At 68.5% G+C, this 56,031-nt stretch carries 57 protein-coding genes (2 of these 57 running past the window's edge); 31 read left to right on the top strand and 26 right to left on the bottom strand.

The window, feature by feature from the left end; genetic code table 11:
- Positions 1–746: the beginning of a DUF6049 family protein gene (locus tag AKG07_RS12550; protein WP_053098226.1), read on the bottom strand. Its footprint begins 1,438 nt before the window's first position; the window shows 746 of its 2,184 coding nt (coding positions 1–746); its start codon is at positions 744–746; the stop codon falls past the left edge of the window.
- 74 nt (positions 747–820) lie between these two features.
- Between AKG07_RS12550 and AKG07_RS12545 the strand changes: the two genes are divergently transcribed.
- Genes AKG07_RS12545 through AKG07_RS12535 form a run of 3 tightly spaced genes read left to right on the top strand, consistent with a single transcriptional unit; the run spans position 821 to position 4,103 of the window.
- Positions 821–2,377: a DUF7059 domain-containing protein gene (locus tag AKG07_RS12545; protein ID WP_082297930.1), complete on the top strand. Its 1,557-nt coding sequence runs from the start codon at positions 821–823 to the stop codon at positions 2,375–2,377.
- Positions 2,378–2,417: 40 nt separating this feature from the next.
- Positions 2,418–3,473, top strand: coding sequence for an LLM class flavin-dependent oxidoreductase (locus AKG07_RS12540; protein ID WP_053098225.1), 1,056 nt, complete (start codon positions 2,418–2,420; stop codon positions 3,471–3,473).
- Between the two features lie 42 nt (positions 3,474–3,515).
- A complete protein-coding gene (locus AKG07_RS12535; protein WP_445928304.1) occupies positions 3,516–4,103 on the top strand; it encodes a carboxypeptidase-like regulatory domain-containing protein in 588 nt (195 codons plus the stop codon).
- A gap of 38 nt (positions 4,104–4,141) precedes the next feature.
- On the opposite strand, the gene AKG07_RS12530 is transcribed toward AKG07_RS12535, so the two are convergent.
- A complete protein-coding gene (locus tag AKG07_RS12530) occupies positions 4,142–5,902 on the bottom strand; it encodes an alkaline phosphatase family protein (RefSeq protein ID WP_053098223.1) in 1,761 nt (586 codons plus the stop codon).
- An 81-nt stretch (positions 5,903–5,983) separates the two neighbouring features.
- On the opposite strand from AKG07_RS12530, the gene AKG07_RS12525 reads away from it, so the two are divergent.
- The 6 genes from AKG07_RS12525 to AKG07_RS12500 all read left to right on the top strand — a co-directional run bounded on the left by AKG07_RS12525 (position 5,984) and on the right by AKG07_RS12500 (position 12,288).
- Positions 5,984–6,277 (top strand): hypothetical protein, encoded by a 294-nt coding sequence (locus tag AKG07_RS12525; protein ID WP_053098222.1) that lies wholly within the window; start codon positions 5,984–5,986, stop codon positions 6,275–6,277.
- 61 nt (positions 6,278–6,338) lie between these two features.
- The gene (locus AKG07_RS12520) at positions 6,339–7,766 is read left to right on the top strand and encodes a CCA tRNA nucleotidyltransferase (protein ID WP_053098221.1); all 1,428 of its coding nucleotides are present in this window, start codon (positions 6,339–6,341) and stop codon (positions 7,764–7,766) included.
- A 216-nt stretch (positions 7,767–7,982) separates the two neighbouring features.
- On the top strand, positions 7,983–9,308 hold the full coding sequence (locus AKG07_RS12515; RefSeq protein ID WP_053098220.1) for a transcriptional regulator: 1,326 nt from the start codon (positions 7,983–7,985) through the stop codon (positions 9,306–9,308).
- 137 nt (positions 9,309–9,445) lie between these two features.
- Positions 9,446–10,996 carry an acetaldehyde dehydrogenase ExaC gene (gene exaC / locus AKG07_RS12510; RefSeq protein WP_053098219.1) on the top strand — a complete coding sequence of 517 codons (1,551 nt, stop codon included), beginning with the start codon at positions 9,446–9,448 and terminating at the stop codon, positions 10,994–10,996.
- 68 nt (positions 10,997–11,064) lie between these two features.
- Positions 11,065–11,466, top strand: coding sequence for a DUF779 domain-containing protein (locus tag AKG07_RS12505; RefSeq protein ID WP_053098218.1), 402 nt, complete (start codon positions 11,065–11,067; stop codon positions 11,464–11,466).
- 357 nt (positions 11,467–11,823) lie between these two features.
- Positions 11,824–12,288, top strand: a complete 465-nt coding sequence (locus tag AKG07_RS12500) for an HIT family protein (protein WP_053098217.1) — start codon at positions 11,824–11,826, stop codon at positions 12,286–12,288.
- Between the two features lie 118 nt (positions 12,289–12,406).
- On the opposite strand, the gene AKG07_RS12495 is transcribed toward AKG07_RS12500, so the two are convergent.
- From AKG07_RS12495 to AKG07_RS12460, 8 genes are all read right to left on the bottom strand, one after another.
- Complete coding sequence (locus AKG07_RS12495) at positions 12,407–13,162, bottom strand: ABC transporter ATP-binding protein (protein ID WP_053098216.1); 756 nt, start codon at positions 13,160–13,162, stop codon at positions 12,407–12,409.
- A complete protein-coding gene (locus tag AKG07_RS12490; protein ID WP_053098215.1) occupies positions 13,159–13,956 on the bottom strand; it encodes an ABC transporter ATP-binding protein in 798 nt (265 codons plus the stop codon). The genes AKG07_RS12495 and AKG07_RS12490 overlap by 4 nt, the downstream gene beginning before the upstream one ends.
- Positions 13,953–14,813, bottom strand: coding sequence for an ABC transporter permease (locus AKG07_RS12485; protein ID WP_053098214.1), 861 nt, complete (start codon positions 14,811–14,813; stop codon positions 13,953–13,955). Before AKG07_RS12485 ends, AKG07_RS12490 begins: the two co-directional genes overlap by 4 nt.
- A complete protein-coding gene (locus AKG07_RS12480; RefSeq protein WP_053098213.1) occupies positions 14,810–15,772 on the bottom strand; it encodes an ABC transporter permease in 963 nt (320 codons plus the stop codon). The genes AKG07_RS12485 and AKG07_RS12480 overlap by 4 nt, the downstream gene beginning before the upstream one ends.
- A 53-nt stretch (positions 15,773–15,825) precedes the next feature.
- On the bottom strand, positions 15,826–17,319 hold the full coding sequence (locus AKG07_RS12475) for an ABC transporter substrate-binding protein (protein WP_053098212.1): 1,494 nt from the start codon (positions 17,317–17,319) through the stop codon (positions 15,826–15,828).
- Positions 17,320–17,347: 28 nt separating this feature from the next.
- Positions 17,348–18,043 (bottom strand): DUF1684 domain-containing protein, encoded by a 696-nt coding sequence (locus AKG07_RS12470; protein ID WP_053098211.1) that lies wholly within the window; start codon positions 18,041–18,043, stop codon positions 17,348–17,350.
- A 372-nt stretch (positions 18,044–18,415) separates the two neighbouring features.
- Positions 18,416–19,531, bottom strand: coding sequence for a hypothetical protein (locus AKG07_RS12465; RefSeq protein ID WP_053098210.1), 1,116 nt, complete (start codon positions 19,529–19,531; stop codon positions 18,416–18,418).
- Positions 19,528–20,490: a hypothetical protein gene (locus tag AKG07_RS12460; protein ID WP_233277264.1), complete on the bottom strand. Its 963-nt coding sequence runs from the start codon at positions 20,488–20,490 to the stop codon at positions 19,528–19,530. The genes AKG07_RS12465 and AKG07_RS12460 overlap by 4 nt, the downstream gene beginning before the upstream one ends.
- Before the next feature lie 216 nt (positions 20,491–20,706).
- On the opposite strand from AKG07_RS12460, the gene AKG07_RS12455 reads away from it, so the two are divergent.
- On the top strand, positions 20,707–21,066 hold the full coding sequence (locus AKG07_RS12455; protein ID WP_230101268.1) for a hypothetical protein: 360 nt from the start codon (positions 20,707–20,709) through the stop codon (positions 21,064–21,066).
- 19 nt (positions 21,067–21,085) lie between these two features.
- Here AKG07_RS12455 and AKG07_RS12450 read toward each other — a convergent pair whose 3' ends face one another.
- Positions 21,086–21,673, bottom strand: coding sequence for an Lrp/AsnC family transcriptional regulator (locus AKG07_RS12450; RefSeq protein WP_230101269.1), 588 nt, complete (start codon positions 21,671–21,673; stop codon positions 21,086–21,088).
- A 149-nt stretch (positions 21,674–21,822) separates the two neighbouring features.
- Here AKG07_RS12450 and AKG07_RS12445 point away from each other — a divergent pair, with 149 nt between their 5' ends.
- Genes AKG07_RS12445 through AKG07_RS12425 form a run of 5 tightly spaced genes read left to right on the top strand, consistent with a single transcriptional unit; the run spans position 21,823 to position 27,096 of the window.
- Positions 21,823–23,409: an ABC transporter substrate-binding protein gene (locus AKG07_RS12445; RefSeq protein WP_053098209.1), complete on the top strand. Its 1,587-nt coding sequence runs from the start codon at positions 21,823–21,825 to the stop codon at positions 23,407–23,409.
- Between the two features lie 13 nt (positions 23,410–23,422).
- On the top strand, positions 23,423–24,484 hold the full coding sequence (locus AKG07_RS12440; RefSeq protein ID WP_053098208.1) for an ABC transporter permease: 1,062 nt from the start codon (positions 23,423–23,425) through the stop codon (positions 24,482–24,484).
- Positions 24,481–25,392, top strand: a complete 912-nt coding sequence (locus AKG07_RS12435) for an ABC transporter permease (RefSeq protein ID WP_053098207.1) — start codon at positions 24,481–24,483, stop codon at positions 25,390–25,392. Before AKG07_RS12440 ends, AKG07_RS12435 begins: the two co-directional genes overlap by 4 nt.
- Complete coding sequence (locus tag AKG07_RS12430) at positions 25,389–26,264, top strand: ABC transporter ATP-binding protein (protein ID WP_082297929.1); 876 nt, start codon at positions 25,389–25,391, stop codon at positions 26,262–26,264. The genes AKG07_RS12435 and AKG07_RS12430 overlap by 4 nt, the downstream gene beginning before the upstream one ends.
- Positions 26,257–27,096: an ABC transporter ATP-binding protein gene (locus AKG07_RS12425; protein ID WP_053098206.1), complete on the top strand. Its 840-nt coding sequence runs from the start codon at positions 26,257–26,259 to the stop codon at positions 27,094–27,096. The genes AKG07_RS12430 and AKG07_RS12425 overlap by 8 nt, the downstream gene beginning before the upstream one ends.
- Positions 27,097–27,275: 179 nt before the next feature.
- Here the strand turns inward: AKG07_RS12425 and AKG07_RS12420 are convergent, their stop codons facing one another.
- Complete coding sequence (locus tag AKG07_RS12420; RefSeq protein WP_233277263.1) at positions 27,276–27,989, bottom strand: hypothetical protein; 714 nt, start codon at positions 27,987–27,989, stop codon at positions 27,276–27,278.
- A 226-nt stretch (positions 27,990–28,215) separates the two neighbouring features.
- On the opposite strand from AKG07_RS12420, the gene rpsF reads away from it, so the two are divergent.
- Genes rpsF through rplI form a run of 4 tightly spaced genes read left to right on the top strand, consistent with a single transcriptional unit; the run spans position 28,216 to position 29,868 of the window.
- The gene (rpsF, locus tag AKG07_RS12415; RefSeq protein WP_029264265.1) at positions 28,216–28,584 is read left to right on the top strand and encodes a 30S ribosomal protein S6; all 369 of its coding nucleotides are present in this window, start codon (positions 28,216–28,218) and stop codon (positions 28,582–28,584) included.
- A gap of 5 nt (positions 28,585–28,589) precedes the next feature.
- Positions 28,590–29,099, top strand: a complete 510-nt coding sequence (locus tag AKG07_RS12410; protein ID WP_053098204.1) for a single-stranded DNA-binding protein — start codon at positions 28,590–28,592, stop codon at positions 29,097–29,099.
- Positions 29,100–29,149: 50 nt separating this feature from the next.
- Complete coding sequence (gene rpsR, locus AKG07_RS12405; RefSeq protein ID WP_042541518.1) at positions 29,150–29,404, top strand: 30S ribosomal protein S18; 255 nt, start codon at positions 29,150–29,152, stop codon at positions 29,402–29,404.
- Positions 29,405–29,415: 11 nt separating this feature from the next.
- On the top strand, positions 29,416–29,868 hold the full coding sequence (gene rplI / locus AKG07_RS12400) for a 50S ribosomal protein L9 (protein ID WP_053098203.1): 453 nt from the start codon (positions 29,416–29,418) through the stop codon (positions 29,866–29,868).
- Between the two features lie 257 nt (positions 29,869–30,125).
- Here the strand turns inward: rplI and AKG07_RS12395 are convergent, their stop codons facing one another.
- A complete protein-coding gene (locus AKG07_RS12395; protein WP_082298060.1) occupies positions 30,126–31,949 on the bottom strand; it encodes a beta strand repeat-containing protein in 1,824 nt (607 codons plus the stop codon).
- A gap of 109 nt (positions 31,950–32,058) precedes the next feature.
- Positions 32,059–33,144, bottom strand: coding sequence for a hypothetical protein (locus AKG07_RS17895; RefSeq protein ID WP_171821962.1), 1,086 nt, complete (start codon positions 33,142–33,144; stop codon positions 32,059–32,061).
- 555 nt (positions 33,145–33,699) lie between these two features.
- Here AKG07_RS17895 and dnaB point away from each other — a divergent pair.
- Positions 33,700–35,073, top strand: a complete 1,374-nt coding sequence (dnaB, locus tag AKG07_RS12385; protein ID WP_053098201.1) for a replicative DNA helicase — start codon at positions 33,700–33,702, stop codon at positions 35,071–35,073.
- Between the two features lie 193 nt (positions 35,074–35,266).
- On the opposite strand, the gene AKG07_RS12380 is transcribed toward dnaB, so the two are convergent.
- Positions 35,267–36,022 carry an SDR family oxidoreductase gene (locus tag AKG07_RS12380; protein WP_053098200.1) on the bottom strand — a complete coding sequence of 252 codons (756 nt, stop codon included), beginning with the start codon at positions 36,020–36,022 and terminating at the stop codon, positions 35,267–35,269.
- A 192-nt stretch (positions 36,023–36,214) separates the two neighbouring features.
- A complete protein-coding gene (locus AKG07_RS12375) occupies positions 36,215–36,871 on the bottom strand; it encodes an SDR family oxidoreductase (protein WP_201778461.1) in 657 nt (218 codons plus the stop codon).
- Between the two features lie 191 nt (positions 36,872–37,062).
- Between AKG07_RS12375 and AKG07_RS12370 the strand changes: the two genes are divergently transcribed.
- Entirely contained in the window at positions 37,063–37,971 is a 909-nt protein-coding gene (locus AKG07_RS12370; protein ID WP_232224499.1) for an RNA polymerase sigma-70 factor, read from the top strand.
- Between the two features lie 62 nt (positions 37,972–38,033).
- Entirely contained in the window at positions 38,034–38,378 is a 345-nt protein-coding gene (locus AKG07_RS12365) for a hypothetical protein (protein WP_053098199.1), read from the top strand.
- Here the strand turns inward: AKG07_RS12365 and AKG07_RS12360 are convergent.
- Both AKG07_RS12360 and AKG07_RS12355 read right to left on the bottom strand, forming a co-directional pair.
- Positions 38,375–39,160, bottom strand: coding sequence for a DNA/RNA non-specific endonuclease (locus tag AKG07_RS12360; RefSeq protein ID WP_053098198.1), 786 nt, complete (start codon positions 39,158–39,160; stop codon positions 38,375–38,377). The two genes, AKG07_RS12365 and AKG07_RS12360, sit on opposite strands and share 4 nt — an antisense overlap.
- A gap of 102 nt (positions 39,161–39,262) precedes the next feature.
- Positions 39,263–40,159 carry an SDR family oxidoreductase gene (locus tag AKG07_RS12355; protein WP_053098197.1) on the bottom strand — a complete coding sequence of 299 codons (897 nt, stop codon included), beginning with the start codon at positions 40,157–40,159 and terminating at the stop codon, positions 39,263–39,265.
- 153 nt (positions 40,160–40,312) lie between these two features.
- On the opposite strand from AKG07_RS12355, the gene AKG07_RS12350 reads away from it, so the two are divergent.
- Positions 40,313–40,870, top strand: coding sequence for a dihydrofolate reductase family protein (locus AKG07_RS12350; protein ID WP_053098196.1), 558 nt, complete (start codon positions 40,313–40,315; stop codon positions 40,868–40,870).
- Between the two features lie 19 nt (positions 40,871–40,889).
- Here the strand turns inward: AKG07_RS12350 and AKG07_RS12345 are convergent, their stop codons facing one another.
- Positions 40,890–41,117: an RNA-binding S4 domain-containing protein gene (locus tag AKG07_RS12345; RefSeq protein ID WP_053098195.1), complete on the bottom strand. Its 228-nt coding sequence runs from the start codon at positions 41,115–41,117 to the stop codon at positions 40,890–40,892.
- A gap of 24 nt (positions 41,118–41,141) precedes the next feature.
- The gene (locus tag AKG07_RS12340) at positions 41,142–42,293 is read right to left on the bottom strand and encodes an ROK family protein (RefSeq protein WP_053098194.1); all 1,152 of its coding nucleotides are present in this window, start codon (positions 42,291–42,293) and stop codon (positions 41,142–41,144) included.
- A gap of 124 nt (positions 42,294–42,417) precedes the next feature.
- Between AKG07_RS12340 and AKG07_RS12335 the strand changes: the two genes are divergently transcribed.
- Genes AKG07_RS12335 through AKG07_RS12305 form a run of 7 tightly spaced genes read left to right on the top strand, consistent with a single transcriptional unit; the run spans position 42,418 to position 50,933 of the window.
- Entirely contained in the window at positions 42,418–43,806 is a 1,389-nt protein-coding gene (locus AKG07_RS12335) for an ABC transporter substrate-binding protein (RefSeq protein ID WP_150115132.1), read from the top strand.
- Positions 43,803–44,831 carry a carbohydrate ABC transporter permease gene (locus AKG07_RS12330; protein WP_053098192.1) on the top strand — a complete coding sequence of 343 codons (1,029 nt, stop codon included), beginning with the start codon at positions 43,803–43,805 and terminating at the stop codon, positions 44,829–44,831. Before AKG07_RS12335 ends, AKG07_RS12330 begins: the two co-directional genes overlap by 4 nt.
- Positions 44,828–45,745, top strand: a complete 918-nt coding sequence (locus tag AKG07_RS12325; RefSeq protein ID WP_082297926.1) for a carbohydrate ABC transporter permease — start codon at positions 44,828–44,830, stop codon at positions 45,743–45,745. The genes AKG07_RS12330 and AKG07_RS12325 overlap by 4 nt, the downstream gene beginning before the upstream one ends.
- A gap of 25 nt (positions 45,746–45,770) precedes the next feature.
- Complete coding sequence (locus AKG07_RS12320) at positions 45,771–46,829, top strand: zinc-dependent alcohol dehydrogenase (protein ID WP_053098191.1); 1,059 nt, start codon at positions 45,771–45,773, stop codon at positions 46,827–46,829.
- A complete protein-coding gene (locus AKG07_RS12315) occupies positions 46,826–47,923 on the top strand; it encodes a Gfo/Idh/MocA family protein (protein WP_053098190.1) in 1,098 nt (365 codons plus the stop codon). The genes AKG07_RS12320 and AKG07_RS12315 overlap by 4 nt, the downstream gene beginning before the upstream one ends.
- The gene (locus AKG07_RS12310) at positions 47,920–49,221 is read left to right on the top strand and encodes a glycoside hydrolase family 36 protein (RefSeq protein WP_082297925.1); all 1,302 of its coding nucleotides are present in this window, start codon (positions 47,920–47,922) and stop codon (positions 49,219–49,221) included. Before AKG07_RS12315 ends, AKG07_RS12310 begins: the two co-directional genes overlap by 4 nt.
- On the top strand, positions 49,218–50,933 hold the full coding sequence (locus AKG07_RS12305) for a sugar phosphorylase (protein ID WP_053098189.1): 1,716 nt from the start codon (positions 49,218–49,220) through the stop codon (positions 50,931–50,933). Before AKG07_RS12310 ends, AKG07_RS12305 begins: the two co-directional genes overlap by 4 nt.
- Here AKG07_RS12305 and AKG07_RS12300 read toward each other — a convergent pair.
- From AKG07_RS12300 to AKG07_RS12285, 4 genes are all read right to left on the bottom strand, one after another.
- Complete coding sequence (locus AKG07_RS12300; RefSeq protein WP_053098188.1) at positions 50,902–51,219, bottom strand: hypothetical protein; 318 nt, start codon at positions 51,217–51,219, stop codon at positions 50,902–50,904. The two genes, AKG07_RS12305 and AKG07_RS12300, sit on opposite strands and share 32 nt — an antisense overlap.
- 196 nt (positions 51,220–51,415) lie before the next feature.
- Positions 51,416–52,258: a PepSY domain-containing protein gene (locus tag AKG07_RS12295; RefSeq protein WP_233277262.1), complete on the bottom strand. Its 843-nt coding sequence runs from the start codon at positions 52,256–52,258 to the stop codon at positions 51,416–51,418.
- A 356-nt stretch (positions 52,259–52,614) separates the two neighbouring features.
- Positions 52,615–53,946, bottom strand: coding sequence for a sensor histidine kinase (locus AKG07_RS12290; protein WP_053098187.1), 1,332 nt, complete (start codon positions 53,944–53,946; stop codon positions 52,615–52,617).
- On the bottom strand, positions 53,939–54,616 hold the full coding sequence (locus tag AKG07_RS12285) for a response regulator transcription factor (RefSeq protein ID WP_053098186.1): 678 nt from the start codon (positions 54,614–54,616) through the stop codon (positions 53,939–53,941). Before AKG07_RS12285 ends, AKG07_RS12290 begins: the two co-directional genes overlap by 8 nt.
- 158 nt (positions 54,617–54,774) lie before the next feature.
- On the opposite strand from AKG07_RS12285, the gene AKG07_RS12280 reads away from it, so the two are divergent.
- The gene (locus AKG07_RS12280) at positions 54,775–55,311 is read left to right on the top strand and encodes a hypothetical protein (RefSeq protein WP_053098185.1); all 537 of its coding nucleotides are present in this window, start codon (positions 54,775–54,777) and stop codon (positions 55,309–55,311) included.
- A 14-nt stretch (positions 55,312–55,325) separates the two neighbouring features.
- Here the strand turns inward: AKG07_RS12280 and AKG07_RS12275 are convergent, their stop codons facing one another.
- Positions 55,326–55,532 (bottom strand): CDGSH iron-sulfur domain-containing protein, encoded by a 207-nt coding sequence (locus tag AKG07_RS12275; protein ID WP_053098184.1) that lies wholly within the window; start codon positions 55,530–55,532, stop codon positions 55,326–55,328.
- Positions 55,529–56,031, bottom strand: the end of a protein-coding gene (locus AKG07_RS12270) for an iron-containing redox enzyme family protein (RefSeq protein ID WP_053098183.1). The gene runs 538 nt beyond the window's last position; only the last 503 of its 1,041 coding nucleotides appear in the window; the start codon falls outside the window, past its right edge; it ends in the stop codon at positions 55,529–55,531. Before AKG07_RS12270 ends, AKG07_RS12275 begins: the two co-directional genes overlap by 4 nt.

Raw genomic sequence — 56,031 nt, 5'->3', positions numbered from 1 at the left:
GAAGAGCCGAGCACGCGGATGGCGGCGGGGATCGCCGGGTCGATCGCCAGGGTCGCGGACGTCCCTCGGACACCCTCGATCGTCGCGGTGAGTGCGCCGTCGGGCGCGGTGAGAGCGCTGAGCTCGTCCGCGGTGAGAAGGGCGCCGTCGGAGGGCGTCGCCGTGATCGGCACCATCACGGCGACGGGCGGATTCGCAGCAGCGGTCACCACGAGCACGGATGTCGACGTTACCGTTCGCGCGGCATCCTGACCCTCGTTCTGCGCCCCGCTGAGCGTCGCGCGCAGCGGGTACACACCCGGTGCGAGGTCACCGAGAACTTCGGGAGGCAGGAAGAGGCTCGTGGTCGCGGAGGTCTCGGCGTCGACCGGTGCGACGGTGTCGGTTCCGAGCTGGTCGAAACCCCCTGTGGCGTCGGAGTCATTCAGCCACGTCGTGACCGAGGCTTCGTCCGCGAGCGGAGTGCGGTTGATCTCCAGAGTGACTCGTCCGGCGGAGAGTTCGGACTTCGCGTCGTTCTGCACGGTGATCGAGGCCGTCGTCGCGGTGCCAGGGGCGACCGTTCCGCGCACCCCCGCCGACAACAGGAGCTCGACGGAGGACGCCTCGGACTCGTCATCGGCGGCTGCGACCGCGCTGCCTGCGCCCGTGCTGACCAGGCCGAGTACGATCGCCGAGATGACGGACCCGCGCGCCAGGCGCTGCAGGCGCGTGCGGAGGCCGTTCTCGAAGATGGTCGCGGTCATGAAGGTCTTCCTCGAACGCCGGGATCCCAGGCTGCTCGTGAGTGGTGACCTTGTGATTCTAGGCCGCTGGCTGAATGAGAACCCTGAAGACGCGTAGAGTGACGGCCGTGTCCGACACCCTCGCCCCCACGCCCGATCCGCTCCGCAGCACCGCGCTCGCCGCAGATCTCGACGCCGCGGATCTCCGCTCGGAGCCGCTCCGTCGCCTGTGGGGCGAGGAGGAGGACGACGCGCTGGCCAGAGGCATGCGCGAGCCGATCCTGCGCGCGATCGCCGGTGACGAGGGTGTGCTCGCGACTCTCGGCAGGCTGTTGGTGCTCGGGATGCCGCAGCCGATCGCCGCGGTGACGACGGCTCTCCCGAGACTCGGAGCGGACGGCCTCGTGGCCCTCGGCCTCGCGAGGATCGAGGGCGACGAGGTGATCCCCACTGCGCTGCTGCGTCCCCAGTCGTTCGTCGACGCCGACGGGATCGGCGAATGGTGGATCGCCAGCGACCTCGATGAGGTGGCGCTCGACGGCGCGCTGCCCGCGGATCACGTGCTCGGAGTCGGCGGCGCCTCCCGCACGCTCGCCGAGGTCATCATGCCGATCGAGGTCGACCGTGCCCTCGATCTCGGCACCGGATGCGGCATCCAGGCACTGCTCGTCGCTCGTCACGCAGGATCCGTCGTCGCCACGGACATCTCGGCGCGAGCGCTCGCCTATGCCGAGTTGAACGCCCAGCTGAACGGCGTCTCGAACATCGAGTTCCGATTGGGCAGCATGTTCGAGCCCGTCGGGGGAGAGGTGTTCGACCTGATCGTGTCGAACCCGCCTTTCGTGATCACCCCGCGTGCGGAAGGGGTCCCCGAGTACGAGTATCGCGACGGGGGACTCGTCGGTGACGCGCTCGTCGAGCAGTTCCTGCGTGCGGTTCCGTCTTTCCTGACCCCGGGAGGCGTGGCGCAGCTGCTCGGCAACTGGGAGTCGCGCGGTGGCCAGGCATCGCTGAGTGGACGCGCGGGTCTCGATCGCCTCTCGTCGTGGGTTCCTGGCGACCTCGATCTGTGGGTCATCCAGCGCGAAGAGCTGTCGCCGCTGGGCTACGCAGAGCTGTGGATCCGCGACGGAGGCACGACGCCCCGCGATGCCGCGTTCACCCCGCTGCTCACCGCATGGCTCGATGACTTCGCCGCGCGTGGCGTCACCGCCGTCGGATTCGGCTACATCCTGGTGCGGCGGCCGGCAGGCGGCGGAGCGCCCCTGCGTCGTCTCGAGCGCGTCGCACAGCCCGTCTCGAACGTGGGCGGGGCGCTGCGTTCGGGTCTCGCGGCGCACGACGTGCTCGCAGAAGGACTGCCTACGACGCTGATCGTCGCTCCGGATGTCACCGAGGCACGACATCTGCTTCCGGGCAACGACGATCCGAGCATCATCGAACTGCGTCAGGGCGGTGGCTTCGCACGGACCATCGCGGTCGACCCGGCGCTCGCCGCTCTCGTCGGGGCCTGCGACGGCGAGCTCACGGTGATGCAGATCGTCGCAGCTCTGGCCGACCTGTTCGAGGTGCCGCTCGTCGACCTGTGGGCCGACCTCGAGCCCCGCATCCGCCAGCTCGTGCTCGACGGTCTGCTGATCCCGGGGGAGTGATGCAGGAATACCTGCTCGCATATATGCGTTCGAATACACCATGAAGGCTTTCGGATTCCTCTCCTTCGGGCACTATGCAGACGTGCCCGGTTCGGCGACCCGCACCGCGGGGGACATGCTGAAGCAGACCATCGAGATCGCGGAGGGTGCCGACGAGATCGGCGTGAACGGCGCCTCTGTGCGCGTGCACCACTGGGCTCGCCAGGCGGCGTCGCCCATGCCGCTGCTGTCAGCCATGGCTGCGCGTACGAAGCGCATCGAGGTCGGCACCGGCGTGATCGACATGAGGTACGAGAACCCGTTCCAGTTCGCTGAGGAGGCGGCGGCACTCGACCTGATCGCCGACGGTCGCATCGCGCTCGGCGTGAGCCGCGGGTCACCCGAGACGGCTCTGCGCGGATACGAGACCTTCGGCTTCCACGACGAGGAGGACCCCGAGCGCGGCAGTGTCATCGCTCGCGAGAAGTTCGACCTCTTCCTCCGTGCGATCGACGGCGAGGGTCTCGCCCCCGGCGACCCCCGCATGGTGGGAGCCGGCCGATACCTCGCGATCGAGCCCCAGTCGCCCACCCTGCGCGACCACATCTGGTGGGGCTCGGGTTCCCGCGCCACCGCGGAGGAGACCGGCCGCAAGGGTCTCAACATGATGAGTTCGACCCTGCTCACCGAGGCGACCGGTGTGCCGTTCCATCAGCTGCAGCGCGAGCAGATCGACCTGTTTCGTTCCGCCTACAAGGAGGCAGGACACACCGGAGCACCTCGCGTCTCGGTGAGCCGCAGCGTGTTCCCACTCGTCTCGGACATGGACAGGGCGTACTTCGGTCTGCGCAGCGAGGAGAACGCCGACCAGATCGGCATCATCGACGGCTTCCGCTCGACGTTCGGCAAGACGTATGCGGCCGAGCCCGACGTGCTGATCCAGCAGCTCTTGGCTGACGAGGCCGTCATGTCGGCAGACACTCTGTTGCTGACGATCCCTAACCAGCTGGGCCCGGCATACAACCTCCACGTGCTCGAGGCGTTCGCGACCCATGTCGCCCCGGCGCTCGGCTGGAAGCCGAACACCGAGGGTCCCGTGCAGGGAGATCCGGTCTGACGATCGACCGCAACGGCGGATGAAGGGGCGGATGCGAACTGCATCCGCCCGGCGGGAGAGTACGAGATCACGATCACGCCCCCCGACGGGTACATCGCAACCGGACCGACGACTCGCACCGAAGAACTCACCACGGACGACCTCGCGGGCATCGACTTCGAGCTCGCCCGCCCGGGATCGATCTCGGGCGCGGTGCTCACGGACGAGGGCGACCCTCTGGCCGGCGTGGTCCTCACGGTGGAATCGGATGACATCTCGCAGGAGGTGACCACCGACGCCGACGGCGCCTACGAGATCGTCGACCTGCCGCCGGACACGTACGACCTGACGATCATCGCTCCGGAGGGACGCACGATCATCGGCCCGGCCACGGCGACCTTCGTCGTGACGGCTGCGGGAGAGGCGCTCGTCGGCCCGACCTTCACGGTCTCCGCCGCGGTCGTCACGCCCACGGACCCGCCCACGCAGCCACCGACGCAGCCGACGACGCCGCCCGACACCGGGGCGGGCCAGCTGCCTGCGACAGGGCTCGGCTCCGAGACCTTCGTCTGGGCCGCCGCAGGCGCCGCGGTGCTCGTGGTCGGAGTTGTGCTCTTCCTGATCTCTCGTCGCCGCTCGAACCGCGACTGAGACACCGGGGCTGGATGCTGGCATCCAGCCCCGGGGGGTCAGGAGCCCTTCGCGGGCCCGAACAGCTCGTCGCCGTGCTCGTGCAGCAGGCGATAGGCGTCGGCGAACGTCTCGGGCTCCGGCTCACCCGGCTTGCCGTACTTGGCGAGGAGCAGCCCGAGCAGGCCGCGGGCGGGTGGGGTGAGCGGCTTCATCTGGTCGGCCTCACCGGGCTTCGGCTCGCGCTGCTCGGGATTCGGCGGCGTGTAGGCGGGCGTGGTCACGGGCCAGTCGGCCGGATGCCGGGGTGCGTCGAGGTTCACAGCGGTGAACAGTGTGTTCGCCGACTGGTCGCGGTCGTTGAGCGGCTTCAATCCGTGCAGCCGCGAGAGGGTGGCCGTGACGGATCCGTGGTGCATCTCGTCGTGGACGATCGTGCCGCGCTTCGTATAGGCCGACACGGCGATGGCGGGCACTCGGCATCCGAGTCGATCGAACGTGAAGCCCATCTCACCCGCCGCGGTGTCTTTCGTGGGCTTCGTCGCCGCGGGCGGAGGCATGTGGTCGTAGCATCCGCCGTGCTCGTCGAACGTGATGAGCAGCAGGGTGTTGACGGCGTTCGACCCCTGCGGCGACGCACTCGTGCGCACCGCCTCGTAGATGTCGTGGATCAGCCGATCGCCGGCCCGGACGTCGGAGATGGCGCTGTCGTAGACCGCTTCGCCGTCGACCTCGCTCTCACGGGGCGACCCGAACGGCGGGTGGAAGTCGTTGTGGTCGTAGACCATGCGCGGCTCGATGAACGCATACGCCGGAAGGGTGCCGTTCTTCGCGTCGGCGTAGAAGTCCTCCATCGTGCCGAAGTGCTCGGTGCGCCAGTACTTCTCCAGCACGGCAGCGTGCAGCATCCCGGTGAACGACACCAGCTGGAGCTTGTCGATGTAGATCTTCCAGCTGACCTTCTCGTCTTCCAGACGGTTGAACACCGTCGGGGCCGCGGGCGCATCGAGCCATTTGCGGTACCCGCCGCCGGCCTGGTTCGTGACGAAGCCGTGCGACGTCGACGCGTGGAAGAACGACCGGTTGCAGAACGTCTGCGACGGCACCCCGGCGTACCAGTGGTCGAACACCGCGAACTCCGATGCGAGGGTCGAGAGCACGGGGAGCATCTCGGGCGAGAAGGACCCCATGATGTGCGCGGCCTCGTCGGGGGTGGGCTCGACGCCCTTGCGCAGACGGCGGAAGTTGATGATGTAGTCCTCGAGGAACCCCGACATCGTCGCCTTCTCGCCGTGGGTGGGTGCGTTGAAGGGGGCCGTCATCTGGTCGACGAACAGGTCGGCGTTGTCCTTCGGGTCGACGGTGCCGAAGATCTGCGTGTTGACGTGGGGGTATTCCTCGCCCGGATCGGGATCGGGCAGGCTCATGATCCGGTCGGTGTCGCCGGTGTAGATGTGCGCCTCGACGACCGTGCCGTCGGATGCCGTGTTGCTGTGCGTCCCGAACGCGAGACCCTCGAACTTCTCGCCCGTCGGAAGCGACTCCTTCGAGTAGAGGTACCCGAGCAGGTTGTCGAACGAGCGGTTCTCACCCATCACCACGACGAGATGGTCGAATCCGGGTTCGCTGCGCGGAGTCAGTGCGGCGAACGGATCAGGTTCAGTGGCGAAACCCTTGCGCTGGTTCGCGACGTTCGCGCCGATCGCAGCGCCCGCCGCGCCGCCGACCACGACGCCGGCCAGTGCGGCGCCGCCCATCTTGAGGAACCCGCGCCGGGACGTGTCAGGCGCTGAGGGGGACTCGTTCGCTTCTGCGGCCACGTGCCGATCCTAGGACTCGGGCGATGCCGAGCACGAGAGTGGGGACTGTGAGGCAAAATGCGACGCCGGTAGCGTGGGGGCATGAGCTACGCAGGTGAGTCGTCGATCGAGGCGCGCGTCCGTGCCGTGAACGCCGATTTCGGCCGCCGTCAGACGCGGCTGTTCGTGACATTCGCGCTGATCGAGGGGCCGGTGCTGCTTCTGCTCGTTGTCGCGATCTACGGCTTCGAGCTGATCGATCCCGAGATCGGGATCTGGTTCATCGTCGCTGTCGCCGTCGTCGGCGGGTTCCTGTTGAGCACGCTCCTCGTGCGGCTCGTGCAGGCGCGAGTTCGCGCGGTCGCGCAGGCCAAGGGTGAGAACCCGCTGTTCTGACGTCCGCTCGACGGGGACTGCGGCCCGCGGGTGACACCCGTACCCCGGTACGCTGGAACCCATGCTCAACATGGCTGACGGCCTCGCCCGTCTCGGCGCGCTCGCCGAGAATCCGGTCGTCCGCACCCTCGCGGAGGCTTTCGAGAAGGCGGGCTTCGACCTCGCTGTCGTCGGGGGGCCCGTGCGCGATGCGCTGCTCGGCAGGCCGACCCACGACCTCGACTTCACGACGAATGCGATGCCGGACGACATCCTGCGCATCGTCAAGCCGATCTCGACGGCCCAGTGGGACATCGGACGGGCGTTCGGCACGATCGGCGCGCGTGTGCAGGGTGAGCAGGTCGAGGTCACGACCTATCGCGCAGACAGCTACGACGGTGTGACCCGCAAGCCCACCGTCGAGTTCGGCGACACGATCGACGCGGATCTGCACCGACGCGACTTCACCGTCAACGCCATGGCTCTGCTGGTGCCGGCCATCACGCTCGTCGACCCGACCGGGGGAGTCGAAGACCTCATCGCCGGGGTACTGCGCACCCCGGCCGACCCTCAGGTCTCGTTCGGCGATGACCCGCTGCGCATGCTCCGCGCCGCGCGCTTCAGCGCCCAGCTCGGCTTCCGGATCGACGATGACACCGCCGACGCGATCACGCAGCTGCGCGCCACCCTCGAGATCGTGAGTCCCGAGCGCATCCAGTCGGAGCTCGTGCGGCTGATGCAGACGGATGACCCGGTGCGCGGCATCCGCGTGCTGGTCGACACCGGTCTGATGGAGGAGTTCCTGCCAGAGGTGAGTGCGCTGCGACTCGAGGTCGACGAGCATCATCATCACAAGGACGTCTACGAGCACTCCCTCACGGTCCTCCGCCAGGCGATCTCGCTCGAGCACTCGCGTCACCCCGGTGCCGAGCCCGATGTCGCCCTGCGGATCGCGGCGCTGCTGCACGACATCGGCAAGCCCCGCACCCGCAAGCTGGAGGACGGCGGAGTCGTCACCTTCCACCATCACGACGTCGTCGGAGCGCGCATGGCACGCAAGCGCCTGCAGTCGTTGCGCTTCGACACCGACACGACCGAGTCGGTATCGACGCTGATCGAGCTGCATCTGCGGTTCTTCGGATACGCCGAGGGCGCGTGGACGGATGCCGCGGTGCGGCGCTACGTGCGCGACGCCGGCGACCTGCTCGAGCGGCTGCACATCCTCACCCGCGCCGACGTCACGACGCGCAACAAGCGCAAGGCCGGACGACTGGCGTCTGCCTATGACGACATCGAATCGCGCATCGCGGCGTTGCGCGAGCAGGAGGAGCTCGACTCCATCCGGCCCGAGCTCGACGGCAACCAGATCCAGAAGATCCTCGGCATCTCGCCCGGTCGTGAGGTCGGCGAGGCCTACAAGTTCCTGCTCGAGCTGCGCCTCGACGAAGGCGTCATCGGAGCGGATGCCGCCGAGCAGCGGCTCCGTGAATGGTGGGCAGCCCGGGTCTGAGCCGATCGAGCCGCATCGACAGCGATGCGGCGGTCGGGCGCGGGCATCCCCATGGGGATCCCCCAGGACGACTCGTCACTCTTCCGGTTCGTCGACCTCGGCGGCCTGTGCGAAAGCCTGCACCCGGAACGCCTGACCGGAATATCGCGGGTACCGCCGACGGCATCCGGCTCCTACACTGAGGTAACGCTCCACCATCGACGATCGGAGACGCCCGTGGTCGCGTCGTGGCAGGTGTCACGTGAAGGGCCGCCTGAGGCCTCTCGTCTTCTGATCGAGCGTGCACACGAAGAGCTCATCGCCGGCAATCTCGATGACAAGCGCCTGCAGGAGGTGCGACCTCTCGTCCGCGAATCGTGGGTGCGATCCTGGCGAGGGCGCGTCGGCCCCGAAGGGGCCCCGCAGATCGAACTCGTGAGCGAAGAGCTCGAGGCCTATCGACTCGCGCATCCGCTCGCGTCCGCGATGGACATGATCCGAGCCCTGCTGCTGCCGGGAACCGAGGGGGACTCCGGTGTCGTCGTCGCCGTCGGAGATCAGGCCGGACGGCTGCTGTGGATCGAAGGCGATCGCAAGCTGCAATCGCTCACCGAGGGCATGGGCTTCGTGGCCGGCGCGAACTGGGCCGAGGACGCCGTCGGCACGACAGCTCCCGGCACAGCGCTGGCGCTCGGACAGTCGGTGCAGATACGCGGTGCTGAGCACTACAACAGGCTGGTGCATCCGTGGTCGTGCACGGCGGCTCCGGTGCGAGACCCCGAGACGCGGCGTGTCCTCGGGGTCATCGACATCACCGGAGGAGACGAGGTCGTCTCGATGCAGGCCAGGCTGCTGGTCGATGCGACAGCGCGCGCGGTCGAGTCGGAGTTGCTCGTCTCGAGACTGCGGGCCCGCAGCGAGTCGCATCGTCCGATCACCATCTCCTCGCGAGCCAAGCCCACGACCCGGGCGACGCTGCACGTCCTGGGGCGCGATCGCGCGCGCCTCGAGACCGAGACAGAACTCGAGGAATCCGTGATCGAGCTCAGCGCTCGTCATGCCGCGATCCTCCTGATGCTCGCCGTGCATCGCCAGGGGCTGTCGGCCGAGAGACTCAGCGAACTCGTCTACGGACCGGACGCGTCGGCCGACACGCTGCGGCCGGAGATGGTGCGTCTGCGCAAGGTGCTCGAGAAGCACGCCCCCAGCCTCGTCCCCGAGTCGCGGCCGTATCGACTGCCGGTGGTGCTCGAGACGGACGCGCACGACGTCCTCTCGCTGCTCGACCGAGGTGCCCATCGGGTCGCCCTCACCGCCTACCGAGGTCCGGTCCTCCCCGAATCCACATCGCCGGGAGTTGAGGAGTTCCGCGAGTCCGTCAGAGCGGCGCTGCGCGAGACGATGCTGTCGGAGGCGAGCCTCGACGTCCTCCTGGAGTACGCCGAGATCCCGGAGGGACAGGGCGATGCCGCGGCCCTGCGCCTCGCTCTGGAGATGCTTCCGGCGCGCTCGCCGAAGCGCGCCGGGCTCGTCGCCCGCATCGAACGGATAGAGGAGAGCTGAACCGTCCGGTCTGTCTCGGACATCTGCCGACGGCGTGCAACCATCCGCAACGTTGCGCATCGGGGCGCAACCTCTGCCGACCTACCTTCGAGACACAGCCCGCAGCACCGACGCCGCGGCCCGTCGAAGGAGTCCCGATGACCATCGTCGAAGAAGACGTGTCCACCGCCTACGCCGCTCCCGGTCAGCCGGGCGCCCTCGCTACCTACCGTCCGCGGTACGGCCATTACATCGGCGGAGAGTTCGTGGATCCCGTCAAGGGCCAGTTCTTCGACAACGTGAGCCCCGTCAACGGCAAGCCCTTCACCGAGGTGGGCCGCGGCACCGTCGAGGACATCGACCGCGCGGTCGACGTCGCCTGGAAGGCCTTCGCCAGCTGGGGCAAGACCAGCCCGGCGGAGCGCTCCGTGATCCTCAACAGGATCGCCGACCGCATCGAACAGCATCTCGAGGAGATCGCCGTCGCCGAGACCTGGGAGAACGGGAAGCCCGTGCGCGAGACGCTCGCCGCCGACATCCCACTCGCCGTCGATCACTTCCGCTATTTCGCCGGAGTGCTCCGGGCGCAGGAGGGCGGCATCAGCCAGCTCGACGAGAACACCGTCGCGTATCACTTCCACGAGCCGCTCGGCGTGGTCGGACAGATCATCCCGTGGAACTTCCCGATCCTCATGGCCGTGTGGAAGCTCGCGCCGGCGCTCGCCGCAGGCAACTGCGTCGTCATCAAGCCGGCCGAGCAGACGCCGGCATCCCTGCTGTTCCTCTTCGACATCATCGGCGATCTGCTGCCCGCGGGGGTCGTGAACATCGTGAACGGCTTCGGCATCGAGGCGGGTGCACCGCTCGCGCAGCACAAGCGCATCCGCAAGGTCGCGTTCACGGGCGAGACCACGACGGGGCGTCTGATCATGCAGTACGCGTCGCAGAACCTCATTCCGGTCACCCTGGAGCTGGGAGGCAAGAGCCCGAACGTGTTCTTCGAGGACGTCGCCCGCGACACCGCCGACCCGTTCTACGACAAGGCGCTCGAGGGCTTCACGATGTTCGCTCTCAACCAGGGAGAGGTCTGCACCTGCCCGTCGCGGGCGCTCATCCAGCGCTCGATCTACGACGGCTTCCTCGCTGACGGCCTCGAACGCGTCGGCAGGGTCGTGCAGGGCAACCCGCTGGATCCGGCCACGATGATCGGAGCGCAGGCATCGAACGATCAGCTGGAGAAGATCCTCAGCTACATCGACATCGGCAAGCAGGGAGGCGCGCGACTGCTCACGGGTGGCGACCGCGTCGATCTCGGCGGCGACCTCAGCGAAGGCTTCTACGTTGCGCCGACCGTGTTCGAGGGCACGAACGACATGCGCATCTTCCAGGAGGAGATCTTCGGCCCGGTGCTCTCGGTCACCTCGTTCGATGACTTCGACGATGCGATCTCGATCGCGAACGACACCCTCTACGGACTGGGTGCGGGAGTGTGGAGCCGCAGCGGCGACACGGCCTATCGCGCGGGACGGGCGATCGAGGCTGGTCGTGTCTGGACGAACACCTACCACCAGTACCCGGCGCATGCGGCGTTCGGCGGGTACAAGCAGTCGGGCGTCGGTCGCGAGAACCACAAGATGATGCTCGACCACTACCAGCAGACCAAGAACCTCCTGGTCTCGTACGCAGAAGGCCCGATGGGCTTCTTCTGAGCTCGACCTCCGGGCGGGCGCTGCACCGGCAGCGCCCGCCCGGAACCACCTGCAGGAAGGCTCGGACCATGGTCAGCATCGGCACCTATCAGCGGGTCGACGTGACGGATGCCGCGGCATCCCTCATCCGCGATCTCACCGTGCAGCACGGACCCCTGATGTTCCATCAGTCGGACGGATGCTGCGACGGCTCGTCACCCATGTGCTACCCGGTCGGCATGTTCATCACCGGGCCGAGCGATGTGCTGCTCGGCGCCCTCGGTGTGGGGCTCGACTCCCCGGTCGAGGTCTTCATGTCGGAATCGCAGTTCGAGTACTGGAAGTACACCCACCTCACGATCGACGTCGTGCCGGGCCGCGGTGCCGGCTTCTCGGTCGAGGGTCCCACTGGAATGCGGTTCCTGATCCGCTCGCGGATGCTGAACGACGCGGAGCTGCAGTACTTCGGCCTCGCGCCTTCGGGGAGCTGAGGGAAATGTGGCCAGAAGTATGCCTCTGTTGGCAGCGCATCGGACTAGAAAGGCGAGATGCAGCGCGTATACAGGAGTGAGTTGAAGGACTGCGTATCGCCTCTCGTCGACTTTTGGTTGTCGCAGCCAGGCATCGGTCAGGATATTGAAGACGCACGAAGGCAGTCAGCGGCCGGTGAGTTGCGCACGACTGAGGAGACAATGAAGCGATACGGATTTCAGCCCCGGTGAGTGGAGTCGATTTCGCGGATCCATCCGGGCGAAACCGCGACAGGCTGCCGGAGCAACCAGCCAAAGCATGGCCGGGATGCCGTGAGTTCTACCGTGGCCGCCCTCGCGCCTGGTTACCATGGGCCGATGTGGTGGACGGATGAGGAGTGGGCCGAACTCGTGGACCCGGAGGTCTGCGGTATGTGTGCCGACGCACATCTGCCGGAGAACGAGCACAGCATCCTGGTGGCCTCGACCGAGATGACTCACGTCCGATTGGTACGAAACCAGGCGCATCCCGGCTACACCGTCGTGATCCTCCGTGAGCATCTCACTGACCTCGGTCAGCTGGATGCCGGCCAGCTCAGCGCGTTCTGGCGCGATGTGCAGCGCGCAGGCCGGGCCGTCGACAGGGCATTCGACCCGCGGAAGATCAACTACCTGGTGATGGGACATCGGGCCCCGCACCTCCACTGCCATGTGTTCCCGCAGCATCTCGCGGATGACCCGCTTCAGAACGTGGACATCTCCGATGGCCCTGTGCATCTCCCTGACTCGGACATGACCCATTCTGTGGTCGCGCTACGAGAGGCCTGGCACGCGTCAGCCTGACACCACGGAGTCGTCTGCGGCCACCCTGCTAGACGATGTCGGCTGGCTGTAGACACCCCGACGGTCGGGCAGCCATCCGTGAAACGGCCAGCCATCCATGACGAGCGACTGCCGCGACTCAGCGGGGGAGTCGCGGAACCGCGTCGACCAGCGCCCGGGTGTACGGGTCCTGCGGTGCGTGCAGCACGGATGCGGTGGCGCCCTGTTCGACGACGCGGCCGTTCTGCAGCACCACGGTGCGGTCGCAGGCTGACGCGATCGCGGTGAGATCGTGCGACACCATCACGAGCGACAGGCCGTTCTCTCGACGCAGGCGGTCGAGCAGCTCGAGCACCTGCACGCGCGTCGTCACGTCGAGGGCGCTCACCGGCTCATCGGCGAGCAGCACGCGCGGGCGCGAGACCACGGCTCGGGCGATCGCGATGCGCTGACGCTGGCCGCCCGAGAACTCGTGCGGGTATCGGCGGGCGGTGTCGGCGGGAAGCCCGACCGACTCGAGGGCCTCGGCGATGCGGCGCTGCGCGTCGTCGCCGGAGGCGAGGCCGAGTGAACGCAGGGGCTCGCCGATGATGCGGTCGATGCGCTGACGGGGGTCGAGCGACGAGTACGGATCCTGGAACACCGGCTGCACGCTCGCGCGGAAGCGGCGCATCTGCGCACGGTCGCGCAGCGACAGGGGAGCACCGTCGAAGAGCACCTGTCCATCGCGTGGTGCCGAGAGCCCGAGCATCAGCCGCAGGATCGTCGACTTGCCCGCACCCGACTCGCCCACGAGGCCGAGCGAGTCTCCCTCGTCGAGGCTCAGCGAGACGTCGTCGAGCACCCGGCGCGATCCGTAGGCGAAGCCGGCACCGCGCAGTTCGAGGAGGCTCATGCGTCAGCCTCCTTCGCATCGAGGAACGCATCGAGCGCGCGAGCGCTGTCGACCAGCATCCGCGTGTACGGCTCCGCGGGGCGCCGCAGCACCTCGGCGACCGCCCCCTCCTCGACCACCAGACCGTCGCGCAGCACGACGATGCGGTCGACCATGCGCGACACGACGGCGAGGTCGTGGCTGATGAACAGCAACGCCATGCCGCGTTCGGCGACGAGTCGCTCGAGCAGCGTGAGCACGGCATCCTGCACGGTCACGTCGAGCGCGGTGGTGGGTTCGTCTGCGATGAGCAGCTGTGGCCGGGCGGCCAAGGCGATGGCGATCGCCACACGCTGGCGCTGACCGCCGGACAGCTCGTGCGGGTAGGCGCGCGCGAATCGCGGGTCCGACAGCGACACCTCATCGAGCGCCGCCGTGACGGCCGACCGCAGTTCCGCGCCGCGCAGGCCGAGATGACGACGCAGCGGCTCGGCGATCTGGCGACCGACCCTCATCAGAGGGTCGAGCGCCGTGAGCGGCTCCTGGAACACGATCTGGGCGACCGGTCCGCGCAACGGCCTCAGGTCGGCATCCCGCGCACCGACGACCTGGTGCCCGTCGAGCAGCACCGACCCGGACGAGACGAGAGAATCCGGCAGCAGGCCGGTGACCGCGAGCGAGGTGAGCGACTTGCCCGACCCGGACTCGCCGATCAGCCCCAGGCGTTCGCCGGGCTGAAGCGAGAACGAGACATCGCGCACGAGAGCCCCGGATCCGGAGCGGACGGTGAGCCCTGCGACCTCGAGAATGCTCATCGGCTCCTCCTGCGGGTCGGGTCGGCGAGATCGCGCAGGCCGTCGGCGAGGAAGTTGACCCCGAGCACGAGGGCGATGATCGCGATGCCGGGGGCGATCGCGCCGACGGGCGCGGTGAGCACGGTGCCCTGCGCCTCCTGCAGCATCCGACCCCATGAGGCGTTGGGCGGCGGGGCACCGAGCCCGAGGTACGACAGGCTCGCCTCCGCGAGCACCGCGGCACCGAACTGCAGCGCCAGGCTGACCGCGAGGGTCGGTGCGATGTTGGGCAGCACGTGCTGGAACACGATGCCGAGCACACCCGTGCCGCTGGTGCGTGCGGCGGTGATGTACTGCTCCTGCAGCACGCGGCGCGAGAGGATGCGGGTGAGACGCGCGACGACCGCCGACATCGCCAGTCCGATCGCGAGCACCGCCGACCACAGCGACGCTCCCTGCACCGCGACGACGAGCATCGCGAGCAGCAGCACCGGGAAGGCGATCACGACGTCCAGTCCGGCGGAGAGCGTGTCGTCGACCCATGGCCGTGAGAAGGCGGCGATCAGTCCGACGATCACGCCGAGAACGGCGGCGATCGCGACCGAGCAGACGCCCACGATCAAGGCGATCCTCGCACCCCACATGAGCTGCGAGAGCAGGTCGCGGCCGAGCCGATCGGTGCCGAGCAGGTGCATGGCGCTCGGCCCCTCGAGACGACTTCCACTCGTGTCGGCGAGCGGATAGGGGAGCCAGAACAGCGACACCAGCGCGATGAGCACGATGATGCCGGTGAGCACGAGCCCGATCAGCAGGGTCGCCTTCGGCCGCCTCCGCACGGGGACGGATCCGGTGATCAGCTGCTCGGCGACGCGGCTCATCGGTTGCCCGAGACGCTCGTGCGCAGTCGCGGATCGATCAGGCGCTGCACGATGTCGGCGGCGAACCCGACGAGCAGCACGAAGAGGGTGCTGACGACGAGGACGCCCTGGATGACCTGGAAATCATGCTGTTCGATGGCCGACAGCAGCAGACTGCCGAGACCGGGAAGAGTGAAGACGCTCTCGACGACGACCGCGCCGAGCAGCGTGGTGGACAGCTCGATGCCGAGGACCGCGACGACCGGCACCGAGCCGTTGCGCACTCCGTGACGCAGCAGCGCCTCGGACATGCCCGACCCGCCGGCGCGCGCGGTGCGGAGGTAATCGCTGCCGATCACGTCGAGGGTGGCGGAGCGCACGTAACGGCTGAGGGATGCACTCATCACGATCACGATCGTCGTCACCGGCAGCGCGAGAGAGCGTAGCGCGTCGGCCGGATCCTCCCAGCCGTCGCGCGGGAATCCGCCGGACGGCAGCAGGCCGAGGCCGAGTGCGAAGATCCAGACGAGCACGACGCCCACCCAGAACACCGGCACGGCAACACCCAGCTGCGCGAATCCCGAGAGCGCGATGCCGTACCAGCGGTCGGACTTCACGGCGGCGGTGATGCCGATCACCAGGGAGACGAGAAGGGCGGCGGTGAACGCGATGAGTGTGAGTGGGAGGGTCACGGCGAGGCGATCGGCGATGTCGGGGCCGACCGGACGCGAGCTCAGGAACGACTCACCGAGGTCGAAGCGCAGGAGCTGACCGGCCCAGGTCGTGAACTGCTGCAGGAGGGGCTGATCCGAGCCGACCTGTGCGCGGGCGGCGGCGATCTGCTCGGGTGTCGCATTCACCGAGAGCAGGGCGTTAGCCGGGTCGCCGGGGAGCAGCCGCAGCAGCACGAAGATCGCGATCATCGCGACGACGAGCGAGACCACGAGGAACGCGAGGCGGCGCAGCAGGTAGGCGAGCATGGCTTCTCAGGATGAAAGAGGGGGATGCCGACACGCGGCATCCCCCTCGCGCGTCAGGACTTGACGATGTCGTAGGCGAAGAACTGCGAGTTCAGGCCGTTGACCGGGTAACCGCTGAGGTCGCTCGAGGCGACCACGATCTGCGGGTACAGGTACAACCATACGCTCGCGGCATCCTCGGCGATCTTCTCGTTGACCTGCTTCAGCAGAGCTGTCTGCTCGTCGGTCGTGGCGGCCTGTTCGGCCTCGGCGACCCACTGCTGCACCTGGGCGTCGTCGTAGCCCCAGTAGAAGTCGGGGTTGCCGTACCAGACCACGTCGCGGTCGTTCACGTGCTCCTGCAGGGTGGCCTCGAAGTCCTGCTCCTTGAAGACCTTCGTGTACCACTCGTCGGCGCTGATCGTGTTGATCTCGACCGTGATGCCGACCTCGGCGAGCTGCGACTGCAGGAACTCCGCGACGGCGGGGTGCGGGTCGTAGCTCGGGGTGTCGAGCGTGAAGGTGAAGCCGTCGGCGTAGCCGGCCTGCGCGAGCAGATCCTTCGAGAGGTCGACGTCGTAAGGGTTCACCTGGGTGAGGTCTTCGTACCAGGGGTCGGTGGGCGGCACCATCGATCCGATGAGCGTGCCGTAGTCGCCCCAGATCGACTCGAGCAGCTTCTGGGTGTCGATGGCCGAGTAGATCGCCTTGCGCACGAGGGCGTTGTCGAACGGGGCGACCCGGTCGTTGAAGGCGAGCAGCTCCTTGGTCGTCGAGGTGCCCTCGCTGATGACGTAGTCGTCGCCGTCGAACTGCGCGAGCGAGTCCGGGCTCTGCACGCTGGTGATCACGTCGATCTCGCCGGTGGCCAGAGCGTTGTTCTCAGCGGTCGCGTCGGTGAAGTACGTGTAGACGACCTCGCCGTTCTTGGCGGGCTCGCCCCAGTAGTCGTCCCAGCGCTCGAGGGTCAGGGTCGAGCCCTTCTTCCACTCGTCGAGCGTGTAGGGGCCGGTGCCGTCTTCCGTGCCGGTGATGTCACCGGCCTCGTCGTTGACGATCCAGACGTAGCTGAGGTTGTAGAGGAACGAGATCGACCGCTGCGACAGCGTGAAGACGACGGTCTGGTCATCGGGCGTCGCGATGTCGGCGATGGTCGTGAAGCTCGACTTGCGCGCCGACACGGAGTCCTCGGCGATGACGGCCTCGATGCTCGACTTCACATCGGCGGACGTGAGCGGGTCACCCGAGTGGAACGTCACATCGTCGCGCAGAGTGATCGTGTAGGTCAGGCCGTCATCCGACACCTGGGCGGCTTCGGCGAGAAGCGGCTCGACCTCTCCGTCGTCGGTCAGGCGATAGAGGCCCTCGTAGACGTTGCCGGTCAGTGCCTCGGTCACACCCTGGCCGCCGCCCTGCGTGTTGCTCAGGTTGGTGGGCTCGTACAGCGACCCGATGAAGATGGTGGCGTCTTCGCTCGCGGCGTCGTCGGTGGCGCCCGACGCGCAGCCGGCCACGAGGGCGAGCGTGGCGACGGCGCCGAGCGCGCCGAGGATGCGGGTTCTTCTCATGAGTGCTCCAGGGTGAGGGTGCGCGGCGTCACGCCGCGTAGATGTCGAAGCCGTCGCGGAAGACGACGTTCTTCTCGCCTGCTCGGATAGGCAGGGGGAAGCGGTTGGATGCCGGCGGCAGCGGGCAGTTGTACTGGGCGCTGAATCCGCACGGCGGCACGAAGGCGCGGTTGAAGTCGAGCACCACGGTGCCCTCGTCGTCACGGAGCTCTACGAAGAGGAAGCGGCCGGATCCGTAGGTCTCGGAACCGTTCGTCTCGTCGCCGAAGACGAGCAGCAGCGTGCCGCCGTCGTCGAAGGCCGCAAGGTCGTACGCGCGGCCGTCGAGCACGAAGTGGATGTCGCCGGGGACGACGAGCTCACGCGTGCCGCCGTTGTCGCGGATGTGCTCGAACGACACCCGACGATCGCCGGAGACCGGCGTGAAGTGTCCCTCGAGAACCCATGCCGGGTCGTACTCGTATGTGTCGATGCGGTCGAAGGCGCGGATGGCGGGGGACTCGGCATCCCACACGCGCAGCCCGTGCTCGGCCTCCCCGGTCTCGATGTTCGTGCGCTGGATCGGCGTCACGGTCACCGTGTCGGATGCGGCCTGCCGCTCGGCATCCAGATCGGGAGCCTCGCCCGTCCAGCGGGTCTCGATCAGCGCGAGGTTGCCGGTCGCAGAGGTGACGGAGGCGCGGCGATCGGCCTGCCACTGGGTGTGATCTTCGAGTTCAGACATCACCTTCCATTCTCTTGCATGCAGACGGGGGTGGGGCCGGACGCGTCACTCTGGGTAACGGAGATCACGGTGCGAGGAGGGTATGCACGAATGCGGTGTCGGAAAGGCGCCCCAGACCCTCATTTCGCACGTTTCTGGACCGGATGCAACGTGTTCGGTCGAGTCTCTCGGACGCAATGGAATGCAACGTATACCGGTATACCATTACTCATATACGCGCAGAGTCGTCAGTCCCCAGCTGACCCGCGCGTGGACGGTTCGACCGTCCTGCGGAGGGAGAGTCAGATCTTCTTCTGATCCCGAGGGGGGATGGGGTGGGAGCGCTGATCCCCAGTCAGCACCCACCCCCACAACCCACCCTCGGGGGTTCCCTCAGAACGACCTGAACCAGAACCAGATCAGTGCGAAGCCGACGAGGAACACGATCGGCACCCACTGGAAGCTGCGCTTCAGCCGGCGTCCCTCACGCGCGACTCCTGGCGGGGGAGCGAGAAGACCGGCCGGCGGAGCGAAGGGCAGACTCGCGGACGCGCCCACCGGTGCGAGGGCGGGCGACGGAGACGCCGGAGCCGCACTCTCGAGCCGCAGACGCTCATCGCGCCAGCGCTCCCACTGATCGAGCTTCGTCATCAAGGCGCCGACGGCTCCGAACAGCCACGCCCAGGTCGCAGGGTCGAGGGTCGACGCCTTGCGCTGTGTATAGAGGAACATCCAGTCGTCGACGATCTCGACATCGAGCTCGGCGGCATTGTCGATGAACCTGGCCATGATGTCGGGCGTGAACAGATACAGCGCGTCACGCTCGTACCCCTCGGGGCAGTACAGCGTGAAGTACTGATCGAAGTCGCCCTCCAGCGAGAGGCGCTGCTCGCGCTGGAACGACGCGGGCAGATTCGACCCGAAGCCGTTGTTGCCCTTGGCGTCGAGCACGATGTTCGGCAGGGGCACATCGAGCTTGACGGCGACGTAGCCCCAGCGGTGGGTGGTCGAGTTCTTCCCCGACCCGGTCGTGTATCGGTAGTTGCCGAACTCGACGAAGCGAGGCTTCGCGCCTCGCACGAGATCGGTGGCTTCTCGGGAGCGTCCGAGGCCGAACAGCATGCCCGGAAGGGCAGGATCGGCGACCCTGGCCTCGTACGTCATGCCGTTCGCCCGGGCGAATGCGTCGAGGCGGTACCGCGCGATGCGGGATCGGCGCCAGCCGACGGAGGCGATCGTGATCCCGACGACCGCGGCGACGAGGATCCCGATGCCGGCGAACGACGACGACCCTGCGTCGGTGAGCAGCGAGACCATCGTCGCGCCGACGACCGTCATGGCCGCGAGGAACGCGATGCCGAAGATCACGAAGGCCACGATCGTCGTGGCCGAGCCGCCCATCTTGCCCCGCGAGCGCAGCTCGGCGTTGAAGGTGCTGACGGCCCGGGCGTCGACGGGATCGGTGAGCGGGCGGGCGTCGAACGATGCGGCCGGCTGCGGTGCCGTCATCGGTTCACCTCGTCGGAGTCCCACGTGAGTTCGGCGTTCTCGGGGATGGCGAAGACCTCGAGGAGGTCGTCGGCGATGAGCTCGGCGATCAGCTCGGCGGACCCCGCGATGATCGTCGAGTCGTAGTCGACCTCGGTGACGAGCACCCAGGCGTGATCGTCGGGCCACAGGATGCTGGGGCTCTGCGCGGCCGGCGCGAACCCGTGCTCCTCGGACTCGCGATCCCGCCACGGCACGTCGAGCACCCAGTCCCGACGCGCGAACATGCGCGGCGCACCGCGGAACAGCACGTGATCGCGGTCCCGCAGCTGCAGCCGCGGACCCTCCGAGACCTCGCGCGACAGGATGCCCTCCTGCCACGTCGGCTTGCGGAACGCGTTGTTGAGCGGATCGCGGATGCTGCGGTCGAGCATCGCCCGGTGGTTCGGGTCGTCGTCGAACGTGAGGAAGGTGCGCGAGGGGCCGTGTCCGAGGTGACCCAGCAGCCCGCCCGTGCCCTCCCAGAGCGCGGCGAATCCGACATCCGGCGTCGCGGTATGCGCGACGAGATGACCCACGACGGTCGCGAGCACCTCAGGCGAGACGACGCCGTCCATCGGCGCGGTGAACTCGCGCCCGTCGGGGGAGATCCGCGCGTTCCAGTCGGTCTCCGGCGGAGTGCGCACGATCCGCTGCCATTGAGCGAGAGGATGCAGCGTCGTGCCGAAGGCGGCGGCCGTCTGCGCCCATGTCGCCGGTTCATCGATGAACCGATCGAGGAGCGACTGTCGCTCGGCCTCCGGCATCCGGTCGTAGTCGTCGTAGGTCGGCACCGGTCGGTCGGGGAGCGATCGCACGATCGCAGGGTGCAGGATGCGCGCATACGCGGGGAAGCCGTGCGGCACCACGGCGTGCATCGTCGAGTTCCAGGGGTCGTCGAGACGCTCGCGCAGCCAGTCTCCGGCAGAGGTGTCAGGCATCCAGTGCATGCGACCCACGGTACCCGGGGGCCTTCCCGACTCCCGAGGTCTCGACGGCGATGCGGCACCTCGACCCCGATCGTGTGGTCAGACGAAAGGGCGCGCCGGGGAGCCTCTCTGCGGAATTCGTCTCGCTCCGCGCGCCCGTCCGGCGGCCGACCCAGACGGTTCACGAGGCGAGATGAGAGTCGCCGCCACCCCCTCCATAATCGGAGGGTGAGCACGACTGCAACCATCCCCTCCCTCGACGGCCGCCGGTTCCTGATGGTCTCGTCGACCACCTCGGCCGTGGATCCCGAATCGCCCAGCGAGTTCGTGTACTGGGAGAAGGACGGGGCGATCTGGGGCGACTACTCCGGTGACACCGTCACCTTCGGGCGCTTCGTCGGCACCCGCACCGGCGACACCATCTGGGTCTCGTTCGTGCACGTGCTCGTCTCCGACGGCACCGTCGTGACCGGAGACGGGGAGAGCCGGCTCGAGCTCACGGATGACGGTCGCATCCGCCTCGTCGAGCACTACGAGATGCACGGACTGCCGCAGCTCAGCGTCTGCGAAGAGCCCGCAGCCGCCTGACGGCTCGTTCCGCCGCGGGTCAGCGTGGCGGGAGCATGTCTCGGCCCGGCGTCGCCGGCGTCCACCGCGTCATGCCCAGCGGCGTGGCCAGGTCGCGCTCGGGCAGGTCGCTCGGCAGCAGGAACGACCGGCGGATGACCTCGTCGAGCACGACCACGCTGACGACCGTGCGCACCTCGGGCAGCTGCGCGATGACACCCGTCGTGAACTCGTGCACGCCGCTCACGTCGACCGCACGGATCAGCAGCATGGCGTCGTGCTCGCCGGTGGTGATGGCGCACCACTCGACATCGGGCATCTCGAGCACGCTCTCGCGGAACGACGCCCAGGCCTGCGGGTGCACGGTGACGAAGACCAGCGCACCGATCGACAGCCCGGCCTTCGACTGGTCGACGCGGGCGCTGAATCCCGTGATCACTCCGTCCTGCATGAGCGTCTCGACGCGGGTGTAGGCGTTGGCCCGCGAGATCCCGACGGTCTCGGCCAGTGCGGCGATCGAGATACGACCGTTATCACGCAGCGTCTCGAGGATTCTGTATCCGATGTCGTCCAGTGGGGCGGCACTTCGTCCAGATTGCCTCGTGGCTTCGTCGCTCTTGGTGGACACAATGCTCCTCACGGGCGGGGTCTTGGACAGACTGTGATGACGTCTGCATTCTTGCTGGACACATAGTCCCATACAATGCGAATCTGATCACCGGTCGTCCACCCGGCGTCGACCGAACCCGATGAAACTCCTCGCCCCTGGAGGCCCATATGTCGTCACGTCGCAGCACGTCCGTCATCGCGATCGGAGCCGTCGCTCTCTTCGCCCTCGCTGGTTGCTCCGGTGGCAACTCGGCGAACAACGGCGGAGAATCCTCCGGTTCCGACTCGCTCGTCATCGACACCGCGTTCTCGATCGAGACCGCCGACCCGGGTCACACCTACGACCCGACCGGCAACATGATCGCCAAGGCGCTCTACGAGACGCTCGTCGACTTCGAGGGCTCCGACGTCTCGACCCCCGTCCCCGGCCTCGCATCGTGGGAGCAGAACGACGAGGCGACCGAGTTCACGTTCACGCTCGAGGGGGACCGCGTCTTCTCCGACGGCTCGCCGATCGAGGCGAAGGACGTCGTCTTCACCCTGCAGCGCATCCAGGGCATGACCGATGCCAAGCCGAACTTCCTCCTGGGCGGTCTGACCATCACCGAGGTCGACGAGAAGACGATCTCGATCACCTCCGAGACGCCGCTGCTGCAGCTGCCCGCGATCCTCGCGAACCCGGCGCTCGGCATCGTCAACTCCGACGTCGTGATCGAGAACGGCGGAACCACCGACGGCACCGACAGCGCACAGGAGTTCCTCGACGGAACCTCCGCCGGCTCTGGACCGTTCGTGCTCGACACCCTCGACCTCTCGTCGCAGGTCGTGCTGACCAAGAGCGACGAGTACAACGGCGACGAAGAGTCCGAATACGGCCGTGTCGTGGTGCGCAACGTCTCGGAGAGTGCGACGCAGCTCGCGAACCTCAAGGGCGGCGACTCGATGGTCGCGATGGACCTCAACGGCGACCAGGTCTCGGGCCTCGGCGACGGACTGAACGTCGAGTCGGTGCCGTCGGGCCAGACGATCTTCCTGCTGCTCAACCAGTCCGAGGCCGTCGCGGGCGAGCTCGCGAACGTCAAGATCGCCGAGGCGATCCGCTACGCGCTCGACTACGACGCGCTGCTCGAGCTCGCGGGTGCCGGCGCCGTGCAGGCGACCGGAGTGATCCCGCCCGGATTCGAGGGCGCCCTCGACAGCGGTGTGGAGCAGGACCTCGACAAGTCGAAGGCTGCTCTGGCCGAGGCCGGCTACACGGGTCAGACCCTGAAGCTGCAGTTCCCGAACGACTACCCGGTCGGCGGTGTGGAGTTCACCCCGCTCGCCGAGCGCGTCCAGGCTCAGCTCGAGGATGCCGGCATCGCCGTCGAACTCGCGCCTGCCCCGTTCGCCACCGAGCTCGACGCGTACGTCAACGGCACCGAGGGCTTCGGCCTGTGGTTCTGGGGCCCCGACTACGCCGACTCGGCGAACTTCCTTCCGTTCGCTCCCGGTCTGAAGGTCGGCCTGCGTGCCGGCTGGGCGGCTGAGGCGAACCCCGAGATCGCAGGCATCGCAGCCGGTGCTGCCGCCGCTACCGATGAGGCCCAGCGCAGCGAGGCCTTCACCTCGTTCGCCGAGGCGATGCAGACCGAGGGTCCCTTCGTTCCGCTGATCGTCCCCGGTCGCAACATCGCCACGGCGGATGCCGTCACCGGCGCCGTGTACAACTCGGTGTGGGAGATGGACATCGCCGAGATCACGCCTGCCGGCTGATCGGAGCTGACTCATGACGACGGTGGCCGTGCGACGGCAAGCACAGCGTCGCAGGTCGCCGCTCGTCGGATACCTGCTTCGCCGGATCGGCACTTCGCTGCTCCTTCTCGTGGGGGTCACGATCGTGACCTTCGCACTGACGAACCTCGTGCCCGGCGACCCCGTGTCGGCGGCACTGGGTGAGGGAGCATCGCAGAATCCCGAGACACGCGAGGCGTTCATCAAGGCCCAGGGCCTCGATCAGCCGCTGTTCGTGCAGTACTTCATCTACATGGGGAATCTCCTTCGCGGAGACCTCGGCACATCGCTGGTGACCGGGCGACCGGTCACCAGCGACCTGGCCACCGCGGTGCCGGCGACGATCGAGATCGCGATCGGTGCCATCATCCTCAGCCTCGCGGTCAGCGTCGTGCTCGGCACCCTCGCCGCCTACCGGCGCGGACTCGTCACCGATCAGGTGATCCGCATCGTGACGCTGATCGGTCTGAGCGTGCCGACGTTCTGGCTCGCGCTGGTCAGCTTCTACGTGTTCTTCCTCGAGCTGCGCATCGCCCCCGGCTCGGGTCGTATCTCGCCGTCGATCACGCCGCCGCCCCGCATCACCGGGCTCTACACGGTCGACTACCTCCTCAACGGAGACGGTGTCGGATTCGCCGACGCGCTCGCCCACCTGGCGCTGCCGGTGATGGTGCTGTCGCTCGTGACGATCGGCCTGCTCACCCGCTTCATCCGCACCTCCGTGCTCGAGGTGCTGGGCAGCGACTACGTGCGTGCTGCCCGGGCCAAGGGCCTTCCGGCGATGCGCGTGATCCTCGACTACGTCCTGCGCGGGGCATCCCTCCCGATCCTCACGGTCGTCGGCGTCGCCTTCGGATCCCTGCTCTCGGGCACCGTACTCGTCGAGTCGGTGTTCGCCTGGCCCGGCCTGGGCACCTACGCCTACAACTCGGCAGCCAACCTCGACCTGCCCGGCATCATGGGCGTCGGCCTGGTCGTCGGGTTCATCTACCTCCTCATCAACTTCGTCGTCGACCTGCTCTACGGCGTCCTCGACCCGAGAGTGAGGATCGCATGAGCCGCATCGACTCGGCATCCGGCCCCTGGCGGTTCCGCTTCCGCTGGCCGCGCGCCTGGCGCACGCCCCTCGGCGTGATCGGCACCGTGATCGCGGGCGCCTGGATCATCGTCGCCTTCACCGCGCAGTGGTGGGTGCCGTACGGCCCCAACGCTCAGGTGCTGCCACGACTGCAGGCGCCGGGCATCGACACTCTGCTCGGCACCGACGGCAACGGCCGCGACATCTTCTCGCGTCTGATGACGGGTGCGACGGTGAGCCTGCCGCTCGCGCTCATGCTCGTGATCGCCGCGATGATCATCGGCACCGTGGTCGGCGCCGTCGCCGGGTACTTCGGCGGCTGGGTCGACGAGACGCTGATGCGCATCACCGACCTGTTCATGGCGTTCCCGACCGTCATCCTCGCGATGGTGGTGGCGGCATCCCTCGGCCCGTCGCTGTTCAACGCGGTGATCGCGGCGATCGTCGTCTCGTGGCCGCAGTACTCGCGAGTCACCCGCAGCATCGTGCTGGGCCTCCGCGGCCAGAACTACGTGATCGCAGGCCGCCTGCTCGGCCACTCGCCGCTGCGGACGCTGTTCATCGACATCCTCCCGAACATCGCCGGCCCCGTGCTGGTGCTCGCGACGCTCGACATCGGCGCCGCGATCCTGCTGCTGTCCGGACTCTCGTTCCTCGGTCTCGGCGCGCAGCCGCCGACCGCCGAATGGGGCTCCATGATCTCGGCGGCCATGCAGAACTTCGACGCGTGGTGGCTCGGAGTCTTCCCGGGACTCGCGATCCTCACGGTGGTGCTGGCATTCAACTTCCTGGGGGATGCGATGCGCGACATCCTCGACCCGACGGCCGAGGTCACCCACGAGAAGCAAGCCGAGCATGTGGCCTCCGCGAAGGGAGCGGCAGCATGAGCGCTTCGGCCCCCACGGGTGCTCTGAGCATCCGCGACCTGACGATCGACATCGGTCGTCCTCTCGTGCACGGCATCTCTCTCGACCTCGAGGCCGGACGCATCCACGGTCTCGCCGGCGAGTCAGGATCCGGCAAGACGCTCACCTCGTTGGCCGTCCTCGGACTCCTGCCCCGGCAGGCACGCACGGGCGGATCGATCACGCTCGCGGGGGAGGAGCTGGTGGGCATGCGCCGGCGGGCGCTCAACCGCATCCGCGGCAGGCGCATCGCGATGATCTTCCAGGACCCCTCGGCGTCGCTGCACCCGCAGCTGCCGATCGGCCGCCAGCTCACGGATCACATGCGCGTGCACCTCGGACTGCGAGGCGAGGCGGCGAAGGCTCGGGCCATCGAACTGCTCGAGACCGTGCAGGTGCCGAACCCGGATGCTGCGCTGAAGCGCTATCCGCACCAGTTCTCCGGCGGACAGCGCCAGCGCATCGCGATCGCGTGCGCCCTCGCGTGCGACCCCGAGGTGCTGCTGGCCGATGAGCCGACCACCGCACTCGACGTCACGGTGCAGGCCGGCATCCTGCGGCTGCTGCGCGACCTCGCGACCGAGCGCAACCTCGCTGTGCTGCTCGTCACCCACGACCTGGGCGTCATGAGCGCGATCGCCGACGAGGTCGCCGTGATGAAGAACGGGCAGATCGTCGAGCGGGCCGACCGCGAGACGCTGTTCCGCGACCCGCAGCACGAATACACTCGCACGCTGCTCGCGGCGCTGCCGGGGTCGAAGATCGCGACCGCCGACGCGGATCCCGCGCTGCTCGATCCGGTGCTGCCGGAGTCGGCCGTGCAGGATGCCGAAGAGGAGGCCCGAGATGAGTGAAGTCGCCGTCCTCGACGCGCAGGGCGTCGTCGTGCGCTACCCCGGGAGTCCTCCGGTGGTCGCCGTCGACGGCGTCTCGTTGACCGTCGCCCCCGGAGAGACCGTCGCGCTCGTGGGCGAATCCGGCAGCGGCAAGTCGAGCCTCGCCCGCGCGGTCGTCGGCATCGAGAAGCTCGCCGGGGGAGAGGTGCGCTTCCGTGACGCTCCTGTGAAGCCGCTCGGCATCCGTCGACGCGACCTCGCGCTCACCGGCATCCAGATGGTGTTCCAGGATCCGTCGACCTCGCTGAACCCCCGTCGCCGCGTGGGCGATCAGATCGCCGACGGCATCGCCACGGCTCGGGCTCGGGGTGCCGAAGGGTCGACGGTCGCCGAGTGGCTCGACCGCGTCGGCCTGCCGACCGAAGTCGCGACGCGATTCCCGCACCAGTTCTCGGGCGGGCAGAAGCAGCGACTCGCGATCGCGCGAGCGCTCGCCGCGCGGCCGTCGCTGCTCGTCGCCGACGAGCCGATCTCGGCCCTGGACGCATCGACCCAGACCAGCGTCGCGGGGCTCATGCGAGACCTCGTCGCGGAATCCGGCGCGGGGATGCTGTTCATCTCGCACGACCTCGCCGTGGTCCGCCGCATCGCGGACCGCACCTTCGTGATGTTCGCCGGGCGGGTGCTCGAAGCCGGGGCCACCGACCGTGTGTGGTCTGCACCGCAGCATCCGTACACGCAGGCCCTGCTCGCTGCGATCCCCGAGCCCGACGGTGCGGGCCGCATCCCGGTCGCCCCCTCGACGAACGAGCGGACCGTCTGGTCGGAGATCGCCCCCGTCCTCGACTGAGCCGCGCTGTCGGCTCGGTCGTTCGGGAGGAGATCCGCCGGCGGGAGGATGCTCCGAGCCGGATGCTCCTCCCGATCGCAGATCTCCTCCGAGTCTCCTCCGAATCGCCGGCCCGGAGTCGACCCGGAACGCACTGCGGGCCGAGGCGTCAGCCCCGGCCCGCAGCATCCGCTCGTGGTTCAGAGCGGGGCGACGATGTCCTGCTCGACGTCCCACTCGGTGACCTCGAGAGAGGTCTCGATCATCTGGCCCGCGGCCTCGGTGCTGCCGCTCGTGGCCAGCACGACGTAGTCCTCGGTGACCTCGAAGACGACGTCGACGGCGACGCCCTGCGCCTCGGACGTGCCGCTCACGAGATACACGTCCTGACCCAGGCGCGTGCCGGTTCCGGTGACTGTGAACTCGCCGGTGAGGGCGCCGGCGGCGGTGGCCGGGTCGGTGCCCGCGGCCGTGGCGGCGCCGCTGCTGAGAGCAGCGACGATCGGGTCGCTCGAGTTCGGGTCGGCGACCTGCCACTCGGTCGTCGGCGTCTTCACCCATGCGTCGTCGCCGATCAGGATGAGCGAGCCCATGGGCGTGATCGTCTCGACGGCATCCGTCTCGGGGTTGAACCGGGCGGTGGTGTCCATGCCCAGGATCGACGTCTTGGCGGCATAGCCGGCGGTGTCGGTCATCGCCTCGGTGATGCAGGCGCCGAGCTCGGCGCCGTCGACCGTCGCACCCTCCGAGAGCTCGGGGCAGTCGGAATCGGATGCGGCACCGTCGGTCGCAGGCGTCTCCTCGGCGGCCGACGTCGGCTCCGAATCGGCGGGCTCTTCGGCACCCGCGGTGCACCCGGTGAGCAGTACGGTGGCGGCCAGGACGATGCCGACCCCCCACTTGTTGACGCGCATGGCGTTCCCCCTTCGGTCGTGTGCGCACCGAGAGTCAGCGCGCACGCATTCCAGCATGCCAAGTGCGAGGTGATGCGCGTGGGGGCACTCCGAAGGTTTCTCCGCTACACTGTCAAGGTTGTCTGCCATCAGGCACCCACTCGGGTGGCTCGGCGGATGACGTGCACACACCCTCCTGCTTCCGGGAAAGTCCCGGAAGCCGTTCTAGTCCGAAGGAGGTGGGTAAGTGACGCACCAGTACGAACTCATGGTCATTCTGACCCCCGAGATCGACGAGCGCCAGGTCGCCCCTACGCTCGACAAGTTCCTGAAGGTCATCACCAACGATGGTGGCTCGATTGACAAGGTCGACATCTGGGGCAAGCGCCGTCTGGCTTACGAGATCCAGAAGAAGAACGAGGGCATCTACGCCGTCGTCAACTTCACCGCCACCAGCGAGGCCACGCAGGAGCTCGACCGTCAGCTGAAGCTGAACGAGCAGATCATGCGCACGAAGGTCCTTCGCTCTGAGGAAGCTCAGGCGATGGTCGCTTCGGAGGCCAAGCGCTCTGAAGAGAAGGCTGCCCGCAAGGCCGCCAAGGCTGCGAAGGCCTGAGTCCGATGGCCGGCGAAACAGTCATCACCGTGGTGGGCAACCTCACGGCCGACCCCGAGCTGCGCTACACGCAGAACGGACTGCCGGTGGCGAACTTCACCATCGCTTCGACGCCTCGGAACTTCGACCGCGCCGCCAACGAGTGGAAGGACGGCGAAGCGCTGTTCCTCCGCGCGTCGGTCTGGCGCGAGTTCGCCGAGCACGTGGCGGGTTCGCTGACCAAGGGCATGCGCGTCATGGCGCAGGGCCGTCTGCGTCAGCGCTCCTACCAGGACCGCGAGGGCAACCAGCGCACCGCGATCGAGCTGGAGGTCGACGAGATCGGCCCCTCGCTTCGGTACGCGACCGCGCAGGTCACCCGTGCGGCGTCGACCGGTGGCGGCGGCGGTGGCGGACAGTCCCGTCCCGCACAGCAGCAGCAGGTGTCGGAAGAGCCGTGGTCTACGCCCGGCTCGTCGACCAGCGCAGATGCCTGGAGCACTCCGGGCAGCTTCGGTGACGACACCCCCTTCTGAAACAGGATCTCCGGATGCTTCGGCATCCGACTCATAATTAAGGAAAAACAATGGCTGGAAAGTCGAGCGGCGACCGCCGCAAGCCGCGGAAGGGTGGCAAGCCCACCGCTCCCGCGAAGTCGATCCGGGTCGGAGTCATCGATTACAAGGATGTCTCCACCCTCCGTAAGTTCGTCTCGGAGCGCGGCAAGATCCGTGCCCGTCGTATCACCGGTGTTTCGGTGCAGGAGCAGCGTCTGATCGCCACCGCGATCAAGAACGCGCGCGAAATGGCACTCCTGCCCTACGCTGGCGCCGGCCGGTAAGGGGTAACGAGATGGCAAAGCTGATTCTCACGAACGAGGTCGCCGGGCTTGGTAGCGCCGGTGACGTGGTCGAGGTCAAGAACGGGTTCGCCCGCAACTACCTCATCCCCCAGGGCTTCGCTACGGCGTGGACCCGCGGTGGCGAAAAGCAGGTCGCTTCGATCCAGGCTGCTCGTCAGGCTCGCGCGATCCACGACCGCGACGAGGCCGTGGCACTGAAGAACTCCCTCGAGAACACCAAGGTGCGTCTGGCCGTCAAGGCCGGCAACGAGGGTCGTCTCTTCGGTTCGGTCAAGACCGATCACATCGCGGATGCTGTCGCAGCCGCGGGTCTCGGCTCGATCGACAAGCGCAAGGTGCACATCCCGTCGGCGATCAAGACGACCGGTGAGCACGAGGCCACGGTTCGTCTGCACGACGACGTGACCGCAGTCATCACGCTGCAGGTCGTCGCCGCCAAGTAAGGCGCGACGCTCTCGAACGCCCCCTGTCCTTCGGGACAGGGGGCGTTCTGCGTGTGCGGGGCTGTCGGAGCGCACTCGCTCGGGGGAGTGGCGGGGCACGACGGATGCCCCGCGCTGGGGACGCGGGGCATCCGTGAACTGTGCGGCATCGCCGACGCGGGCAGGTCTGGGGAACCTGCGCGGGGCGTCGCGGGACCCGCACACCGTCGGTGTCGCATCTCCTCCCCCGAGGACGTCGACACCGCCGGGGTCTGCGGCTACGCCGTCACACGGCGGCGACGCAGCATCCCCGCTCCGAGGAGGAGCAGGAGAGCGGCGAGCGACACGAAGGCGATCGAGGGCGAACCACCTGTGGCGGCCAGTCCCTCGATGGGCTCGGATGCCGTCGCAGCTGTGCCGCTCGCGGCAGCGGCTGCTGTGGCGCCCGTGCCGACGGCTGTCACCGTTCCGGGATTCATGCCGATTCCGGGGGTGGTTCCGGGGTCGACTCCGGGGTTCGTTCCGGGTTCGGTGCCCGGGTCGGTGCCGGGGGTGGTGCCGGGGTCGGTGCCGGGGGTGGTGCCGGGGTCGGTGCCGGGGTCGGTGCCGGGGTTCGTTCCGGGGTCGGTTCCCGGGTCGGTGCCGGGGTCGGTGCCCGGGTCCGTGCCGGGGTCGGTGCCCGGGTCCGTTCCGGGATCAGTTCCCGGGTCCGTCGTCGGCGGCGTCACCGTGCTCTCGCCGACCACGGAGATGGCGTTGCCGCCGATCGTGATCGGTGCGGTGATGGGTGCGGTGACCTGGGTGCCGCCGAGGATTCCGTCGTCTCCGGACGTCTCCGCTCCAGTGCTGCTGCCTCCGGACGGGGTGCCGGTGCTGGTGCCGCCGGTGGATTCGCTGTCTCCGAGGATGGAGATGGCGTTGCCGGTGACGTCGATCGGTGCGGTGACGGGTGCGATGACCTGGGTGCCGCTTGCGATTCCGTCGTCTCCGGACGTCTCCGCTCCGGTGCTGCTGCCTCCGGACGGGGTGCCGATGGTGCCGGTGCCGCTGGTTGATTCGCTGTCTCCGAGGATGGAGATGGCGTTGCCGGTGGCGTCGATCGGTGCGGTGACGGGTGCGACGACCTGGGTGCCGCCGAGGATTCCGTCGTCTCCGGTGGTGGTGCTGCCGGTGGTCGGGGTTCCTGCGGTGCCGGTGCCGGTGCTGGTGCTGGTGCCGCCGGTGGATTCGCTGTCTCCGAGGACGGAGATGGCGTTGCCCGTGATGTCGATCGGTGCGGTGACGGGTGCGGTGACCTGGGTGCCGCTTGCGACCCCGTCGTCTCCGGACGTCTCCGCTCTGGTGCTGCTGCCTCCGGACGGGGTGCCGGTGCTGGTGCCGCCGGTGGATTCGCTGTCTCCGAGGACGGAGATGGCGTTGCCCGTGATGTCGATCGGTGCGGTGACGGGTGCGGTGACCTGGGTGCCGCCTGCGACCCCGTCGTCGCCCGAAGTGGTCGGCTCAGTCGATCCCGCGCCGCCGCCGTCCGAGGATGCCGGTGCTGCAGCATTCTGGCCCGTTGCCTCGCTGTCGCCGAGCACGGTGATCGCGTTGCCTGAGACGGTGACCGGAACGTCGACGTCCAGCAGGGCCTGGGTACCCGAGAGGACGCCGTCGGCGCCGTTCGTCGTGATCGCGGGAGCGGGAGCCGGAGCCGGAGCGGGGGCCTGGGGAGCCTCAGCCGGAGCGGCCGCCGTGTCGCTCGACGAGTCTCCGAGCACGGTGATCGCGTTGTCGGTCACCGTGACAGGCACGACGACGTCCACGACGGCCTGAGTGCCCGATGCGGTGCCGGAATCGCCACTCGTGGTGGCGGCCGGTGCGGGAGCGGGAGCCGGAGACGAAGCGGGCGCCGAGGTCTGCTGGGCGGAGGTGTCTCCGAGCAGTGAGACCGCGTTGCCGACGACCGTCACGGGCACCGAGATCGCCGCATCCGCTTGGGTGCCCGAGAGCAGCCCGTCTTCTCCTGAGGTGTCTGCCGCGTTGGCGGCTGTTGCGCCGAGCAGGGTGATCCCGCCGGCGAGAAGCGTGCCCCACAGGGCCCGCTTGATGTATGTACGCATGATGACCTTCTCCTGACTGGAAGTGGGTGTGTCTGGATGGGTGCACGCGAAGAGCATGTGCGCGCGCAGCACGGCATCTGTCGTTCACGAGGAACGACCGGACAACCCGTCAGTCAGGAGAGACGTCGGTGTCGGCGACCAGAGACGTCGGAAGGACGTCGTCGGATGCACCGCAAGTGCGCTCCACAGTGCGGAACGCAGAAACTCCCGCATCGCTGAGGCGCGCGGGGGTGAATGAGGATGCTCCGCTCGAACCGGCGGAGGAAGTAGGCGCGGAGGGGGCTCCGGCGGGCGGTGCAGAGGGGGACTCCTCGAGGTCGGCTGCCGGCTCGTTCACCTCGGATGCCGCGACGGACACCGTAGGCGGGAGGTCGGACCCGGCCGACGGAATCACCGGCTGGCGCACCGCGGACGTGGAGAAGTGACCGCGTGTCGGCTCATCGGCCAGGGGGGAAACCGTTCCGAGCGGCGCTGTTCCGATCGGACCGGGGTCGGGGTCCGATCCGGAGGATCCGGGGCGTGCGGGGGTGATGGCCTCGAGCACCGGCGGGAGAGTGTTCTCGACCACCGTGCCGACAGTCGGGGTGGTCGCGTCGATGACGCCGACGACATCGTCGATCACCGGCGGCACTCCGAGATCGTCGACCAGTTCTCCGACGATCGGCAGCTCGGTGATCAGATCCTGCACCGGGGCCACGATCTCGGCGACCGGGGATCCGTCCAACAGATCGGTCACGGGAGTGATGACGGCCCCGGCGGTGTCGGTGGCGGCGTCGATGATCGGCGACGCTGCAGGGCCGACGACGGGCACCTGAGCGATCGTCTCGGCGACGTGCTCGACGACCGGAGGTGCCACATGCTGCACGGGTTCGACGACGTGAGTGACGACGGGCTCGACGACCTCGGTCACGACCGGCTCGACGACCTGGGTGACCACAGGCTGGACGACCTCGGTCACGACGGGCTCGACCGGCGCGACGATCGGGGAGGTCACCGACGTCACGGTGTCTTCGACCGATGAGACGGTCTCGCTCACGATCGAGGAGACGCCGTCGAGCAGCGAGTCGTTCGATCCGTCGTCCGCGCTCGCGGACGAACCGCCCGTGAGGATCGTGATCGTGGCCCACGCGATCGCGCCCACGCCACCCCAGAGAGCGACGGCAGGTAGGCCGCGGCGGGTTGCCTGAGCGTTCACGTCGACTTCCCTCCCCCGAGAGCGATCGTTCGTCCTCGACGCACAGTACGTCGATAGCGGGTGACGATACTCCCGGTATATCGCCGTGTCTAGAGGGTTCCGCTCGGAAACGATGACATATCGCGCACATTTCGGAGGGTTGCGCACTGTGACGCGCCCGGTGGAATCTCGGCTTGACTTTCCCCAGGTTCTACACATCCCATCCCGGATTCGATGAACCTTCAATGCCCGGTTGAACCACGATCTCATCCACAGGGTGGGGAAACTACAAACACCCGATCAGAGGCAAAAAGAAACTTGTGTTTCGAGGTACTCCACCGACTTATCCACATGCGTTCTGCACAGACTCTCCGGACTTGTTCGCACGCTTTCCACATAGTTATCCACAGGCCGTGTTGCGACCGAAAACCCCCGCTCGTAGCGTGGTCCAGCGACCCGATGTCGGAAGTGCCTGGTTTGCTGTGCGAACGGCCCTTCTCGAGCTGATTCGCATCGCGTGACCGACGCAGTCGGCACCGAGCACACCGGAAGAACCGTCGCATCGAAGGGAGCAGCGTGTCGATCGCCGACATCTCAGAGGAGCGCCTCGGAGGCAAGCGTCCACAGGAGCGAACGCCTCCTCACGACACTCTCGCCGAACAGAGCGCCCTGGGTGGAATGCTCCTCTCGAAGGATGCTGTCGCCGACGTCATCGAGACGCTCAAGGGTGCCGACTTCTACATCCCCAAGCACGAGCTGATCTTCGAGGCGATCCTGTCGCTCTACTCGCACGGCGAGCCGACCGACGTCGTCGCCGTCACGGACGAGCTCATCAAGACGGGAGAGCTGAGCCGGGCCGGCGGTGCCGACTATCTGCACACGCTCACCTCGATCGTCCCCACCGCCGCCAACGCCGGCTACTACGCGGGCATCGTGTCGGAGCGGGCGATCCTGCGTCGTCTGGTCGATGCGGGAACGCGTATCGTGCAGCTCGGCTACGACGGACAGGGCGACGCGACCGACCTCGTCAACAACGCCCAGGCCGAGATCTACTCGATCACCGGCTCCGAGACCGCAGAGGACTACGTGCCGCTGCAGATCGCGGTCGACGCCGCGCTCGAGGAGATCGAGGCCGCCAGCGGTCGCGACGGGTCGATGACGGGTGTCCCGACCGGCTTCAAGGAGCTCGACGAGCTCACCAACGGCCTGCACGGCGGGCAGATGATCGTCGTCGCCGCTCGTCCCGCCATGGGTAAGTCGACGCTCGCGCTCGACTTCGCCCGCGCTGCCTCCATCGGCCACAACCTCCCCTCGGTCTTCTTCTCGCTCGAGATGGGCAAGAGCGAGATCGCCATGCGTCTGCTCAGTGCCGAGGGGCAGATCCCTCTGCAGAACATGCGAAAGGGAAACCTCGACCCGCGGGACTGGACCACGGTCGCCGCGACCCGCGGACGCATCAACGACGCTCCGCTCTACATCGACGACAGCCCGAACATGACGCTGGTCGAGATCCGGGCGAAGTGCCGTCGACTCAAGCAGCGTGAGGGTCTGCGGATGGTCATCATCGACTACCTGCAGCTGATGACGTCAGGCAAGCGCGTCGAGTCGCGTCAGCAGGAGGTCTCGGAGTTCTCGCGAAGCCTCAAGCTCATCGCCAAGGAGCTGCAGGTTCCGGTCATCGCTCTGTCGCAACTGAACCGTGGTCCCGAGCAGCGCACCGACAAGAAGCCCGCGATCAGCGACCTGCGTGAGTCCGGCTCGATCGAGCAGGACGCCGACATGGTGATCCTGCTGCATCGCGACTCGGTCTACGACAAGGACGTGCGTCCGGGCGAGGCCGACCTGATCGTCGCCAAGCACCGTAACGGCCCGACCGCGACGATCACCGTGGCCTTCCAGGGCCACTACTCGCGCTTCCACGACATGGCACCGGGCGGCGACTTCAACTGAGTCGCGCTCGCTCGCCAGGTCGGGGGAGGACGGGACGCCCCCACCACGGGGGAGGTAGCAGAAAGGGCGCCCCATCCGATGCCGCCGATGAGCGGCACCCCAGCTGTCGCGTTACAGCGCGACAGAGCTGTGACGCAAGCGTGACACCGGCCGACGCGCCGCGCAAGACCTATTGTCGACCGGTATGCCGCCGCTACTCGCGAGGCGGGTTCAGCGGCAGCCACTCTTCGAGAGTCGTCTCGAAGATGTGCGCCCCGTCGACCGGGATGAGGGTGCGCTCCTCGATCTGCGCACCGTAGTACGGCGCAGCGTCATCACGCACGACCGTGCGAGGATCGCCACGGAAGGCCAGGGCGCGGCGCGCGAACTCGTCCATGCCGAAGGCCTCCGGGCCTGCGATCTCGATGTCGCCGGTCGGCTCACCGGCCGCAGCACGGGCCACTGCCGTGGCGACATCCTCGGCGGCGATCGGCTGGATCAGCGCCCCGGGCAGCGTCACTGTGTCGCCGTCGGTCGAGATGTCGGCGATGCTTCCCACGAACTCGAAGAACTGCGTGGCGTGCACGAGGGAGTATCGGATCCCGGAGTCACGGATCAGCGTCTCCTGCGCGACCTTCGCCGCGAAGTAGGGGATGTTCTGCGGGCGGTTCGTGCCGACGATCGTGAGAGCGACGTGGTGGGTGACACCGGCCGCGGCCTCAGCGGCGAGCAGGTTGCGAGTCGACGTGGTGAAGAACTCCAGCACATCGTCGGGGGCGAACGAGGGGGAGTTCGACACGTCGACCACGGTGTGGGCTCCGACGAGAACCTCCGCGAGGCCCTCGCCGGTCAGCGAGTTCACGCCGGTGTTCGGCGATGCGGCGACGGCGTCGTGGCCGTGCTCCGTCAGCTTCGCGACGACCTTCGAGCCGATGAGGCCGGTGCCTCCGATGACGACGATCTCTGCCATGTCCAAACCTTTCTTCGGGTTTCGACGCCCGGGTGGCGTCTGCCAGGTATGACCGCTGAGTGCCCGAAGATGTGACGCTTCGGGTTCTCAGATGCTGGCGGGCGTCTTCACCCTCCAGTCGTGATACCTCGTCGGAGCGATCGTCGCGGTCATCTCCGGCAGCAGGTCGCGGGCGGCGAGATGCGCGCCGAACTACGTTCCGAGCGGATCCGGGACGACCTCCCGATCGTCCTGTCTCGCCCGCAGGTCGAGTGCCGCGACTTCCGTCAGGCTGAACACCTCGGGGCCGCCGAACTCGATCATCCCGACACGGGGTTCTCCGAGCGCTGCCGTTGCGACCGCGTTCGCGACGTCGTCGGCCGCCATCGGCTGCACGAGCACATCGGCGATGTGTGCGGCTCCCTCGCGCAGGGCGTGGTCGGTGATGCTGCGGATGAACTCGAAGAACTGCGTCGCATGCACGAGGGTGTACGGGCGACCGGATGCCGCGATGAGGCGTTCCTGCTGATGCTTGGCGATGAAGTATCCGCCCTGCGCGCGTGCGAGGCGGTCGGTGCCCACGACCGACAGGGCGACGTGATGGGAGACGCCCGCGGCTTCGCCGTAGGCGAGCAGGTTCATCGTCGAGGTGGAGAAGAACTCCTGCGCACCGGCCTCGTCGGTGTACGACGAGTTCGACACGTCGACCACCGCGGATGCGCCGGCGAGAGCGTCGTCGAGCCCCTCGCCGGTGAATGAGTTCACCCCCGTGGCGCGGGCCGCGACGACGACGTCGTGTCCCGCGCCCTTCAGGATGCGCGTGACGCGGGTGCCGATCAACCCCGTGCCGCCGATGACTGTGATCCTCATGCCGCTCCTCCGATCGAGTGATGCGGACGAGCCCGCATGTACCTGGTTGACCGGCCGGCGGACCCGGCTGTGACGGAATCGCCAGGATTCGTCACAGATCGCGTCGCCCTCCGGTCAGAGCTGTGAGTGGGAGCGCCGACGGCGCGGAAAGGGGAGTGCGCATGCGGCGACCTCTGGTGCAGAGTGAAGACGTGACCGCGACACGTGACGAGCACAGCGGGTCGATCCGAGACCTCGGCACCGCGGTCTCGGTGTTCGCCGCCCAGCGTCGCCGACTGTTCGGCATCGCCTACCGGATGCTGGGCACCGTGGCCGACGCCGAGGACATCGTGCAGGAGACCTGGATCCGCTGGCAGAACACCGACCGGACCCAGGTGCAGGAACCCGCCGCTTTCCTCACGACCATCACGACGCGTCTGTCGATCAACGTTCTCCAGTCGGCTCGCGTGAAGCGGGAGACCTACATCGGGCCGTGGCTGCCTGAACCGGTCAACACCGACGACGATCCCTCGCTCGGCGCCGAGCGCGCCGAGGCGCTGCAGTTCGCGATCCTGCTGACGCTCGAGAAGCTCACCCCGACCGAGCGTGCGGCGTACATCCTCCGCGAGGCGTTCGACTATCCGTATCCCCGCATCGCCGAGATCATCTCGTCGAGTGCGGTGAGCGCTCGACAGCTGGTGAGCAGGGCTCGCGCGCACCTGGCCTCGGCGAAGCAGATCACCGTCGAGCCCTCGCATCAACGTCACCTGCTCGAGGCCTTCCTCGCCGCCGCGCGGAAGGGCGATGCCCGGGAGCTCGAGAAGCTCTTCGCCGCCGACGTGGTCAGCTACACCGACGGCAACGGGGTGAAGCTGGCGGCGCGGATCCCGGTGATCGGTCGTGGCCGCGTGGCGCAGTTCGTGGCTGCCTTCGCACACCACTTCTGGACGGGCAAGTCGATCGGGTGGGTGGAGGTCAACGGTCAGCCCGCCGCGACGCTCGTCGAGAACGGTGAAGTCACCACGATGGTCACCGTCACGGCGTCCGACGAAGGGATCGAGCAGCTGCTCTGGGTGATGAGTCCCCAGAAGCTCGGACACATCACCGCGGTCGCGACATGACTCGCGGGCGGCATCCGGCTCGTCTGGGCCGGCGACCTCGGGATGCCTCCGAACCGATCGCTGTGGAAGAACTCCGGCTGGCGCTCGCCGCGGGCGACCGCGCCGGCATCCGCTCGATGCTGCACCCTGACGTGGTGATGATCATCGACAGCGGAGGTCGCATGCCGCAGTCGTCGACCGCCGTCGACGGGACCCACACGGCATCCGCGGAGCTGGCGGCACTGGTGGCGACCGGCCCCACGGTCTCGATCGCGTCGATCAACGGCTCCGCTGGACTCGTGCTGGAACGAGACGGCGCAGTCGTCGCGGCGGTGTCGGTCGAGAGCAGATCAGGGCTGCTCTCGCGCATCTGGGTCGTCTGCAACCCCGACAAGCTCATCCACTGGAACCGACGCCGCGACGGCTAGAGCGTGATGTCGGATGCTGAGGCGAGCGCCCGCCACTCGGTCGATCGGGCGCTGCGCCGGTCGAGCACATCGGCATCGAGCAGCGGGCCGACATCCAGCCCCGTCACCCGGACGATCTCGGTGATCGGAACCTGGAAGGTGCGGAAGGCGCCGAGCGGCGGAACCGCGAAGAGACCGTCCGGTGACTCGACGAGCTCTGACTGATCGAGCACGAACCCGGCCGCTGACAGACCGTCGGGGCCCTGCCACGCCGCGATCTTCCAGAACAGAAGAGGGATGCGGATGCCGCGGTACGGCGGATCGTCGTCTCCCAGCACAGGGGCCGTGAACACCGAGATCCGCTGATCCGTCGTCTCGGCATACTCGAGCACGTGGTCTTCCAGACCGAGCCAGAGCTCTGCGGACTGATTGAAACCGGCGGCCTGCGGGGCGGCGTTCGGATAGAAGAACGTCGCCTCGGTCGCCGCCCGAGCGTCGTCGACATCACCCCAGCCGGGGTCGCGTCGGCGCACGAGGTGGCCGCGATCGAGGTCGTTGCGCGCATACACCTCGGGTCCGGTCTGCAGTGCTGCATCGACTCGGGGGTCGAGCTGCCAGTCCCCGGTGCGGGGCAGCTCGCGCAGCAGCGCCCCGTCGATGTTCACGCCCGTCACGGCGGCCAGGCGGCGCTCGCGGTCGAGCAGCACGCTGAAGTGGGGGTAGGTCAGCTCCGTCGCATCGCGGGCCGGCCCGGGCAGGGGCACTCGCGTCGGAAGGAAGTCGAGGTCGTATCCGTCTGCCATACCGACATACTGCCTGGTTCCACCGACATCGCCGCGGCCTCGCCGCACACGCGAACGCCCCCTCCGAAGCGAGCTCGGGAGGGGGCGTCCGCGGTCAGCGACTCACGGCGTGGGCATGCCGCCGTTGACGTTGAGCGTCTCGCCGGCGACGTAGCTCGACTCCGCGGAGGCGAGGAAGACGTAGGCGGGGGCGAGTTCTGCGGGCTGGCCCATGCGGCCGAGCGGGGTGTCCTCTCCGAACTCCGGCAGCTTCTCCTGCGGCTGCCCGTCGCTCGGCTGCAGCGGCGTCCAGATCGGTCCCGGTGCCACGGCGTTCACACGGATGCCCTTCGGTGCGAGCTGCTCGGCGAGGCCCTTCGTGAACGCGTTGATCGTGGCCTTGGTCGACGCATAGTCGACGAGGATCCCCGACGGCGAGTAGGCCTGGATCGACGTGGTGTTGATGATGGTCGAGCCTGCCGGGAGGTGCGGCAGCGCGGCCTTCGTGATCCAGAACATCGCGTAGACGTTGGTCTTGAAGGTGTCGTCGAACTGTTCGTCGGTGATGTCGGTCAGCGACTCCTTGTAGATCTGCTTGCCGCCGTTGTTGACGAGGATGTCGAGGCCGCCGAGCGCACCGACCGCCTCCGAGACGAGCGTGCGGCAGTACTCGGGGTCACGGAGATCACCGGGGATCTGCGCTACGGTCGCGCCGGCGTCGCGGAGGATGCCGGCGATGCGCGCCGCATCCTCTTCCTCTTCGGGCAGGTACGAGAGCGCGACGTCCGCGCCCTCGCGTGCGAAGGCGATCGCAGTCGCCGCGCCGATGCCGGAGTCGCCGCCGGTGATGAGCGCCTTGCGTCCGGTCAGTCGGCCGGTGCCGCGGTAGCTCTCCTCACCGAGGTCGGCCTTCGGACCGAGGTCGGCATCGAGGCCGGGCTCCGGCATGTGCTGCTTCTCGGGTTCGATGTCGGAGTAGAGCTCGGCCGGGTTGGTGAAGGTGTACTGGTCGCGAGACATGGGGGTTCCTCTCGGTCGCTGGTCTGGGGGTATGGCTCCAGCGTGCGCCGACGTCGGAATGTCGGCCAGCACCTTGCGTCTCACGCCGAGGGTCGCTAGAGAGGACGCCGAGAAGGGGTCGACCCGCGCGGACGCCGGGGGTAGCCTCGCCGCATGGCCCGACTCATCTACTCCATGATCACGTCGCTCGACGGATACGTCAGTGGGCCGGACGGCGGGTTCGACTGGGCGCTCGACGACGACCTGCACGACTTCATCAACAAGCAGTTCGCAGACGTCGGCACCTACCTCTACGGGCGGCGCATGTACGAGACCATGGTTTATTGGGAGACCGCTCATCTCGAACCCGATCAGCCGCAGGTCGGCATCGACTACGCGCGGGTGTGGCAGGCCGCGCAGAAGGTCGTCTTCTCGAAGACCCTCGCCGAGGTGTCGAGCGAGCGCACCCGGCTCGAGCGCACGTTCGATCCGGAGGTGATCGCGCGGTGGAAGGCTGAGTCCGACAGCGACTTCTCCGTCGACGGCCCCACTCTCGCCGCCGAGGCGATCCGCGCGGGACTGGTCGACGAGTTCGGTCTCTTCATCGGACCGGCGATCGTCGGTGGTGGCAAGCCGTTCTTCCCCGACGGGGTGCACGTCGACCTGGAGCTCGCCGAGGATCGGCGCTTCGACAGCGGCGTGATGTTCCTCCGCTACACGACGCGGGTGTGACCGGAAGCGGCCCGCGTGATCAGGGGCGCACGCGAACGGTACGGCCCTCGAAGGTGACCAGATCGCCGTCATGCAGCTGGCGTCCGCGCCGTCGATCGACCTCGCCGTTGACCTTCACGAATCCGTCGATCACGACCTCCTTTGCGTCACCGCCCGAGTCGAGCAGTCCCGAGTACTTCAGGAACTGGCCGAGGCGGATCATCTCGCCGCCGATGGAGACATCGTCGATCGGACCGGAATTCGTCATGACTCCGATGGTATCCGGCGGTGCTCAGCTGCGAGCGAGCGCCGCGTTCACCGCGGATGCCGAGTACTCGCGCTCCACAACCATCGCCGCGAGCCCCACGGCTGTCGCCTTCTCGCCCAGTGTCGATTGGCTGATGCTCAGGTGCCGGGTCGCGCGGGGCAGGGATCGGGGATAGAGGGTCTCGCGGACTCCGGCCAGCAGCGGCGGCGATGCCAGCATCCCGCCGAGCACCACCTCCGAGGGGTTGAGGAGCGAGACGACCGTCGCGACGACCTCGCCGATCACCCGACCCGCCTCTTGAGTGAGTCGCGCGGCATCGGGGTCGCCGTCGGCGAGGTAGGTGCCGACATCCGAAGCTGACGAGGCGGGCTTGCCGAGCTGGGTGAGCGCCCTGGCCACTGCTCGGCCTGATGCCGCGGCCGCCAGACATCCGTGCGCTCCGCACTGGCACAGCAGGTCGTCGTGCCCGGCGATCTTCACATGGCCGATGTCACCCGCCCCTCCGTCGGTGCCGCGGTATGCCCGGCCACCCAGCACGATGCCGGTGCCGATGCCCGACGAGACCTTGATGAAGCACAGGGAGCGTGAATCGGGATGCGCTGCGCGCTGCTCACCCAGTGCGGCGGCGTCGGCGTCGTTCGAGACCAGCACGGGGACGCCGAGGGCGTCGTGCAGGTGATCGGGGATCGGGTAGGCGTCCCAGCCGGGCATGATCGGCGGCTGCGAGGGGCGCTCGGTGTCGGGGTCGACAGGACCGGGGATGCTGAGCGCGATCGCAGCCACATCCTCGCGGCGGATGCCGGCCTGCGACAGCAGGCGCTCGGCGTGCTCGGCGATCGCGTTGAGGGTCGCGTCGGGTCCGTCGGCGACGGCGACCTCGATGCGCTCCTCGGCGGTCACGCGTCCGGCGAGATCGGTCAGGGCGACGGTGGTGTGCGTGGTGTCGACGTTGGCGGCGATGACGTGCGCGTGAGCGGTGTTGAACTCGAGGCGCCGTGACGGTCGACCCGAGGTGACCTTCTCGGTTCCCGACTCGATGATGAGTCCCGCCTCGAGAAGCGCGTCGATGCGCGTGGCGACGGTCATCCGCGACATCCCGGTGACGTCGAGCACATCGCCGCGCGTGAAGGCGCGGCGCTCTCTGATGAGATCGAGGACTTCCCCGGGACCGGACATCGAACCTCCTGACGACGAGATCAGCTTAATGCTTGACAGCTAGGCGACTTATGTCTAGCTTTTAGTCTTAATGGGAGTCGACCCGACGGCTCAGTCCTGCATTTCCAGCGCAAGGAGGCGCATAGTGAATACCCGTGCGACAGCAGCAGCAATGGCCGCGGTGTGCGTGACGGCGCTCGCCCTCACCGGATGCACGAGCTCCGGCGACGACGACGGCGGCGATGCCGGCATCACCTTCTGGCTGCAGGAGGACCTTCCCGATCGGGTGGCCGCCACACAGGAGATCGTCGACGCGTTCACCGACGAGACCGGCATCGAGGTCGAGGTCGTCTCGGTCGCGGAAGACCAGTTCGCCCAGCTCATCACCTCGTCTGCCGCGGCCGGCGACCTGCCCGACGTGATCGGCGGGATCTCGCTGCCTCAGGTGCGCACGCTGTCGGCCAACGAGTTCGTCGACACGGATGCCGTCGCGGCGACGATCGACGCGCTCGACGCGTCGACGTTCTCCGAGAACGCGCTCGCCCTGACCTCCGACGGCGACACCAGCCTGGCGATCCCGAGTGAGTCGTGGACCCAGATGCTCTTCTACCGCACCGACCTCTTCGAGGCCGCGGGCCTGGACGTCCCCGACTCGTACGAATCGATCCTCGAGGCCGCGAAGGCCCTCGACTCGCCCGAGGTCGCCGGTTTCGTCGGCGCCACCGCCCCGGGCGACGCCTTCACCGAGCAGACCTTCGAGCAGATCGCGCTAGGTAACGGATGCGAGCTCGTCAACGAAGACGGTGACGTCGAGCTCGACTCGGATGCCTGTGTCAGCGCGTTCGAGTTCTATGGCGAGCTGACAGGCGACTACTCGGTGCCGGGTGCGCAGGACGTCGACACGACCCGCGCCACGTACTTCGCGGGCGACGCGGCCATGTTCATCTGGTCGAGCTTCGTGCTCGACGAGCTGGCAGGCCTGCGTGAGGATGCGAAGCCCTCGTGCCCCGAGTGCCTCGCCGACCCGGCCTTCCTCGCGGCGAACACCGGCGTGGTCACGTCGATCGCCGGACCCGACTCCGATGCCGCGGCGCAGTTCGGCGAGATCACCTCGTGGACCATCACCGAGGGAGCGAACACCGACGCGTCGCAGTCGTTCGTCGAGTACATGATGAGCGATGGCTACGAGCCCTGGATCGCGATCGCGCCCGAGGGCAAGGTTCCCGTCCGCACCGGCACCCCCGAGGATCCGACGATGTTCTCCGACATGTGGGCGACGCTTCCCGCCGGAGTCGACACCAAGGCTCCTCTGTCAGACTTCTACGCACCCGAGGTCCTCGATGCTGTGGCCGCAGGGCCGGAGGATCTCGCCCGCTGGGGCATCACCCAGGGCCAGGGCTCGCTGCTCGGCGCGCTGCAGGGCGAGCTTCCGGTCGCGACGGCGGTGAGCGATGTCGCCCAGGGCGGTGACCCGGCTGACGCCGCGTCGACCGCCGCCGAGACCGTGCGCTCGATCGCAGAGTCGCTGAAGTGAGCAGAGTCGTCGAGGGGTCCGGGCTCGGGGCACAGCGCCCCGAGCCCGGCACCACGCCGCCGAGACCGACCGGCGCGGTGAAGCCGCGGCGCGGGTCGAGGCACAGTCGGGAGGAGAACCGGGCGGGGCTGCTGCTCATCTCGCCGACCTTCATCATCATCCTGGTCGCCGTCGTCCTGCCGATCATCTGGGCGATCTCCCTCGCGTTCCAGGACGTCCGCCTGATCAACATCCGCGGCACCGGGATCATCGGCGACTACACCCTCGACAACTTCATCGACGTGCTGACGTCGCCCGGCTTCTTCAGCGCGCTGTGGACCACGATCGTCTACGCCGTGTGCGGCACGGCGCTCGCGATCGGCATCGGCCTCGCCGCCGCCCTCGCCCTGCGCAAGCCGTTCCGCGGGCGTGGCCTCGTGCGCGCCTCGCTGCTGCTGCCGTACGTCGCCCCGGTCGTGGCCGCGACGTTCGTGTGGTCGACGATGCTCAACCCGCAGTTCGGCATCGTGAACTGGTTCGGCACCACCGTGCTCGGATGGGAGGAGCCGATCGCGTTCCTCTCGGACCGCGCCCTGCCCGTGAGCATCTTCGGGTGGGAGGTCGAGCTGCCGATGGCGCTGATCACCGTCATCCTGTTCGAAGCCTGGCGATCCTTCCCGTTCGCCTTCCTCTTCCTCACGGCCCGACTCGAGGCGGTCCCGGCCGTGCTCGACGAGGCGGCCAGGGTCGACGGCGCGACCCCCACGCAGCGCTTCCGGCACATCCTTCTTCCGCAGCTGCTGCCGACGATCGCGGTGCTCTGCGTGCTGCGCTTCATCTGGACGTTCAACAACTTCGACGACATCTACCTGCTGACGGGTGGCGGAGCCGGCACCGAGGTCGTCTCGGTGCGGGTGTTCGACCTGCTCACCGCTCGCGGTGACATCGGCGCCGCCGCCGCTCAGGCCCTGGTGCTCGCGGCCATTCTCGCCGTGCTCGTCGGCGTCTATCTGAAGATCTTCGGCCGACAGGAGGAGCAGGCATGAGTGCGACGACCGACGCCGTCACCGAGGCCCGTCCCGCCAGACGCGGATTCGACCGCGACGGCTTCGAGAACGCCCTCTTCCGCATCCTCCGCCCGATCGTCATCGTGCTGCTGGTGCTCGCCGCCGTCGTGCCGTTCTACTACATGGTGCTGCTCAGCTTCCGTTCGCTCGACTCGCTGCTGCAGAACCCGGGCGCGCTGTGGATCACGATCGAGGAGCTCGACTTCTCGACCTACCTCGACGTGCTGGCGCCCGTGGACGCCGGCGGGCAGGGCTTCATCGTCTTCATGCGCAACTCACTGCTGGTCGCTCTCGCGACGGTCGTGCTCACGCTCCTGGTGTCGATTCCCGGTTCGTATGCCGTCAGCCGACTGGCCTTCTTCGGTCGCCGTCAGGTGTCCGGCCTGTTCCTCGCGGTGTACTTCTTCCCGGCGATCCTGCTGGCGGTGCCGCTGTTCGTGTTCTTCACGCAGATCGGGCTGCGCGGCTCGCTCGTCGGACTGCTCATCGTCTACGTGTCACAGGTCGCGGCGGTGTCGATCTACACGCTGCGCAACTACTTCGCCACGATCCCGGTCTCGCTCGAGGAGGCTGCGGCACTCGACGGGTGCACCCGGTTCCAGATCATGCGCCGGGTCAGCATCCCGCTCGCCATGCCCGCGATCGTGTCGAACGGACTGTTCATCTTCATGATCGCCTGGAACGAGTTCCTCTTCGCTCTGCTGTTCCTCGTCGAGAAGCGCGATTCGTGGACCGTCTCGCTGGGCCTCTCCCAGCTCTCCGGCAGTATCGAGGTTCCCACCACGGTGCTCATGGCCGGTTCCGTGATCCTGACCCTGCCCATCATCATCCTCTTCTTCGCCTCCGAGCGGCTCCTCGTCGGAGGCCTCACCGCCGGTGCGGAGAAGGGCTGACTCCCCGCCGGAAAGAAGGCCCCCCGTGCCCCACGTCGTGCAGTTCTCCGCCGTCCGAGAGGTCGAGCTGGTCGAGATCGCGCCGCAGCCGCTGACATCCGGAAGCGTGCGGATCTCCACCTGGTACTCGGGCATCTCAGCCGGCACCGAGCTCACCGCCTACCGCGGCACCAACCCGTATCTCACCTCCACGTGGGACGCCGACCGACGGCTCTTCGTGCCGGGTGAGCCCAGCTTCGGCTACCCGGTCTCGGGCTGGGGCTACTCCGAGGTCGGCGAGGTGACCGAGGTCGCGGACGACGTGAGCGGAGTGCGGGTCGGAGACGTGGTGCACGGCATCTGGGGGCACCGCAGTGACGCCGTCGTGCCGGCATCCGCGGTCGTGGGGCGGCTCGTGCCCGACGGCGCCGATCCCCTGCTGGGGACTTTCGCGCGGGTGGGAGCGATCGCTCTGAACGCCGTGCTCGCCGCCGACGTGCGGCTCGGCGAGCAGGTCGCGGTGTTCGGACAGGGCGTGATCGGCCTGCTCGCGACTCGCCTCGCCACTCTCGCCGGCGGTCGGGTCACGGCTGTCGACACCCTCGCGACCCGGCTGGCGATGGCCGAGGTCTTCGGCGCACGGCACACGGTCGACGCGCTGCGGGGGGGTGGCGCCGGAGAGTCGATCCGCGAGATCACGGGCGGCGGGGCCGACAGCGCGATCGAGCTGTCCGGCACGGATCGCGCCCTGCACGAGGCGATCCGAGCGGTGAGGCCCGAGGGGCTCGTCGCCGCTTCCGGCTTCTATCAGGGCGGAGCTGCCAACCTGCGCCTGGGGGAGGAGTTCCACCACAACCGCGTGCGGATCGTCGCCAGCCAGATCTCTGGAGTGCCTGTCGCCCTCGGCGGCCGGTGGGACCAGGCTCGCCTGGTGCGCACCGTCATGGCGCTCATCTTCGACGGATCGGTGGATGCCGGGGTGCTCGTGTCCGACATCGTGCCGGCGGCCGATGTCGCCGCGGTCTTCGACAGGCTCGACGCAGGCGACCCCGACATCATGCAGGCCCTGCTCCGCTTCGACGCCGCCCCCGAGCGTCTCCGGTGAGCGGCATCCCCGACCATCGCCCGCTCGTCCCGGACCGGCGTCGCGCGATCGGCATCGTCGGCGCGGGGGCGATCGCCCGCAGCGCCCACCTTCCGGCATACGGCGCGTGGGGCCTCCCGGTCGTGGCCGTGACGTCGCGGACTCGCGGTGACGCCGAAGCGCTCGCCGCGGACTTCGGCATCGAGACCGTCCACGACTCCGTCGAGGCGCTGCTCGCGGACCCCCGTGTCGACATCGTCGATCTGGCGACCGGGCCGACCGGTCGCGTCGAGCTGATCGCCGCGGCAGTGGCAGCGGGCAAGCACGTCCTCGCCCAGAAGCCGCTCATCAGTGACCCCGCTGATCTGCCGCGTCTGCGCGAGGTGCTCGCTGTTGCGCGTGAACGGGGGATCCGCGTGGCGGTGAATCAGAATGCGCGGTGGGCTCCGGCCTGGCGCCTCGCGTCTCTGCTGATCCGTGACGGCCGGATCGGAGAAGTGGTGGGGGTCACGCATCTGCACGACAAGCCGCTGCCGCCACTCGTGGGCACGCCGTTCGACGACGTGCCGCACATGCTCCTGAACGACTACCTCGTGCACTGGGTCGACATCACCCGCTGCTGGCTCGAAGGATCCCGGGTGGTCGAGATCGCGGCCCGCGACCACCGCGTTCCCGGCCAGCCCGCTGCCGCCCGGAACCCGTGGGGGGCAGACCTGCGGATGCAGACGTCGACGGGGGCGAGCGCATCGATCCGCATCGTGGGCAACGCGCGGACAGACGCCGGCGGGTGCCCGTTCTGGATCCACGGGACCGAAGGGACCCTCCGCGGCAGCATCCTGCTCGGCTCCGACCGGCTGGTGCTCGAGCGCGACGGGGAGAGCACCGAGTTCGACCTCGACGGCCAGTGGTTCACCGACGGATTCGCCGGCGCGATGGGCGAGCTGCAGTGCGCGATCGACGAGGAGCGCGAACCCGAGAACTCGGCCGAGCACGTCCTCGCCACGGTGCGCGCGACCTTCGCCGCCGTCGAATCCGCTGAACTCGACGGCGCACCCGTGCGCCCCCACGACCTCGAACTGACGACAGCCCTCGCCGGGCGGAGTGGAGAAGCGTGAGCGTCCTCGATGAGATCCCCGTCGGGCCCGACGCCCGGGTGTACGCGGAGGGCTGGCAGAGCTGGAGCCCGACCACGTGGCACGGCCAGGGCGACCCGATCCTCCGGCCGGCCGAGCCGTGGCAGCACGCCATGCGCTTCCGGCCGGGAACCGAGGTGGCGACGGATGCGGTTCAGGGCGAAGGGCTGCTCGTCGTCGATCCGGGCGACGGTGCTCCCGCTCGGGTATTCGGCACGCTCGACGCCCGCCGCGAGGCGCCCACACTGCGCGCCCGCTGGCACGGCGACCGGGTGATCGTGGACACGATCGGCGATGTCGCCGACGTCTCGTCGTGGACTCCGGATGCCGGTGGCGACGACACGGGCCCCTCTGCGCTCGCCGCGTTCGGTGACCGCTTCGGCGCAGCCGCCGGTGCCCGGACCGCCGCTCGGTCACCTCGCGTGTGGTGCACCTGGTACCAGTACTTCGAAGACGTGCGGGCTGCTGACGTGATCGAGAACCTTCGGGCGATCGACGATCGAGGGCTCGACGTCGACGTGGTGCAGATCGATGACGGCTGGAGCCTCGGCACCGGCGAGTGGACCGCGCCGCACCCCCGATTCGGGTCACTCGCCTCCGCGGTCGATGCGATCCGCGAGACCGGGCGCCGCGCGGGGATCTGGGCCGCGCCTTTCTCGGTCGGCGCCGGCTCGACCGTCGCCCGGGAGCACCCCGAGTGGCTCGTCGGCGACGCGGGGCGCAACTGGGGCGACGACCTCCGTGGGCTCGACCTGACGCATCCGGGAGTGCGCGAATACCTGGCCACCGTGTTCGGCGACATCCGCGATCTCGGGATCGACTACGTCAAGCTCGACTTCCTCTACTCCGGGGCGATCCCGGGGGCACGGTGGGATGCCGACGCCACGCCGATCTCGGCCTACCGCTCAGGGCTCGAGCTCATCCGCGAGGTGCTCGGCGACGACGCCTTCATGCTCGGGTGCGGTGCTCCGATCCTCCCGAGCGTCGGACTCGTCGACGCGATGCGGGTCTCGGGAGACACCTTCCACGAGGGTGGCGAGGACGGCTCGCAGGGACTCCGCGGGCGGATGTCGCTCGAGGCCAGGTCGTGGCAGCACGGCCGGTTCTGGGTCAACGACCCCGACTGCCTCGTCGCGCGACCGGAGTTCGCCCTCCGAGACGAGTGGGCTGAGGTGGTTCTCGCGGCGCCCGGGATCCGAGGGTTCTCCGATCGCATCGACGGTCTCGATGCACGCGGCATGCACCTCGTCCGCGAGCTTCTGAAGGAGTCGGTGGCATGAAGACCAAGATCCAGCTCGAGCAGCGCCTGGCCCCCCTGATCGCGCAGCTCTATCCGGATGCAGCGCCCGAGGTGCTCGCGGCGCTGCTCGAGCTCGCTGAGACCTGGCGTGACCGCCTGTCGCCGGCCGCGAAGGCGCGTCCGGATCAGAGCACCGCCTACCTGATCACCTACGGCGACTCGTTCCGGCGGGCCGGTGAGGCGCCGCTGCACACCCTCGCGGGAGTGCTGCGGGAGCACATCGGCGACGTCATCAGCGATGTCCACCTGCTGCCCATCTACCCCTGGACCTCGGACGACGGCTTCGGCGTGCTGGATCACCGTGAGGTGAACCCGGCGCTGGGCACGTGGGATGACGTCGCCGACCTGCGTGAGGAGTACGCCCTCGCCCTCGACTTCGTCGCCAACCACATCTCGAGCTCGTCGCACTGGTTCCGCCGCTGGCTCGAGCGGAACGAGCGGTTCGCCGGGTACTTCCTCGATCCCTCTCCCGACTTCGACGTCTCGCACGTCGTGCGTCCGCGCACCACCCCGCTCGTCCACGAGTACACGCGGCCCGACGGCTCGACCGCCCGTGCCTGGACGACCTTCGGGGACGACCAGATCGACGTCGACCCGAGCACGCCCGCGGTGCTGCTCGACCTCACCGACATCCTGCTCGGCTACCTCGCTCATGGGGCGACGACCGTGCGCCTCGACGCGATCGGCTACCTCTGGAAGGAGTCGGGCACCACCTGCATCCACCTGCCGCAGACTCACGCGATCATCCGCATCTGGCGCGCACTGGTCGACGAGCTCGCACCGGGCACGATGCTGCTCACCGAGACCAACGTCCCCCACGCCGACAACATCACCTACTTCGGCGACGGTGGTGACGAGGCGAACATGGTCTACCAGTTCGCTCTGCCGCCTCTGGTGCTGCACGCGTTCGTGACCGGACGGGCGACGGCGCTCGCCGCCTGGGCGAGCAGGGTGGGACCGGTGAGCGACACCGCGACCTGGTTCAACTTCCTGGCCAGTCACGACGGCATCGGACTGCGCCCCACAGAAGGACTGCTGACCGACGACGATCGCGCCCTGCTCGTGGAGCGCACCCTGGCCCGCGGTGGCCGGGTCTCGATGGCACGTCGCCCCGACGGGAGCGAGGGGGTCTACGAGCTGAACACGAACTACCTCGAGGCACTCGTCGATCCGCAGGACCCCGACCCCGACGCATCGGCTGTCACCCGCGGCCTCGCGGCGCACGCGATCCTGCTGTCGGTGGTCGGAGTGCCCGCGATCTACCATCACTCGCTCTTCGGGTCCGAGCAGGACCACGCGGGAGTGCAGGAGAGCGACATCGCGCGTCGCATCAACCGCGAGGTGCTCGACGCCGACCGTCTGCGCGAGGAGCTGCAGGTCTCGGACCGTCGAGCGGGCATGCTCGACGGCGTGCGGGCGATGCTGGCGGTGCGACGCGAGATCGCCGCGTTCTCTCCGTTCGCGTCGCAGCACATCGAGTCGCTCGACGACCGCGTGCTCGTGATCCGTCGGGCGGCCGGCACCCCGGATGAGGTGACGGCGGTCGTGAACGTCAGCGACGCGACGGTCGATCTGCCGTCGGTGAGCGGCACGGATCTGCTCACCGGCACGCGTCACGAGCGGCTTCGCATCCCACCCTTCGGATACGTCTGGCTCGCGGTCAGCCCAGCGCCTTCTGAATCCGCACGCTGAGGCGGTCGGCGGCCCTGGTGGTCAGCGACCGGCGGCTCGCCGTCCGCCGGGTCGTCGTCTGCAGCGCGATCCTCACATCCGATCCGCCGGTCGTCAGGGGAGTCGTCACGATCGTCACGTCGGCCGGTGCCTCGAACAGCGACCCGCGGGTGCTGAACGCGACCGAACGGCTGTCGAAGTATCGCCGCTCGACGTGCTTCAGGTCGGTAACGAGGTGCTGCAGTGCCTGCACGACGGAGTCCGCTCGAGCGGGTGTGTAGAAGTAGGTGTGCGCTGTGACTGGCATGGATCCCCCCGGTGTCCGCATCGTCGGCGCGCGATGGCGACCGAACTCACTGAGAGAGACCCGACGAGTGACGGATCATGACGCTACGCGGGGGAATCGCCTGCGGGAACCGGGTTCCGCTGCCGGGACGTCTGGCTGAAACCGCGTCGAGCCGCCGACCCCATAGGGCCGGCGGCTCGAAGAACGACGAGGGCGATCAGTCGTCGATGTCGGTGCCGACGACCGCGTAGTCGGCGCTGAAGTCGATGTCGATCGAGCGGCGGTCGCTGGTGAGCACCGACGCGTCGTAGGGGCTGACCTCGTCGTTGTCGGCGTCGAGGTCGGTGATCATCCCGTCGGCCTCGGCCAGTGCGGCATCCACGAGGGCACGGATCGCGGCCTCGTCGAGGGTGTGGGTCGGAGCCGTGTCGTCGTCCTCCTGCTCGGTCGAGATCACGGTGGCGGCGAGGTCGGCATCCACTCGCACCTCGGTCTCGCTGCCGTTCGCGGCGGTCAGCTGGACCTCCCAGGTGCCGTCGCGCTTCGCGTCGATCGAGGTGACGTCGCCCTCGGCGGCTCCGCGGGCGGCATCCGCGATGTCCACGAGCTCGTCGGCCGAGTCCGTGCCGATCCCGGTCACGGGGCCGCCGCCCTGCGGTGCGCCCTGATCGTCGCTGTCGCTGTCGTCACGGTTATCGCCGGGCTGTCCACCGCGGTCTCCGTCGTCGTCGCGGGGTCCGTCCGAGACCGAGGGGCGGTCGTCGTCGTCGCCGATGTCGTCTCCGATGGCTGCTCCGACGGCCACGCCTCCACCGGCGAGGATCAGGGCAGCGGCGACTCCGCCGCCGATCAGCAGAGCGCGCTTGCGACCGCGCTTCGCGGGAGCTGCGGACGCGGATGCCGGGGCGGCGTTCTCAGCCGCGAGCGGCGCGACGGGAACGGTCTCACCATCGTGGGACGGCGTCGCGGTGGGCGCGGGGGGTGCGGGCGGCGCCGGGGGAGTCGCGTTCGTCGGGAGGTTCTCGGGCGTCTGGTCGGGGGTCGGGTTCTTGTCGTTCATGTCTCGATGCTCTCGCGGCAGTGCTGAAGCCACCCTGAAGCGTCCTGAAGGCGTCTTCAGGAAGCAGGGGCGTCTCGGCCGCAGTGACACGTACCGCCTGCAGGATCCGGGCACGGATGCAGGATGAGACATGGATCCTGTTCCCGCATCCGTGCTCGGGTCCTGCAGACGGCCCGGATACTGAGGTGCCAGGTCCTGCAGACGGCCCGGATGGCGAGGTGCCGGGTCCTGCGGACGGCCCGGATGGCGAGGTGCCGGGTCCTGGAGACGGCCCGGATGGCGAGGTGCCAGGTCCTGCGGACGGCCCGGATGCTGAGGCGTCAGGTCCTGCGGACGGCCCGGACGCCGAGAGAGTGTCAGTCCGAGAGGGGCAGGGCCACGACGAAGCGCGCGCCGCCCCAACGGGAGGCGTCGACCGAGACGGTGCCGCCGCCGGCCACGGCGATGCCCTGCACGATCGCGAGGCCGAGACCGCTGCCTCCGGCATCCCGGCTGCGCGCCTCGTCGAGCCGCACGAACCGTTCGAAGATGCGCTCGCGCTCGTCGGGCGGCACGCCGGAGCCGTCGTCCTCGACGGTCACGAACACCCACGAATCCTGCGGGATCACGCTGATGGCCACGCGAGCCGCACTGTGCCGGACGGCGTTGTCGGCGAGGTTGCGCAGCAGCTGACCGAGCAGGCGGGGGTCTCCGGTGACACGGGCCGCACGGATGCCGGAGCCGTCGACCTCGACGCCCCGAGACCTCAGCCGCCTCACCTCAGCGAGCGCGAGGTCGTCGAGATCGATCGCCTCGTCGTGCGTGCCGCCGCCTTCGTCGAGTCGGGCGAGCAGCAGCAGCGATTCGACGATGCCCTGGAGCCGGAGTCCTTCATCGGACACGACCTCCGCGAGCTCGCCGATGCTCGTGGTGGTCGGGTGGGCCTGCGCGAGCTCGGCGTGCTGTCGGATCGTCGCGAGCGGGGAGCGCAGCTCGTGCGACGCATCGGAGACGAAACGGCGCTGCGCCGTCGCCGAGGCGTCGAGGCGATCCAGCATCCGGTTCATGGTGGTCGCGAGCGCCGCGATCTCGTCCGATGACGGCGGCACCTCGACGCGCCGATGCAGGTGCTCGGCGGTGATCCCGTCGACCTCTTCGCGGATGCGGGTGACCGGTCGGAGGGCCCGCCCGACGACCAGCCACGTGGTCACGGCGACGAGCAGCAGCAGTAGCGGCACGGCCACCGCGAGCAGCAGCGCGACCGTCGACAGCGTCTCGACCCCGTCTTCGATCGACACCGCCAGCACGAGGGTGTCGTCGTCCTCGATGCCGTCGGAGACCACGAGCATGGGCTCGCCGCCGATCGTCAGGGTCTGCGCTCCGTCGGAGACGGGCAGAGCGGTCGACCCCAGTTCGTCGCGCGCATCCTCACTGGCGGCGCGCACCGATCCGTCGCCGCCGATGATCTGCACGATCTCGTCGTCGAGGGTGTCGATGCCGCGTTCGCCGCCTGGTCCGCCGCCGGGGCCGTCGAAGCGATCGGCGAGTTCGTCGAGGCGCTGCTCGGCGGCACGCTCCGCGCTCGCGTGGATGCTGGAGCTCAGGATGCCGTAGAACGAGAACGCCCCGATGAGCAGGGCGACGGCCACGACGAGCGTCGCGCCGAGGGTCGTCCGGGCGCGCACCGATCGGAATGAGCGCCTAGCCACCGTCGGCCGCCAATCGGTAGCCGGCACCGCGGATCGTCTCGATCGCCTCGCGTCCGAAGGGCTTGTCGAGCTTGCGGCGCAGGTGTCCGACGTAGACCTCGACGATGTTGGGGTCGCCGTCGAAGTCGTCGTCCCATACACCGTCGATCAGCTCGCGCTTCGAGAGCACCTGACCTCGATGACGCATCAGGTGCTCGAGCACGGCGAATTCGCGGGCGGTCAGCGTGACCGGAGTCTCGCCCCGCCAGACATGGTGCGACGAGGGGTCGAGCTTCAGGTCTCCGGCTTCGAGGACGGCCGGGCGGGCCACGGCTCCCCGGCGCACGAGGGCGCGGATGCGGGCGACGAGGATCGCGAAGGAGAACGGCTTCGTCACATAGTCGTCGGCGCCGGTCTCGAGGGCCTCCACCTGATCCCACTCGCCGTCCTTGGCGGTGAGCATCAGCACGGGCGTCCAGTTCTCCTCGGCGCGCAGGGCCTCGCACACCTTCCAGCCGCTCATGCCGGGCATCATGAGGTCGAGCACGATCGCGTCGTATCGGGTCTCGCGCGCACGCCAGAGCCCGTCGACGCCGTTGTTCGCCACGTCGACCGCGAAGCCCTCGGCCTCGAGTCCCCGGCGTACGGCGTCGGCCAACCGCAGCTCGTCGTCAACCACCAGGATCCGCATTCCTCCAGTGTGGCGGGCGCACGCTGAATCCGGGCTGAAGCGCGGTCGTCGCGCCTCATCGCCGCATCCGGCCTGCACCCCGGGGCGTTGTCGCCGTGAGCGGAGGCGCACACGGAATGACCATTGGCCACTGAGCTCCCGTGTGGTTGCATGAGGGAATGACCGGACTCCGGGGGGACAGGTCGAGAGGTGCACGGCTGCTTCTCGTCGTTGCGACGACCATGATGCTCGCAGGGTGCGCGACGGCCACCGCCGGCCCGCCTGGCGCATCGCCGTCTGCATCTCCGAGTCCCACTCCCACGGCAGCGTGCCCGCAGATCGAAGGCGTCGATCTGCCTCCGGACTGCGCGCCCTACGACCCCGACGACGCGATGGCGCAGAACGAGCGCTACCGCGATCGCGTCGACCTCTCGGAGGAGAGCCGAGCCGCCGCCGAGAAACCGGCGAATGACATCCGCGCCGGCCTCGAGTCGCTCCGCACTTCCGGCGGCCTGTCGGTCGCCGCTGTGGAGGAGGTCTTCGCCGACGCCGGCATCGCCTACGTCCAGACACTGGGCGACGAGCGGGCCGTGGCCTTCGGTGCAGCCGCTCCCGAAGGCGGATGCATCTTCGGCGAGGTCTCGGCCGACGTGCTCACGGTCGAGATCGGCGGCGTCATCATGGACGGCGGATGCCTGCCGGCAGTCGGGCACTGACCGGCTCGCCGAGATCAGGCGTCGGTGCGGAACCCCGCGGCCTTATGGGTGCCGTCGCAGAACGGCTTGATCGTCGAGAGGCCGCAACGGCACAGCGCCACCGTGCGGCGCGTGACCTCGATCGGCTCGCCGTCGGATGACTCCAGCACCGCCGCGCCCCGCACGAGCAGCGGTCCGTCGGGGTAGGCGGTGATGGTGACGGCATCCTCGCGCGCGCTCATCGTGCGTCCCTCGGCCGCAGCGAGGATTCTCCACGCGTCCACGAGTCGAGCATGTGACCCGCTGCCCAGCCGTCCACGGTCAGGCAGGCGGCCGCGCCGAACATGATGTCGGGCAGCAGCTTGGGGTGATCCTCGGCCAACCCGCCGGCGAGGTCACGCGCCGCGATCTGCTCATGCACGGCATCCGCTTCGACGTGCTCATCGAAGTAGTCGGTCACGTCCTCACCGAACCCGAGTCGCCGCAGGCCGTCGGCGTACAGGCGGTTGGGGATCGACGAGGTCATCTCGAACGCGGCGAGGTGTCCGACGATGGCGCCGAGGAGGCGCCGGTTGACGCCGAACATCGACATCGAGTTCAGCGAGGCGAGCGTGATGGCCGGCACGTCGTCGACGTATCCGCCGTAGGTGTCGTCGAGTCCGGCGCCGCGCATCGCGCGAGCGAAGATCGTCGCGTGCACGCGGTCGGGCCGCCCGCCGCCGTACTCGTCGGACTGGATCT

Origin of the sequence: Microbacterium sp. CGR1 (assembly GCF_001266755.1) — a bacterium.
Lineage (GTDB): Bacteria > Actinomycetota > Actinomycetes > Actinomycetales > Microbacteriaceae > Microbacterium.
The sequence above is the reverse complement of the archived record's forward strand: the minus strand, read 5'-3'. Positions and strand labels throughout refer to the sequence as shown.

What these genes read in the sequence shown, in the direction of transcription:
- AKG07_RS12545 (WP_082297930.1), top strand. Translation starts at nt 821, where the DNA reads ATGAGAACCCTGAAGACGCGTAGAGTGACGGCCGTGTCCGACACCCTC.
- AKG07_RS12540 (WP_053098225.1), top strand. Translation starts at nt 2,418, where the DNA reads ATGAAGGCTTTCGGATTCCTCTCCTTCGGGCACTATGCAGACGTGCCC.
- AKG07_RS12525 (WP_053098222.1), top strand. Translation starts at nt 5,984, where the DNA reads ATGAGCTACGCAGGTGAGTCGTCGATCGAGGCGCGCGTCCGTGCCGTG.
- AKG07_RS12520 (WP_053098221.1), top strand. Translation starts at nt 6,339, where the DNA reads ATGCTCAACATGGCTGACGGCCTCGCCCGTCTCGGCGCGCTCGCCGAG.
- exaC (WP_053098219.1), top strand. Translation starts at nt 9,446, where the DNA reads ATGACCATCGTCGAAGAAGACGTGTCCACCGCCTACGCCGCTCCCGGT.
- AKG07_RS12505 (WP_053098218.1), top strand. Translation starts at nt 11,065, where the DNA reads ATGGTCAGCATCGGCACCTATCAGCGGGTCGACGTGACGGATGCCGCG.
- AKG07_RS12500 (WP_053098217.1), top strand. Translation starts at nt 11,824, where the DNA reads ATGTGGTGGACGGATGAGGAGTGGGCCGAACTCGTGGACCCGGAGGTC.
- AKG07_RS12495 (WP_053098216.1), bottom strand. Translation starts at nt 13,162, where the DNA reads ATGAGCCTCCTCGAACTGCGCGGTGCCGGCTTCGCCTACGGATCGCGC.
- AKG07_RS12490 (WP_053098215.1), bottom strand. Translation starts at nt 13,956, where the DNA reads ATGAGCATTCTCGAGGTCGCAGGGCTCACCGTCCGCTCCGGATCCGGG.
- AKG07_RS12485 (WP_053098214.1), bottom strand. Translation starts at nt 14,813, where the DNA reads ATGAGCCGCGTCGCCGAGCAGCTGATCACCGGATCCGTCCCCGTGCGG.
- AKG07_RS12480 (WP_053098213.1), bottom strand. Translation starts at nt 15,772, where the DNA reads ATGCTCGCCTACCTGCTGCGCCGCCTCGCGTTCCTCGTGGTCTCGCTC.
- AKG07_RS12475 (WP_053098212.1), bottom strand. Translation starts at nt 17,319, where the DNA reads ATGAGAAGAACCCGCATCCTCGGCGCGCTCGGCGCCGTCGCCACGCTC.
- AKG07_RS12470 (WP_053098211.1), bottom strand. Translation starts at nt 18,043, where the DNA reads ATGTCTGAACTCGAAGATCACACCCAGTGGCAGGCCGATCGCCGCGCC.
- AKG07_RS12465 (WP_053098210.1), bottom strand. Translation starts at nt 19,531, where the DNA reads ATGACGGCACCGCAGCCGGCCGCATCGTTCGACGCCCGCCCGCTCACC.
- AKG07_RS12460 (WP_233277264.1), bottom strand. Translation starts at nt 20,490, where the DNA reads ATGCCTGACACCTCTGCCGGAGACTGGCTGCGCGAGCGTCTCGACGAC.
- AKG07_RS12445 (WP_053098209.1), top strand. Translation starts at nt 21,823, where the DNA reads ATGTCGTCACGTCGCAGCACGTCCGTCATCGCGATCGGAGCCGTCGCT.
- AKG07_RS12440 (WP_053098208.1), top strand. Translation starts at nt 23,423, where the DNA reads ATGACGACGGTGGCCGTGCGACGGCAAGCACAGCGTCGCAGGTCGCCG.
- AKG07_RS12435 (WP_053098207.1), top strand. Translation starts at nt 24,481, where the DNA reads ATGAGCCGCATCGACTCGGCATCCGGCCCCTGGCGGTTCCGCTTCCGC.
- AKG07_RS12430 (WP_082297929.1), top strand. Translation starts at nt 25,389, where the DNA reads ATGAGCGCTTCGGCCCCCACGGGTGCTCTGAGCATCCGCGACCTGACG.
- AKG07_RS12425 (WP_053098206.1), top strand. Translation starts at nt 26,257, where the DNA reads ATGAGTGAAGTCGCCGTCCTCGACGCGCAGGGCGTCGTCGTGCGCTAC.
- AKG07_RS12420 (WP_233277263.1), bottom strand. Translation starts at nt 27,989, where the DNA reads ATGCGCGTCAACAAGTGGGGGGTCGGCATCGTCCTGGCCGCCACCGTA.
- AKG07_RS12410 (WP_053098204.1), top strand. Translation starts at nt 28,590, where the DNA reads ATGGCCGGCGAAACAGTCATCACCGTGGTGGGCAACCTCACGGCCGAC.
- rpsR (WP_042541518.1), top strand. Translation starts at nt 29,150, where the DNA reads ATGGCTGGAAAGTCGAGCGGCGACCGCCGCAAGCCGCGGAAGGGTGGC.
- rplI (WP_053098203.1), top strand. Translation starts at nt 29,416, where the DNA reads ATGGCAAAGCTGATTCTCACGAACGAGGTCGCCGGGCTTGGTAGCGCC.
- AKG07_RS12395 (WP_082298060.1), bottom strand. Translation starts at nt 31,949, where the DNA reads ATGCGTACATACATCAAGCGGGCCCTGTGGGGCACGCTTCTCGCCGGC.
- AKG07_RS12380 (WP_053098200.1), bottom strand. Translation starts at nt 36,022, where the DNA reads ATGGCAGAGATCGTCGTCATCGGAGGCACCGGCCTCATCGGCTCGAAG.
- AKG07_RS12375 (WP_201778461.1), bottom strand. Translation starts at nt 36,871, where the DNA reads ATGAGGATCACAGTCATCGGCGGCACGGGGTTGATCGGCACCCGCGTC.
- AKG07_RS12360 (WP_053098198.1), bottom strand. Translation starts at nt 39,160, where the DNA reads ATGGCAGACGGATACGACCTCGACTTCCTTCCGACGCGAGTGCCCCTG.
- AKG07_RS12355 (WP_053098197.1), bottom strand. Translation starts at nt 40,159, where the DNA reads ATGTCTCGCGACCAGTACACCTTCACCAACCCGGCCGAGCTCTACTCC.
- AKG07_RS12350 (WP_053098196.1), top strand. Translation starts at nt 40,313, where the DNA reads ATGGCCCGACTCATCTACTCCATGATCACGTCGCTCGACGGATACGTC.
- AKG07_RS12345 (WP_053098195.1), bottom strand. Translation starts at nt 41,117, where the DNA reads ATGACGAATTCCGGTCCGATCGACGATGTCTCCATCGGCGGCGAGATG.
- AKG07_RS12340 (WP_053098194.1), bottom strand. Translation starts at nt 42,293, where the DNA reads ATGTCCGGTCCCGGGGAAGTCCTCGATCTCATCAGAGAGCGCCGCGCC.
- AKG07_RS12325 (WP_082297926.1), top strand. Translation starts at nt 44,828, where the DNA reads ATGAGTGCGACGACCGACGCCGTCACCGAGGCCCGTCCCGCCAGACGC.
- AKG07_RS12305 (WP_053098189.1), top strand. Translation starts at nt 49,218, where the DNA reads ATGAAGACCAAGATCCAGCTCGAGCAGCGCCTGGCCCCCCTGATCGCG.
- AKG07_RS12300 (WP_053098188.1), bottom strand. Translation starts at nt 51,219, where the DNA reads ATGCCAGTCACAGCGCACACCTACTTCTACACACCCGCTCGAGCGGAC.
- AKG07_RS12295 (WP_233277262.1), bottom strand. Translation starts at nt 52,258, where the DNA reads ATGAACGACAAGAACCCGACCCCCGACCAGACGCCCGAGAACCTCCCG.
- AKG07_RS12285 (WP_053098186.1), bottom strand. Translation starts at nt 54,616, where the DNA reads ATGCGGATCCTGGTGGTTGACGACGAGCTGCGGTTGGCCGACGCCGTA.
- AKG07_RS12280 (WP_053098185.1), top strand. Translation starts at nt 54,775, where the DNA reads ATGACCGGACTCCGGGGGGACAGGTCGAGAGGTGCACGGCTGCTTCTC.
- AKG07_RS12275 (WP_053098184.1), bottom strand. Translation starts at nt 55,532, where the DNA reads ATGAGCGCGCGCGAGGATGCCGTCACCATCACCGCCTACCCCGACGGA.